Origin of the sequence: Streptomyces sp. NEAU-W12, assembly GCF_026242095.1 — a bacterium.
GTDB lineage: Bacteria > Actinomycetota > Actinomycetes > Streptomycetales > Streptomycetaceae > Streptomyces.
Window position 1 is genome coordinate 357,456 of sequence record NZ_JAPJDM010000002.1, and the last position, 56,881, is coordinate 414,336.

Annotated in this window: 54 protein-coding genes, 1 pseudogene and 1 riboswitch (2 of these 56 only partly in view); of the genes and pseudogenes, 21 read left to right on the top strand and 34 right to left on the bottom strand. The window is 73.2% G+C overall.

Annotation, left to right across the window (positions count from 1 at the left end; genetic code table 11):
* Positions 1-48, top strand: the 3' end of a protein-coding gene (locus ORI94_RS03845; protein ID WP_266072371.1) for an aminotransferase class V-fold PLP-dependent enzyme. Its footprint begins 1,005 nt before the window's first position; the window shows 48 of its 1,053 coding nt (coding positions 1,006-1,053); the start codon falls outside the window, past its left edge; it ends in the stop codon at positions 46-48.
* 118 nt (positions 49-166) lie between these two features.
* Here the strand turns inward: ORI94_RS03845 and thpD are convergent, their stop codons facing one another.
* The 5 genes from thpD to ORI94_RS03870 all read right to left on the bottom strand — a co-directional run bounded on the left by thpD (position 167) and on the right by ORI94_RS03870 (position 5,032).
* A complete protein-coding gene (thpD, locus tag ORI94_RS03850; RefSeq protein WP_266072373.1) occupies positions 167-1,078 on the bottom strand; it encodes an ectoine hydroxylase in 912 nt (303 codons plus the stop codon).
* A gap of 7 nt (positions 1,079-1,085) precedes the next feature.
* A complete protein-coding gene (locus ORI94_RS03855; protein ID WP_266072375.1) occupies positions 1,086-1,484 on the bottom strand; it encodes an ectoine synthase in 399 nt (132 codons plus the stop codon).
* 184 nt (positions 1,485-1,668) lie between these two features.
* Positions 1,669-2,940, bottom strand: a complete 1,272-nt coding sequence (gene ectB / locus ORI94_RS03860) for a diaminobutyrate--2-oxoglutarate transaminase (protein ID WP_266072377.1) — start codon at positions 2,938-2,940, stop codon at positions 1,669-1,671.
* 88 nt (positions 2,941-3,028) lie between these two features.
* Complete coding sequence (gene ectA / locus ORI94_RS03865) at positions 3,029-3,535, bottom strand: diaminobutyrate acetyltransferase (protein ID WP_042166373.1); 507 nt, start codon at positions 3,533-3,535, stop codon at positions 3,029-3,031.
* Between the two features lie 363 nt (positions 3,536-3,898).
* Positions 3,899-5,032, bottom strand: a complete 1,134-nt coding sequence (locus ORI94_RS03870) for a pyridoxal-phosphate-dependent aminotransferase family protein (RefSeq protein ID WP_266072379.1) — start codon at positions 5,030-5,032, stop codon at positions 3,899-3,901.
* A gap of 207 nt (positions 5,033-5,239) precedes the next feature.
* On the opposite strand from ORI94_RS03870, the gene ORI94_RS03875 reads away from it, so the two are divergent.
* The 5 genes and pseudogenes from ORI94_RS03875 to ORI94_RS35465 form a co-directional block, all read left to right on the top strand.
* On the top strand, positions 5,240-6,094 hold the full coding sequence (locus ORI94_RS03875; protein WP_266072380.1) for a transporter substrate-binding domain-containing protein: 855 nt from the start codon (positions 5,240-5,242) through the stop codon (positions 6,092-6,094).
* A gap of 4 nt (positions 6,095-6,098) precedes the next feature.
* Positions 6,099-6,932 carry an amino acid ABC transporter permease gene (locus tag ORI94_RS03880; protein ID WP_266072381.1) on the top strand — a complete coding sequence of 278 codons (834 nt, stop codon included), beginning with the start codon at positions 6,099-6,101 and terminating at the stop codon, positions 6,930-6,932.
* The gene (locus tag ORI94_RS03885) at positions 6,929-7,777 is read left to right on the top strand and encodes an amino acid ABC transporter ATP-binding protein (protein WP_266072382.1); all 849 of its coding nucleotides are present in this window, start codon (positions 6,929-6,931) and stop codon (positions 7,775-7,777) included. Before ORI94_RS03880 ends, ORI94_RS03885 begins: the two co-directional genes overlap by 4 nt.
* Positions 7,778-7,798: 21 nt before the next feature.
* Positions 7,799-8,896, top strand: coding sequence for an amidohydrolase family protein (locus ORI94_RS03890; protein WP_266072383.1), 1,098 nt, complete (start codon positions 7,799-7,801; stop codon positions 8,894-8,896).
* Positions 8,897-8,992: 96 nt separating this feature from the next.
* A pseudogene (locus ORI94_RS35465) lies at positions 8,993-9,055 on the top strand (hypothetical protein); the annotation flags it as partial.
* 344 nt (positions 9,056-9,399) lie between these two features.
* Here ORI94_RS35465 and cobC read toward each other — a convergent pair.
* From cobC to ORI94_RS03965, 15 genes are all read right to left on the bottom strand, one after another.
* Positions 9,400-10,476, bottom strand: coding sequence for an Rv2231c family pyridoxal phosphate-dependent protein CobC (gene cobC, locus ORI94_RS03895; RefSeq protein WP_266072385.1), 1,077 nt, complete (start codon positions 10,474-10,476; stop codon positions 9,400-9,402).
* Positions 10,466-11,377, bottom strand: coding sequence for a sirohydrochlorin chelatase (locus ORI94_RS03900; protein ID WP_266072387.1), 912 nt, complete (start codon positions 11,375-11,377; stop codon positions 10,466-10,468). The genes cobC and ORI94_RS03900 overlap by 11 nt, the downstream gene beginning before the upstream one ends.
* Positions 11,374-11,964: a precorrin-8X methylmutase gene (locus ORI94_RS03905; protein ID WP_266072389.1), complete on the bottom strand. Its 591-nt coding sequence runs from the start codon at positions 11,962-11,964 to the stop codon at positions 11,374-11,376. Before ORI94_RS03905 ends, ORI94_RS03900 begins: the two co-directional genes overlap by 4 nt.
* Complete coding sequence (cobJ, locus tag ORI94_RS03910; RefSeq protein ID WP_266072391.1) at positions 11,961-13,685, bottom strand: precorrin-3B C(17)-methyltransferase; 1,725 nt, start codon at positions 13,683-13,685, stop codon at positions 11,961-11,963. Before cobJ ends, ORI94_RS03905 begins: the two co-directional genes overlap by 4 nt.
* On the bottom strand, positions 13,682-14,953 hold the full coding sequence (cbiE, locus tag ORI94_RS03915) for a precorrin-6y C5,15-methyltransferase (decarboxylating) subunit CbiE (RefSeq protein ID WP_266072393.1): 1,272 nt from the start codon (positions 14,951-14,953) through the stop codon (positions 13,682-13,684). The genes cobJ and cbiE overlap by 4 nt, the downstream gene beginning before the upstream one ends.
* A complete protein-coding gene (gene cobM, locus ORI94_RS03920) occupies positions 14,950-15,768 on the bottom strand; it encodes a precorrin-4 C(11)-methyltransferase (protein WP_266072395.1) in 819 nt (272 codons plus the stop codon). Before cobM ends, cbiE begins: the two co-directional genes overlap by 4 nt.
* A 56-nt stretch (positions 15,769-15,824) precedes the next feature.
* Positions 15,825-16,592, bottom strand: coding sequence for a precorrin-2 C(20)-methyltransferase (gene cobI, locus ORI94_RS03925; protein WP_383815147.1), 768 nt, complete (start codon positions 16,590-16,592; stop codon positions 15,825-15,827).
* A complete protein-coding gene (locus ORI94_RS03930; RefSeq protein WP_266072562.1) occupies positions 16,577-18,049 on the bottom strand; it encodes a cobyrinate a,c-diamide synthase in 1,473 nt (490 codons plus the stop codon). Before ORI94_RS03930 ends, cobI begins: the two co-directional genes overlap by 16 nt.
* Positions 18,046-18,645 carry a cob(I)yrinic acid a,c-diamide adenosyltransferase gene (cobO, locus tag ORI94_RS03935; protein ID WP_266072399.1) on the bottom strand — a complete coding sequence of 200 codons (600 nt, stop codon included), beginning with the start codon at positions 18,643-18,645 and terminating at the stop codon, positions 18,046-18,048. The genes ORI94_RS03930 and cobO overlap by 4 nt, the downstream gene beginning before the upstream one ends.
* Positions 18,645-20,678, bottom strand: a complete 2,034-nt coding sequence (locus ORI94_RS03940) for a putative cobaltochelatase (protein ID WP_266072401.1) — start codon at positions 20,676-20,678, stop codon at positions 18,645-18,647. Before ORI94_RS03940 ends, cobO begins: the two co-directional genes overlap by 1 nt.
* 168 nt (positions 20,679-20,846) lie before the next feature.
* Positions 20,847-24,500 carry a cobaltochelatase subunit CobN gene (gene cobN, locus ORI94_RS03945; RefSeq protein WP_266072403.1) on the bottom strand — a complete coding sequence of 1,218 codons (3,654 nt, stop codon included), beginning with the start codon at positions 24,498-24,500 and terminating at the stop codon, positions 20,847-20,849.
* Positions 24,497-26,032: a cobyric acid synthase gene (locus tag ORI94_RS03950; protein WP_266072405.1), complete on the bottom strand. Its 1,536-nt coding sequence runs from the start codon at positions 26,030-26,032 to the stop codon at positions 24,497-24,499. The genes cobN and ORI94_RS03950 overlap by 4 nt, the downstream gene beginning before the upstream one ends.
* Complete coding sequence (locus ORI94_RS03955; RefSeq protein WP_266072406.1) at positions 26,029-27,021, bottom strand: cobalamin biosynthesis protein; 993 nt, start codon at positions 27,019-27,021, stop codon at positions 26,029-26,031. The genes ORI94_RS03950 and ORI94_RS03955 overlap by 4 nt, the downstream gene beginning before the upstream one ends.
* Before the next feature lie 121 nt (positions 27,022-27,142).
* Positions 27,143-27,305, bottom strand: a riboswitch (cobalamin riboswitch).
* Positions 27,306-27,429: 124 nt separating this feature from the next.
* The gene (locus ORI94_RS03960) at positions 27,430-27,651 is read right to left on the bottom strand and encodes a hypothetical protein (RefSeq protein ID WP_266072408.1); all 222 of its coding nucleotides are present in this window, start codon (positions 27,649-27,651) and stop codon (positions 27,430-27,432) included.
* Positions 27,652-27,684: 33 nt separating this feature from the next.
* Positions 27,685-28,935, bottom strand: coding sequence for an inorganic phosphate transporter (locus ORI94_RS03965; RefSeq protein ID WP_266072410.1), 1,251 nt, complete (start codon positions 28,933-28,935; stop codon positions 27,685-27,687).
* 199 nt (positions 28,936-29,134) lie between these two features.
* Between ORI94_RS03965 and ORI94_RS03970 the strand changes: the two genes are divergently transcribed.
* From ORI94_RS03970 to ORI94_RS03980, 3 genes are all read left to right on the top strand, one after another.
* Entirely contained in the window at positions 29,135-29,836 is a 702-nt protein-coding gene (locus ORI94_RS03970) for a class II aldolase/adducin family protein (RefSeq protein ID WP_266072411.1), read from the top strand.
* A gap of 420 nt (positions 29,837-30,256) precedes the next feature.
* Positions 30,257-31,396, top strand: coding sequence for an alpha/beta hydrolase (locus tag ORI94_RS03975; RefSeq protein WP_266072413.1), 1,140 nt, complete (start codon positions 30,257-30,259; stop codon positions 31,394-31,396).
* A gap of 297 nt (positions 31,397-31,693) precedes the next feature.
* Positions 31,694-33,100 carry a hypothetical protein gene (locus ORI94_RS03980; RefSeq protein WP_416237768.1) on the top strand — a complete coding sequence of 469 codons (1,407 nt, stop codon included), beginning with the start codon at positions 31,694-31,696 and terminating at the stop codon, positions 33,098-33,100.
* A 131-nt stretch (positions 33,101-33,231) separates the two neighbouring features.
* On the opposite strand, the gene ORI94_RS03985 is transcribed toward ORI94_RS03980, so the two are convergent.
* A complete protein-coding gene (locus tag ORI94_RS03985) occupies positions 33,232-33,645 on the bottom strand; it encodes a VOC family protein (protein ID WP_266072417.1) in 414 nt (137 codons plus the stop codon).
* A gap of 251 nt (positions 33,646-33,896) precedes the next feature.
* Between ORI94_RS03985 and ORI94_RS03990 the strand changes: the two genes are divergently transcribed.
* The 3 genes from ORI94_RS03990 (at position 33,897) to ORI94_RS04000 (ending at position 37,041) form a co-directional block, all read left to right on the top strand.
* On the top strand, positions 33,897-35,495 hold the full coding sequence (locus tag ORI94_RS03990) for an ABC-F family ATP-binding cassette domain-containing protein (RefSeq protein ID WP_266072419.1): 1,599 nt from the start codon (positions 33,897-33,899) through the stop codon (positions 35,493-35,495).
* 372 nt (positions 35,496-35,867) lie between these two features.
* Entirely contained in the window at positions 35,868-36,089 is a 222-nt protein-coding gene (locus ORI94_RS03995; RefSeq protein WP_018567695.1) for a helix-turn-helix domain-containing protein, read from the top strand.
* 148 nt (positions 36,090-36,237) lie between these two features.
* Positions 36,238-37,041, top strand: coding sequence for an enoyl-CoA hydratase/isomerase family protein (locus ORI94_RS04000; protein WP_266072426.1), 804 nt, complete (start codon positions 36,238-36,240; stop codon positions 37,039-37,041).
* 25 nt (positions 37,042-37,066) lie between these two features.
* Here the strand turns inward: ORI94_RS04000 and ORI94_RS04005 are convergent, their stop codons facing one another.
* Positions 37,067-37,873, bottom strand: coding sequence for a nucleopolyhedrovirus P10 family protein (locus tag ORI94_RS04005; protein WP_266072428.1), 807 nt, complete (start codon positions 37,871-37,873; stop codon positions 37,067-37,069).
* Positions 37,874-37,962: 89 nt separating this feature from the next.
* Between ORI94_RS04005 and ORI94_RS04010 the strand changes: the two genes are divergently transcribed.
* From ORI94_RS04010 to amaP, 5 genes are all read left to right on the top strand, one after another.
* Entirely contained in the window at positions 37,963-38,457 is a 495-nt protein-coding gene (locus ORI94_RS04010; protein ID WP_266072564.1) for an Asp23/Gls24 family envelope stress response protein, read from the top strand.
* 79 nt (positions 38,458-38,536) lie between these two features.
* Positions 38,537-38,722: a hypothetical protein gene (locus ORI94_RS04015; RefSeq protein ID WP_266072430.1), complete on the top strand. Its 186-nt coding sequence runs from the start codon at positions 38,537-38,539 to the stop codon at positions 38,720-38,722.
* Positions 38,723-38,727: 5 nt separating this feature from the next.
* Complete coding sequence (locus tag ORI94_RS04020; RefSeq protein WP_266072565.1) at positions 38,728-39,114, top strand: hypothetical protein; 387 nt, start codon at positions 38,728-38,730, stop codon at positions 39,112-39,114.
* Positions 39,111-39,740, top strand: coding sequence for a DUF6286 domain-containing protein (locus ORI94_RS04025; protein ID WP_266072431.1), 630 nt, complete (start codon positions 39,111-39,113; stop codon positions 39,738-39,740). Before ORI94_RS04020 ends, ORI94_RS04025 begins: the two co-directional genes overlap by 4 nt.
* The gene (gene amaP, locus ORI94_RS04030) at positions 39,737-40,324 is read left to right on the top strand and encodes an alkaline shock response membrane anchor protein AmaP (RefSeq protein ID WP_266072433.1); all 588 of its coding nucleotides are present in this window, start codon (positions 39,737-39,739) and stop codon (positions 40,322-40,324) included. Before ORI94_RS04025 ends, amaP begins: the two co-directional genes overlap by 4 nt.
* 214 nt (positions 40,325-40,538) lie before the next feature.
* Here the strand turns inward: amaP and ORI94_RS04035 are convergent, their stop codons facing one another.
* The 8 genes from ORI94_RS04035 to ORI94_RS04070 all read right to left on the bottom strand — a co-directional run bounded on the left by ORI94_RS04035 (position 40,539) and on the right by ORI94_RS04070 (position 49,783).
* Positions 40,539-41,294 carry an SDR family oxidoreductase gene (locus ORI94_RS04035; protein ID WP_266072435.1) on the bottom strand — a complete coding sequence of 252 codons (756 nt, stop codon included), beginning with the start codon at positions 41,292-41,294 and terminating at the stop codon, positions 40,539-40,541.
* A 5-nt stretch (positions 41,295-41,299) separates the two neighbouring features.
* Positions 41,300-43,081, bottom strand: a complete 1,782-nt coding sequence (locus ORI94_RS04040) for a glycoside hydrolase family 15 protein (protein ID WP_266072437.1) — start codon at positions 43,079-43,081, stop codon at positions 41,300-41,302.
* A gap of 60 nt (positions 43,082-43,141) precedes the next feature.
* The gene (locus ORI94_RS04045; RefSeq protein WP_266072439.1) at positions 43,142-43,960 is read right to left on the bottom strand and encodes an SURF1 family protein; all 819 of its coding nucleotides are present in this window, start codon (positions 43,958-43,960) and stop codon (positions 43,142-43,144) included.
* 50 nt (positions 43,961-44,010) lie between these two features.
* Positions 44,011-44,244, bottom strand: coding sequence for a hypothetical protein (locus ORI94_RS04050; protein WP_145870071.1), 234 nt, complete (start codon positions 44,242-44,244; stop codon positions 44,011-44,013).
* A gap of 84 nt (positions 44,245-44,328) precedes the next feature.
* Positions 44,329-45,315 carry a DEDDh family exonuclease gene (locus ORI94_RS04055; protein ID WP_266072445.1) on the bottom strand — a complete coding sequence of 329 codons (987 nt, stop codon included), beginning with the start codon at positions 45,313-45,315 and terminating at the stop codon, positions 44,329-44,331.
* A 240-nt stretch (positions 45,316-45,555) separates the two neighbouring features.
* Positions 45,556-46,563 carry a CopD family protein gene (locus ORI94_RS04060; RefSeq protein ID WP_266072447.1) on the bottom strand — a complete coding sequence of 336 codons (1,008 nt, stop codon included), beginning with the start codon at positions 46,561-46,563 and terminating at the stop codon, positions 45,556-45,558.
* Between the two features lie 101 nt (positions 46,564-46,664).
* Positions 46,665-48,131 (bottom strand): CoA transferase, encoded by a 1,467-nt coding sequence (locus ORI94_RS04065; RefSeq protein ID WP_266072449.1) that lies wholly within the window; start codon positions 48,129-48,131, stop codon positions 46,665-46,667.
* 89 nt (positions 48,132-48,220) lie between these two features.
* On the bottom strand, positions 48,221-49,783 hold the full coding sequence (locus tag ORI94_RS04070) for a S8 family peptidase (protein ID WP_266072451.1): 1,563 nt from the start codon (positions 49,781-49,783) through the stop codon (positions 48,221-48,223).
* Between the two features lie 265 nt (positions 49,784-50,048).
* Here ORI94_RS04070 and ORI94_RS04075 point away from each other — a divergent pair, with 265 nt between their 5' ends.
* The 3 genes from ORI94_RS04075 to moaA all read left to right on the top strand — a co-directional run bounded on the left by ORI94_RS04075 (position 50,049) and on the right by moaA (position 53,217).
* Positions 50,049-50,405 carry a DUF485 domain-containing protein gene (locus ORI94_RS04075; protein ID WP_266072453.1) on the top strand — a complete coding sequence of 119 codons (357 nt, stop codon included), beginning with the start codon at positions 50,049-50,051 and terminating at the stop codon, positions 50,403-50,405.
* Positions 50,402-52,030: a cation acetate symporter gene (locus ORI94_RS04080; RefSeq protein ID WP_266072456.1), complete on the top strand. Its 1,629-nt coding sequence runs from the start codon at positions 50,402-50,404 to the stop codon at positions 52,028-52,030. Before ORI94_RS04075 ends, ORI94_RS04080 begins: the two co-directional genes overlap by 4 nt.
* A 197-nt stretch (positions 52,031-52,227) precedes the next feature.
* Positions 52,228-53,217 carry a GTP 3',8-cyclase MoaA gene (gene moaA, locus ORI94_RS04085; RefSeq protein WP_266072458.1) on the top strand — a complete coding sequence of 330 codons (990 nt, stop codon included), beginning with the start codon at positions 52,228-52,230 and terminating at the stop codon, positions 53,215-53,217.
* 50 nt (positions 53,218-53,267) lie between these two features.
* On the opposite strand, the gene ORI94_RS04090 is transcribed toward moaA, so the two are convergent.
* A complete protein-coding gene (locus tag ORI94_RS04090) occupies positions 53,268-53,492 on the bottom strand; it encodes a hypothetical protein (RefSeq protein ID WP_266072566.1) in 225 nt (74 codons plus the stop codon).
* Positions 53,493-53,760: 268 nt separating this feature from the next.
* Entirely contained in the window at positions 53,761-54,186 is a 426-nt protein-coding gene (locus tag ORI94_RS04095; protein WP_266072460.1) for a DUF3099 domain-containing protein, read from the bottom strand.
* A gap of 278 nt (positions 54,187-54,464) precedes the next feature.
* Here ORI94_RS04095 and ORI94_RS04100 point away from each other — a divergent pair, with 278 nt between their 5' ends.
* A complete protein-coding gene (locus ORI94_RS04100) occupies positions 54,465-54,743 on the top strand; it encodes a GlsB/YeaQ/YmgE family stress response membrane protein (RefSeq protein ID WP_266072461.1) in 279 nt (92 codons plus the stop codon).
* 90 nt (positions 54,744-54,833) lie between these two features.
* Here the strand turns inward: ORI94_RS04100 and tyrS are convergent, their stop codons facing one another.
* Together tyrS and ORI94_RS04110 are read right to left on the bottom strand one after the other, a co-directional pair.
* Positions 54,834-56,102: a tyrosine--tRNA ligase gene (tyrS, locus tag ORI94_RS04105; protein WP_266072463.1), complete on the bottom strand. Its 1,269-nt coding sequence runs from the start codon at positions 56,100-56,102 to the stop codon at positions 54,834-54,836.
* Positions 56,103-56,151: 49 nt separating this feature from the next.
* Positions 56,152-56,881, bottom strand: partial view of a metallopeptidase TldD-related protein gene (locus tag ORI94_RS04110; RefSeq protein ID WP_266072465.1) — the 3' portion only. The gene runs 665 nt beyond the window's last position; the window shows 730 of its 1,395 coding nt (coding positions 666-1,395); its start codon lies off the right edge, out of view; the stop codon is at positions 56,152-56,154.

Here is a 56,881-nt window from a genome sequence, read left to right on the forward strand (position 1 = left end):
AACACCCCGGCGGACGTGGACCGGCTGCTGGAGGCGCTGCCCGGCTGAGCCGTCCGCGGCCGCGGACACGGCAGCGGGCCGGTGCCTCCCGTCCCACACGAGGAGGCCCGGCCCGCGGTCACGGCCTCGCCGGCCCGTTCACGCCGGCGAACTCACTCCGATGTGCTCACCTCACCGGAGTGAAGTCCCGGGCCCCGATGTAGTCGGGCCGCCGGACCGGCGCCGCGAACGGCTCGACGGCCGTGTTGTCGACGCTGTTGAACACGATGAACACGTTGCTGCGCGGGAACGGCGTGATGTTGTCCCCGGAGCCGTGCATGCAGTTGCAGTCGAACCAGGTCGCCGAGCCGGCCCTGCCGGTGAACAGCTTGATGCCGTACTCGGACGCCAGCGAGGTCAGCCCCTCGTCGGAGGGCGTGCCCGCGTCCTGCATCTGCAGCGACTTCTTGTAGTTGTCCTTCGGCGTGGCCCCCGCGCACCCGAGGAACGTCTTGTGCGACCCCGGCATGATCATGAGCCCGCCGTTGGTGTCGAAGTTCTCGGTGAGCGCGATCGACACGGACACCGTCCGCATCCGCGGCAGACCGTCCTCGGCGTGCCAGGTCTCGAAGTCCGAGTGCCAGTAGAAGCCACTGGCCCCGAAGCCCGGCTTGACGTTGATCCGCGACTGGTGGACGTAGACGTCGGAGCCGAGGATCTGCCGGGCCCGGCCGACGACGCGTTCGTCGCGCACGAGCCGCGCGAACACCTCGCTGATCCGGTGGACCTCGAAGACGGACCGGATCTCCTTGGACTGCGGCTCGACGATCGACCGGTCGTCGGCCCGGATCGCCGGGTCGGAGACCAGCCGGTTCAATTCGTCCCGGTAGACGGTGACCTCGTCGTCGGTGATCAGCTGATCGATGGCGAGGAAGCCGTCACGCTCGAAGGACCCGAGGTCGGCCGGAGCGATCGGGCCGGGGGCGTCGGGGGCGCCCCAGACGACCGGGTCCTGCCGAGGGGTGAGCACCTCGGTGTGGCCCCGGGTGGGATAGAGGTCGGGGACGTGTGTCTGGGTGCTGGTGGTCACGGTGGTCATGGAAATCTCACACCTCCTCGGTGAGCAGCGGGTATACGCCGTTCTCGTCGTGGTCCTCCCGTCCGGTGACGGGCGGGTTGAAGACGCAGAGGCAGCGGAAGTCCTTCTTGACCCGCAGCGTGTGCTTCTCGTGCCCGTCGAGGAGGTACATCGTTCCGGGCGTGATCGTGTGCGTCAGCCCGGATTCGTGGTCGGTGAGTTCTGCCTCGCCTTCCACACAGACGACGGCCTCGACGTGGTTCGCGTACCACATCGATGTCTCCGTACCGGCGTACAGGATGGTCTCGTGCAGGGAGAAGCCCACGTTCTCCTTGGCGAGGACGATGCGCTTGCTCTCCCAGGTACCGGACGCGGACTTCACGTGCCGGTCGGTACCCTCGATCTCCTTGAAGGAACGGACAATCACGGTGCTGAGATGCCTCCTCGGTGGTGGTGCTGGTACTGCCTGCGGGCCGTCCGGGTCCCGGGCCGAGGCCCGGGACCCGGACGGTTCAACAGACGATTCAGGTGGTCACCCTGGTCCGGGTGGCCCGGATCGGCCGGATCATTCCGGCGGTCCTCCGGGCGGTCGGGGCGGTCGGTCGGGGCGGTCAGGCGGTCTCGCGGACGGCGCGGGCCAGCGTGGTCAGTCCCTCGTCCAGCTCTTCCGGGGTGATGGTCAGGGCCGGGAGCAGCTTGACGACCTCGCTCTCGGGGCCGGACGTCTCGATCAGCAGCCCGAGCTCGAAGGCGCGCGCGGCGATGCGCCCGGCCCGCGCCTTGTCGTGGAACTCCATGCCCCACACGAGCCCGCGACCGCGGTACTCCTTCACGTCGGCGGGGTTCTCCTCGGCGATGGCGGCCATCGCCTGGTCGACCTGCTCGCCGCGGGCACGGGTCTGCTTCTCCATCGCCGACCCGTCGGCCCAGTACGCCTCCAGGGCGGCGGTCGCCGTGACGAAGGCGGGGTTGTTGCCGCGGAAGGTGCCGTTGTGCTCGCCCGGCTCCCAGACGTCCAGCTCGGGCTTGAACAGGCACAGCGACATCGGCAGTCCGTAGCCGCTGATCGACTTGGACACCGTGACGATGTCGGGCGTGATGCCGGCCTCCTCGAAGGAGAAGAAGGCGCCGGTGCGGCCGCAGCCCATCTGGATGTCGTCGACGATCAGCAGCATGTCCTGGCGTTCGCACAGCTCGGCCAGGGCCCGCAGCCACTCGGTCCGGGCGACGTTGATGCCGCCCTCGCCCTGCACGGTCTCGACGATCACCGCGGCGGGCTTGTTGAGGCCGGAGCCCTGGTCCTCCAGCAGCCGCTCGAACCACAGGAAGTCGGGGACCTGGCCGTCGAAGTAGTTGTCGAACGGCATCGGTGTGCCGTGCACCAGCGGAATGCCCGCACCGGCGCGCTTGAAGGCGTTGCCGGTGACGGCGAGCGAGCCCAGCGACATGCCGTGGAAGGCGTTGGTGAACGAGACGATCGCCTCGCGGCCCTTCACCTTCCGGGCCAGCTTCAGCGCCGATTCCACGGCGTTGGTGCCGGTCGGGCCCGGGAACATGACCTTGTACGGCAGGTCGCGCGGACGCAGGATCCAGTTCTGGAAGGACTCCAGGAACGCGCGTTTGGCGGTGGTCGACATGTCGAGCCCGTGCGTGACGCCGTCCCGCTCCAGGTAGTCGATCAGGGCTCGTTTCAGTACGGGGTTGTTGTGGCCGTAGTTGAGTGATCCGGCTCCGGCGAAGAAGTCGAGGTACTCGTGGCCGTCCTCGTCGTACATGCGGCTGCCGTGCGCGCGGTCGAACACGGTGGGCCAGCCGCGGCAGTAGCTGCGTACCTCGGACTCGAGGGTCTCGAAGACGCTCAGATCGGGCTGGGTGATGGTCACGACGAATCGCTCCTCGGTGGCGTGGGAGGTCAAAGGGAGTCAGGGGGAAGCGGAGTGACACACGGGCCCCTGCGTGCGGGGCCGGCGGTCAGGGGGAGAGGGGGCCGATGCGGTACAGGACCTCGGGGTCGTGCGGCCCGTCGGGGAACTGCTCCGCCTCGAACAGCACCTCGCGCTCCAGCCGGGCCCCGTGGCGCTCGGCGAACGCGGTGAACAGGCGCTCGGACGCGGTGTTCCCCGGTGTGATGGTGGTCTCCACGGTGGTCACTCCGTGTTCCGCGATGGTCCGTGCGACCAGACCGTCGAGCAGAGCGGCGGCCAGGCCACGGCCGCGGTGCGTCTCGTCCACCGCGACCTGCCAGACGAGCAGGGTGTGCGGGCTGTCCGGCCGTACGTAGCCGGTGACGAAGCCGATCGGCTCCCCGCCGGCGTCACGCGCGACGGCGGATGTGGCGGCGAAGTCCCGGCACCACAGGAGATAGCTGTACGACGAGTTCAGGTCGAGGGTTTTCGAGTCCCTTGCTATCCGCCACAGCGCGGCTCCGTCCGCCAGGGCGGGGCGGTCGATTTGCGGGTCTGCTTGTGCGGCAGTCATGTGAATTGAACTTACCCAGGTAAATTCGAAATTGCATCGGCTGCCGGGGTTACCTGAGCGACTCGTCTATGTTATCGCGCGGGCGTGAGGCCGCAAGCGGAAGCCTGACGCAATGCCCCTTTTTGGGTGGTATTTAAGCCGCGAAACGGACACTTTGTGGAACCGGTCACAAGTGTGTAACTCCCGTGAGGGCGGCCCGGGTGCGCCGCTCCCGCCCGCCTGAATCGATGTGTTTACACTTCAAAAAAGCGGGCAGAAGAAGATGGGAAGCTGCTCTGGAAAGTATTATTGAAATAAGCGGGAGTAGAGGGAGGAGAATACCCCTCGAGGGCTTCTGGTAATCCCATGGAATTCACGCTCCGGTTACTCGCGCGCCGGCTGCCCGGACTCCGTTCGGCGCCAGCCGCGGTCGGCGGCCCGCAGGGCCCCGGGCACGTCCACCGTCAGGCCCTGATCCGCCAGCGCCGTGCCCAGGGCCGTCAGGCTCGCCCGGACCGCGCCCCGGGTCGCGTCGGGACCGTAGTGGTTGACGCGGATCATCTCGCCGGCCAGTGCCCCGCCCCCCGCGGCCAGGGGCAGCGCAGGGTCCACGGCCAGGGCGCGCGCCACCAGCTCGGCGGCCACCGAGCCCGACGGAACCCGCAGGGTCGTGGCGACCGGGGCCGCCTGGGCCGCGTCGTGGACGTACGGCTCCAGGCCGCCGCCCAGCGCGAGTGCACCCGCCCGGGTCGCCGCCGCGGCCGCCGCGTGCCGTGCCGTCACCGCATCCAGGCCCACGGCCTCGATGCGCTCCACGCACGCCTCCAGAGCCAGCATCTCCAGTTGCGCCGGCGCGTGCGGCAACGCCGTGCGGCCCCCGTCGATCCAGCGCTGCTTCCAGTCCAGCAGGGACAGGTACGAGTGGCGCGGCGCCCGCGGGTTCGCCGCCATCCGGGCCCATGCCCGCCCGCTCACCGACACCGCCGACACGCCGGCCGGGCCGCCCATCGCCTTCTGGGCCCCGATCACGCACAGATCCACACCCCACGCGTCCGGGAGCACCGGCTCCGCCCCGATCGACGCCACCGCGTCCAGGTAGAACAGCGCCCCGTGCGCCCGCACCGCCTCGCCGATCTCCGCGACCGGGTTGGTGTTGCCGGTGGCCGCCTCCGCGTGCACCAGGGAGACGAAGTCGATCTCCGGGTGCGCGGCGAAGGCCTCGCGGATCCGCCCGGCCGTCACCGCCGTGTGGAACGGCACCGTCAGATCGATCACCGTGGCGCCGCAGTCCCGCAGCCAGTCGCCGAAGGTCTGCCCGTACGGGCCCGTGACGACGTTCAGCGCGGTCGTGCCGGGTCCGGCGGCCGCGCGGATCGCGCCCTCCAGCGGCAGCAGCGCCTCGCCCTGCATGATCACGACGTCCTGTGTGGTGTTCAGCAGCCGGGCCACGCCGTCCTCGATCGAGGCGAAGTGCGCGGCGCTCAGCGGGGCCAGACCGAGGAAGGGGTGGGTGCTCACGGCGGTGCTCTCCAGATCGCGGCTCTACGGGTTCCGACGGGCTCGAGCGTATCCGGCCCCCCGGAGGGCAGCCCGGTCCGGCGCCCGAGGGCCCGGCCCGACGCCCGGTTCTCAGGTCGGGCGATGCCGTAGCCATCGGTTTGGTTTGGGGAACCCAAACTTCTCCTTATAATCGGAACCTCATTCGTTCCCTACCAGGAGGCCTCAGTGAAGACGCTCCTCGGCCGCAGGACCCGCGTCCTGGCCGCCACCACCGCGACGGCCGGGCTGGTGCTCCTGACCGCCTGCACCTCCACCGACGACGGGGACGGCAGCGCCTCCAAGACCGCAGCCGGCGGCGTCGAACTCGCCAGGGCGGGGCAGCTCACCACCTGCACCCACCTCCCGTACCCGCCCTTCCAGTCGGAGATCGACGGCAAGGTGCAGGGCTTCGACGTGGCCCTGGTCGACCTCGTCGCCGAGGACCTGGAAGTGGAGCAGGAGATCCTCGACACGCCGTTCGAGAACTTCAAGACCGGCGCCTTCCTCAACTCCGGTGAGTGCGACCTGGCCGCGGCCGGTATGACCATCACCGACGAGCGCAAGAAGAACGTCGACTTCTCGGACCCGTACTTCAACGCCACCCAGGCCGTCCTCGTCGACAAGTCGGCCGGCGTCACCTCGCTCGCCGACGTGAAGTCGAAGAACGTCAAGCTCGGCGCCCAGGCGCAGACCACCGGCGAGGACTACGTCAAGGGGGAGGGCTTCGACCCGGTCTCCTTCGAGTCCTCCGACGCCGTCCTCAACGGCCTGCGCACCGGCCAGGTGAAGGCCGTCGTCATCGACTTCCCGGTGGTCCAGGGCTGGCTCAAGGACAAGGCCACCGCCGACGCCTACGAGGTCGTCGACAACCTCGACACCGGCGAGCAGTACGGCTTCACGGTGAAGAAGGGCAACACCGCGCTGCAGAAGGCCATCAACAAGGCGCTCTCGGACGCCAAGGAGGACGGCACGTACAAGAAGCTGTACGAGCAGTGGATCGGCCCGTACGACGAGTCCGCCGCCTCGCCGGCCGCATCCTGATCCGATGGCCGACACGAAGGTGCCCCCGGAGCTGAGGAAGAAGGGGCTCACCCGGAGCCAGAAGCGCCGGCTGTCGCGCGGCGCCCAGTACGTCGTCTTCGTCGCCGCCGTGATCGCCTTCGCGGTCTCGGCGGACTGGGGCAGGCTGCAGAACCAGTTCGCGCAGGCCGACATCGCCGAGCGGATGTTCCCGGAGATCATCACCCTGGCGCTGAAGAACACGGTGCTCTACACGGTGACCGGCTTCGCCGTCGGGCTGGCCCTCGGCATGGTCGTCGCGCTGATGCGGCTGTCGTCGGTCGGCCCGTACCGCTGGCTGGCGGGCATCTACATCGAGATCTTCCGCGGCCTGCCCGCCCTGCTGATCTTCATCTTCATCGGCGTGGCCGTGCCGCTCGCCTTCCCCGGCACCGAGATCATCGGCGGCACCTACGGCAAGGTCGCCCTCGCGCTCGGCCTGGTGGCCGCCGCCTACATGGCCGAGACGATCCGCGCGGGCATCCAGGCGGTGCCCAAGGGGCAGATGGAGGCGGCCCGTTCACTGGGCTTCTCGCCCGCGCGGGCCATGGTCTCGATCATCATCCCGCAGGCGTTCCGGATCATCCTGCCGCCGCTCACCAACGAACTCGTCCTGCTCTTCAAGGACTCCTCGCTGGTGCTGTTCCTCGGTGTCACGCTGGAGGAGCGCGAACTGTCCAAGTACGGCCGCGACCTGGCCAGCCAGACCGCCAACTCCACCCCGATCCTGGTCGCCGGCCTGTGCTACCTGCTGATCACCATCCCGCTCGGCTTCGTCGTACGCCGTATGGAGGCCAAGGCCCAGGAGGCCGTCAAATGAGCCGACCGGACAAGCAGCCGGACAAGCAGCCCGGCGAGCAGCCGAAGGGCCGGCCCGGTAATCCGGAGATCCTGGTCAGCGGGCTGCACAAGTCGTTCGGCAGCAACGAGGTGCTGCGCGGCATCGACCTGGAGATCCGCCGGGGCGAGGTCGTCTGCGTGATCGGGCCGTCCGGCTCGGGCAAGTCGACCCTGCTCCGGTGCGTGAACCTGCTCGAGGAGCCCACCGAGGGCCAGGTGTACGTCGGCGGTACGGAACTCACCGACCCGGACGTCGACATCGACGCCGCCCGCCGCCGGATCGGCATGGTCTTCCAGCAGTTCAACCTCTTCCCGCACCTCACCGTCACCGAGAACCTCACCCTGCCGCAGCGCCGGGTACTGAGGCGGGGCAAGGCACAGGCCGCCCGGACCGCCGCCGCGAACCTGGAGCGGGTCGGCCTCGCGGAGAAGGCGGACGCCTACCCGTCCTCCCTCTCCGGCGGCCAGCAGCAGCGCGTCGCCATCGCCCGCGCGCTGGCGATGGGGCCCGAGGTGATGCTGTTCGACGAGCCGACCTCGGCGCTCGACCCCGAGCTGGTCGGCGACGTCCTCGCGGTGATGCGGATGCTCGCCGACGAGGGCATGACGATGATGGTCGTCACCCACGAGATGACCTTCGCCCGCGAGGTCGCCGACCGGGTCGTCTTCATGGACGGCGGGGTGATCGTCGAGGACGGCACCCCCGAGCAGGTCATCGGCGCCCCGCGGCACGAACGCACCCGCCACTTCCTCTCCCGGCTCCTCGACCCCGCCATGGCGGACGTGGAGGAGGAGACCTCCGACCGGACCGGCACCTCCCCGTAGCGGCTCACTACAGTGCTGCGCATGAGCGAACGCGCGGTGCTGCACGTGAAGGGGCGGGTCCTCGTCGGACCGGACGAGGACCAGGTCCGCGACGAGCTGTGGGTGGTCGACGGCCGGATCTCCTACGACCGTCCCGCCGGCGCCCGCGACGTGACGGCCGTCGAGGGCTGGGTGCTGCCCGGACTGGTCGACGCCCACTGCCATGTGGGCCTCGACCGGCACGGTGCGGTGCCCCAGGAGGTCGCCGAGAAGCAGGCGCTCACCGACCGGGACGCCGGGGCCCTGCTGCTGCGGGACGCGGGATCACCTTCCGACACCCGCTGGACCGACGACCGCGACGACCTCCCGAAGATCGTCCGGGCCGGCCGGCACATCGCCCGCACCCGCCGCTACATCCGGGGCTACGCCTGGGAGGTCGAACCCGAGGACCTCGTCGCGTACGTCGCCCGGGAGGCCCGGCGCGGCGACGGCTGGGTGAAGCTCGTCGGCGACTGGATCGACCGCGACCTCGGCGACCTGTCGGCCTGCTGGCCGCGCGGCGCCGTCGAGGCGGCGATCGCCGAGGCGCACCGGCTGGGCGCCCGGGTCACCGCGCACTGCTTCGCCGAGGACTCCCTGCGGGACCTGGTCGAGGCCGGCATCGACTGCGTCGAGCACGCGACGGGCCTGACCGACGAGACCATCCCGCTGTTCGCCGAACGGGGTGTGGCGATCGTCCCGACCCTCGTCAACATCGCCACCTTCCCGGCCCTCGCCGACGGCGGCGAGTCCCGGTTCCCGCGCTGGTCGGCCCATATGCGCCGGCTCCACGAGCGCCGCTACGACACCGTGCGCTCCGCCTACGACGCCGGCCTTCCCGTCTTCGTCGGTACGGACGCGGGCGGCACCCTCCCGCACGGCCTCGCGGCGGCCGAGGTCGCCGAACTCGTCGCTGCCGGCATCCCGCCCGTCGACGCCCTCGCGGCCGGCACCTGGGCGGCCCGCGCCTGGCTCGGACGCCCCGCACTGGATGAGGGGGCCCCGGCCGACCTCGTCGTCTATGCCTTCGACCCGCGCGCGGACGTACGGGTGCTGGCGGACCCGCGCCGGGTGGTGCTGAACGGGCGCGTGGTCGCGTAGGACGGCGCGGCCCGCAGGCCGCAGCTCGGCGGACGCGGCCCGCAGGTCACGGTGGGCGGCCGGCACCCGCCCACCGTGTGACACACGGGCGGCGACTCGACGACTCCCTGCGTCGCGGGCGGCGCCCCCGCCCTCCTCGCGGCGGGCGGCGCGGCGGTCCTGCCGTCCCGCGGGGGGCGCCGGAGCCGGCGGGGGGCACGGCAGGGCGGTGCCGGTGTGGTGGGCCCGGTGTTTCCACCGGCGGGGTCCGGCCCGTACGGGCGGCTGCCCGCCCTCCCTGTGCGGCCCGGACGGCGGGAACGACGGGGACGACGGGCCGCCTGCCGTCCCGCGGGGGCGCCGCGTGTGGGAGAAATCCCCGCCGCCACGTCCCCGGGGTCTGGTCCCCCCGGCACCGGGGTCTCGGTCGTCGGCACGGGGCCGGCGGTGCGTGGTGTCGCCGTCCGGCGGTGCCCGGAACGGGCGCGGGGCCAGGTCTCCGCCGGTACGCGGCCCGGCTCGGGTCAGATCGTGTCCAGGGCCCGGCCCAGGGCCTTCAGGAACGCGTCCGTCGTCGCGCGGTCGCGTACCGCGACGCGCAGCCAGCGTTCGTCGAGGCCCGGGAAGGTGTCCCCGCGCCGTACCGCGAAGCCCAGGGCGCGCAGGCGCTCCCGTACCGCCGCCGCGCGCGGGAGCCGCAGGAGGACGAAGGGGCCCTCGGCGCCTTCCACGACCCGCACCCCGCGGTCGGCGAACTCTCCGAGCCCGGTGAGGAGACGGGAGCGGTCCGCGGCGACGCGGCGGGCCGCCTCGGCCGCCTCCGCCAGGGCCCCGGGCCCGACGCACGCCTGCGCCGCGGCCAGCGCGGGCGTGGACACCGGCCACAGGGGCTGCGCCCGCGCCAGCCGCTCGACCGTCTCCGGCCCGGCCAGCACGTACCCGATGCGCAGCCCCGCCAGGCCCCACGTCTTGGTGAGGCTGCGCAGCACCACCAGCCCCGGCACGTCCGTCCGGCCGGCCAGCGTCTCCCGCTCACCGGGCACCGCGTCCAGGAACGCCTCGTCCACGACCAGGGTCCGCCCGGGCCGGGCGAGCCGGGCGACGGCGGCGGCCGGATGCAGGACGGACGTCGGATTCGTCGGGTTGCCGATCACCACCAGGTCCGCGGCCCCGGGAACCGCGTCGGGGTCCAGCCGGAAACCGTCCTCCTCCCGCAGCAGCACCCGGCCGACCGTGTGCCCGGCCTCCCGCAGTGCCGCCTCCGGCTCCGTGAACTGCGGATGCACCACCACCGGCCGGCGCACCCTCAGCGCCCGCGCCAGCAGCACGAACGCCTCCGCCGCCCCCGCGGTCAGCAGCACCCGCTCCACCGGCAGCCCGTGCCGGGCCGCCACCGCGGCCCGCGCCGCCCGCCCGTCCGGGTAGGCGGCGAGGCCGGCCAGCGATCCGGCGATGCGCTCGCGCAGCCACGCCGGGGGAGTGCCCTGGCGGACGTTCACGGCCAGGTCGACCAGCGCGGCACCGTCGTCGCGGACCTCGGCGTCCCCGTGGTGCCGCAGGTCGTGCCCGACTGCCCTGGGGGCGGCGGAGTCAGTGCGCATGGGAGTGCGTGTGACCGTGGTCATGGCCGTGATGGTGGTGGCCGTCGTCGTCCGGGTGGAAGTGGGGCTGCTGCGCCATCCCCACCTTGTCCTCGAAGCCCGGCAGCGCGATCCGGTACACACAGCTGTCGCAGTTCATCCGCAGGTCGCCCTTCACCGCCTCCGCGTACCGCTCCATCACCAGGTCCAGCAGCTCCGGCTCGGGACCGATGACGTCCGCCGACCGCACCTGTGTCTCCGGGTGCGCCGCCGCCCACTCCTCCGTCTGCCGCCGTACCCGGTCCGGCAGGATGCCGGTGAACAGGAAGTACGGCAGGACCACGATCCGCCGGGCGCCGAGCCGCACGCACCGGTCCAGCCCGCCCGGCACGTCCGGCGCGGCCAGCGACACGAACGCCGTCTCCACGGCCCCGTACCCGCGCCCCTCCCACAGCAGCCGCGCCGCCTTGAACACCTCGGCGTTGGCGTCCGGGTCCGTCGACCCGCGCCCCACCAGCAGCACGGTCACCTCGGCGGGGTCCCAGGAGGGATCCACCGCCTGAGCCAGCCGCCGCTCCAGCACGCTCAGCAGGGCGGGGTGCGGGCCCAGCGGACGGCCGTACGTGTAGGAGAGGCCGGGGTGGCGTTCCTTCTCGCGGGCCAGCGCCGCCGGGATGTCGCCCTTGGCGTGTCCGGCGGACACCAGCATCAGCGGGACCGCCGCGAACCGTCGTACGCCCCGCTCCACCAGCTCGGCGACGGCCTCGCCCAGCGGCGGCGGGGACAGCTCGATGAAGCCGCCGGCGACGGGCAGTTCGGGGTTCTGGCGCCCCAGCTCCCGTACGAAGTCCCGGAACGCCTGTGCTCCGGCGTCGTCCCGGGTGCCGTGGCCGGCGATGAGCAGCGCGGGCTGGGTGGTCACAGGTCGTTCTCCTCAGACGAAGTGGGGTGGTACAGAAGGGCGTTGAGCGCGGCTGCGGCGACCGCCGAACCGCCCTTCTCGGACACGTTGCTCACGGCGGGCAGTCCGCTCCCGCGCAACGCGGCCTTGGACTCGGCCGCTCCGACGAAACCGACGGGCAGCCCGATGACGAGCGCGGGCGAGGTATCCAGGGTCAGCAGCTCCTCGAGGGCGGTCGGCGCACAGCCGATCACCCACAGGGCACCGGGCCCCACCTCGTCGTACGCCAGCCGCACCGCGTGCGCGGAACGCGTCAGACCGGGCCCGGACCGGGCGTCCTTGAGCCGGCACACGGTCTCGCGGCGGGTGATCCCCGCCGCGACCATCTCCACGTCCGCGACGACCGGCGCCCCGGCGTGCAGCGCGGCATGGGCCGCCGCCAGCTCCGCCTCGTCCAGGACGAGGTCGGACGCGTAGTCCAGGTCGGCCGCCGAGTGGACGACCCGCTCGACGACCGCCCGGGTCAGCGGCGGGAAGTGCGAGGTGTCCAGACGGGACCGCAGCCGCCGGAAGGACTCCTGCTCGATGGGGTGGACGACACGGTTCACCGGGACTCCTCCCGGTCCGCGGCGGAGCCGCTCGTCGATGCCGCCTGCCAGCGGTAGCCGCGCGGGGTGACCATCCGGCCCGCGACCTCGCGGGTCGCCGTGTTGCCCACGGTCACCACCGTCATCATGTCGACGGTCGCCGGGTCCAGCGCGGCCAGCGTCGTCAGCCGGCTCGACTCGTCCGGCCGCGAGGCGTTCCGCACGACACCGACCGGTGTGGTCGGTCGCCGGTGCTCCGCGAGGATCGCGAGGGCCTTGGGCAGCTGCCAGTCACGGCCCCGGCTGCGCGGGTTGTAGAACGTCACGACGAGGTCCGCCTCGGCCGAGGCCCGCACCCGCCGTTCGATGACCTCCCACGGCGTGTGCAGGTCGGACAGGCTGATCGACACATGGTCGTGGCCCAGCGGCGCGCCGAGGACCGCCCCGGCCGCCAGCGCCGCCGTCACGCCGGGCACGCCGACCACGTCGATGTCGTCGGACGCCTCGGCGAGCGCCGGGGAGGCCATGGCGTACACGCCCGCGTCCCCGCTGCCGATCAGCGCGACCGCCCGCCCCCGGCGGGCCTGTTCGACGGCCGTGCGCGCCCGCTCCTCCTCCGCACCGAGCCCCGACTCCAGGACCAGGGTGCCGGGCCGCAGCAGATCGCGGATCTGGTCGACGTACTGGTCGAGACCCACCAGTACGGACGCGCCCCGCAGCTCCGCCTTCGCACGCGGGGTGAGCAGGTCCCGGGCGCCCGGCCCGAGCCCGACCACCGCGAGCCGCCCGCGCCCCGGCCGCCGCACGACGGCACAGGTCGCCATCGCGGGCCGCCCGTCCCCGCGTTCCGACTTGCGCTTGGGCACGAGGAGCTCGCCCCCGCCCGCCAGCGCGGCGGCCTCCGCCACCGACGGGGTGCCGACGGCGGCGAGCGGCGCGTCGGAGGGGTTCGGCACGCCGACGCACGCCAACTCCTCGGCGGCGTACGTCACCAGCGGCACCGCGAGCCGCCGGGCCGCCTCCACGATGCCGGGCTCCCCGGCCTTCGCGTCCACGGTGGCCAGGCGGGCGAGCGACGCGGCCGACAACCCGGCGTCGCGCAGCGCGCCCTCGACCAGCGCGAGCACCTCCTCGGCCGGCGCGCCCCTGGAGGCGCCGACCCCGACGACGAGGGTCGGCGGCCGGAGGACGACCTCTCCTGCGCGAGGCCCGACCACACGGTCCGTGAGCCGGACCGTGTACGCCCCCTCACCGGCGAGCGGCAGCGGCGGCAGCGGCCAGGTCACGTCGGCGCGCAGCGCCACTGCCTCACCGTCCAGCAGCGCGCGCGACACGGCGGCCACGTCGCCCTCCACCGGCAGACCCAGGGTGTCCAGGCCGGCCAGCCCCACGGCATCGGTCGCCGTGGTCACCACCGGCTCGGCGCCCAGCACCTCGCCGACCTCGCGCGCGAGGTCGTTCGCCCCGCCGCCGTGCCCGCCCACCAGCGACACCGCGAACCGGCCCGCCTCGTCGACGCACACCACGCCCGGATCGCTCGCCTTGTCCTCCAGCAGCGGTGCCACCAGCCGCACCACCGCGCCCGTGGCCAGGAAGCACACGATCCGCTCGCACTGCGCGAACGCCGCCCGCACGGCGTCCCCGACGGGACCCTCGTACACACGGGTACGGTCCGGCCACGCGGCGGCCAGCCGGTCCCGCGCGGCGGCTCCCGCCGCGGTGGCGGAAATGAGGCCGATCACTGGGCAACTCCTTCTCTGTCGATGCCGTCGAAACCGTTGCCGGTATCCGCCGGAGGCCGTACGCCCCACAGCAGGAAGACGGGGTTGGTCGCCGCCAGCCGGGTCACGTCCCCGGGCAGCGGCGCGAGACGCGACGACTGCAGCAGCACCCCGTCGCAGGTGAAACCGGCCCCGGTCAGCGCCTCACGCACAGCCGGCACCCGGTCCAGCGCGGCCAGGGCGACGACGACCGTGCGCCGTGCCCGCCGCGCGCACGCGGTGACGACGACGGGCAGGTCCCGCCCGCCCCCGCCGACGAACACCGCGTCGGGATCGTCGAGATCGGACAGCACGGTCGGCGCCGCCCCGTGCACCACGCGTACGTCCACCCCGTGCGCGAGGGCGTTGGCGCGGATCCGCCCCACCCCGTCCGCGGTCTTCTCCACCGCGGTGACGGCGGCGCCCAGCCGGGCGCACTCCACGGCGACGGACCCCGAACCCGCGCCGACGTCCCACACCGACTCGCCGGGGCGCGGCCCGAGCCGCGCCAGCGCCAGCGCCCGCACCTCGAACTTGGTGATCATCGAGTCCCGGTGGGCGAACGCGGTCTCCTCCAGCGCCCAGCCGCCCGACCGGCCGGCGGCCCCGCCCGCGACGGTCCGCACCGGGCCGAGGGCCCGCGGCTCGTCCAGGCACAGCACGACACTCACCGCGTTCCCCCAGTCCCGCGCCGCCGCCCGGGCGGGCGCGACCCGCTCGATCCGCTCACGCTCCGGATCGCCCAGCGAGGAGGCGACGACCAGAACGCGGTCCGGGCAGTGCCGGGCCAGCGCGGCCCCCAGCTCCGCCGGTCCGGCGCCCGGCCCGGTCAGCACGGCGACCTTCGGATGCGCGCGGCACAGGTTCACGGCCGTACGCGGGTCCCTGCCGTGCGCGCTGACCACGACCGCGTCGTCCCAGGGCAGCCCGACCCGTGCGAAGGCGGCGGCCACGGAGGAGACACCCGGCCGCACGTCCAGCAGCTCCGGCCCGAACCGCTCGGCCAGCGCCCGCACGATCCCCAGGAACCCGGGGTCCCCGGACGCCAGCACGACGGTCCGGCGCTCCTCGGCGACGTACTTCTCCACGGTCTCCAGCGCCGGCGCCAACGGCCCGAGGACGACCCGCTCGGCCCCCTCGGGCAGCCGCACGGCGTCCAGGTGCCGCCGCCCGCCCACGACCAGGTCCGCCCCGGCGAGGACGGCCCCGTCCACCGGCGCCCCGGTCCCGGTGCCCACGACGGTGATCACGTGCTCGCGCCCTTACCGCGCAACGCCCTGCGGGCCTGCGGGTCGGCCTTGCGGTAACCGTGGAAGTGACCGGGGTGGTACAGGTGCGAGCGCGTGCCGCTCGCGTCGAGCGCCGGGCCGACGAGGAACAGGGTGTGCTTCCAGAGCTTGTGCTCCTTGACCGTCTCCTCCAGCGTGCCGATCGTGCACTTCACGACCAGCTCCTCCGGCCAGGTCGCCTGGTACGCGACGACGACCGGCGTACCGGTCGGGTAGCCGCCCTCCAGCAGCTCCCGCACCAGCTGACCGCTGCGCGCCGCCGACAGGAAGACCGCCATGGTGGTGCCGTGCCGCGCGAACTCACGGACCTCCTCACCGGGCGGCATCGGCGTCTTGCCGCCGCCCAGCCGGGTCAGCACCACGGACTGCGCCACCTCGGGAATGGTCAGCTCCCGCTGCGCGAGCGCCGCGACGGCCGAGAAGGACGACACACCGGGCACGATCTCGGTGGCGATGCCCAGTTCGGCACACCGGTCGAGCTGCTCCTGCGTGCCGCCCCAGAGCGAGGGGTCACCGGAGTGGATCCTGGCCACCCTCAGCCCCTGGGAGAGGGCCCGCTCGTACACGGCCACGACGTCCTCCAGGGACATCGTCGCCGAGTCCAGGATCTCGGCGTCCTCCCGTGCGTGGTCGAGGACCTCCGCCTGGACCAGGCTGGCGGCCCAGACCACGACATCGGCCTCGGCGATCACGCGCGCGGCGCGCAGCGTCAGCAGATCGGCGGCACCGGGGCCGGCACCGACGAAGGTCACCTTGCCGGTGGGGGCGTCGACCATGGGGAAACGATCCTCTCCTGAGGTTCCTGCGGTTCCTGCGGGTCCTGGGACCGCGCTCACAACTTGCCGCCCCGCCCGCCGTCCCGCCGGGGCGGAGCGATGAGCGTCGACAGATAGGGCAGGGGCGCCCCGTCCAGCTCGGCGGCCGGCCGGACGAACTCCTCCGGCAGCCCGAGCGCCGCCCCCCACACGGCGTCCCCGAGCCGCCCGCTCTCCCGCAGCGCCTCGGCCACCTCGCCCGCCCGCCGCCCGAACTTGTAGGCGACGACCGTGCCGGGCCCGGCCAGCGCGTCCTTGAGCACGGCGGACCCGGCGGTCACCGGCACGAGCGTGAGCGGCTCGGTCCCCTCGGTGAGCACGGCACCGGAACGCGCCGCCAGGTCCTGCATCGCGGTGATCCCCGGCACGGTCTCGACGACCGTCCCCGGCACCGACTCCGCGACGGTCTGGGCGAGATACGTGAACGTCGAGTACACGTTGGGATCGCCGATGGTCGCGAACGCGACGTGACCGCTCTCCCGCAGCAGTCCGGCCACCCGCTCACCGGCCGCGTCCCAGGCGGCCTCGCGCCGCGCCCGGTCGGTGCGCTCGTTCAGCGCGAACACCACCCGGACGACCTTCTCCCGGGGCACGTAGTGCAGCACGGTGGCCTCGGCCCGCCCCCGCTCCCCGCCGTCCTTCCCGTCGGGCGCCGCCATCACGGGCACGACGACGACGTCGGCCGCGCGCAGGGCGTTCACCCCCTTCACGGTCACCAGTTCCGGATCGCCGGGGCCGACCCCGACCCCGATCAGCCTGTTCCTGCCGCTCATGACGTCCGGCACCTCTCGACGAACCGACGGGCCACACCGGGCTCGGACGCCCAGTGCGTGTGCAGATAGCTCGCGTGCACACCGCGCTGTACGAAGCCTTCGACGCGCGGTGCCGGTGTCCGCACGCCCCACGCGGGACCGTCCCCCGCACCGGGTTCGACGACGGTGCGGTGGAACTCGTGTCCCCGCATCCGCGCCCCGGCCCCGGCCAGCACACTGTCGGACACCGCCACGGCGTCCCGGTAGCCCAGGGTGAGCCGCCCGGTCATCCGTGCGGAGGCGTCCAGCACCCCGCACATGGGCAGCCCGTCCAGCTCCCGGCACAGGTACAGCAGTCCCGCACACTCGGCGGCGACCGGCGCACCACTCTCCGCGAGGGCGCCCACGGCCTTCCTGAGCCGTTCGTTGGCGGACAGCTCGGAGGCGTACACCTCGGGAAACCCGCCACCGATCACCAACCCGCGGGTCCCGTCGGGCAGCTCCTCGTCCCGCAACGGATCGAAGACGACGACGTCGGCCCCGGCGGCGGCAAGCAGCTCGGCCTGCTCGGCATAGGAGAAGGTGAACGCGGCCCCGCCGGCCACGGCGACCACGGGCAGCCCGCCCGGGGGCGCCTCCCTGCTCGAAGAGCTCGGAGGAGCTTGAGGACGAGGCCGTTCGGGCCGGAAGCGGGGGTCCGGGGGCGCGGCCCCCGGGGCCGGGGAGGGGAAGGGCGGCGGGGACGAGGAAACCAGAGCCGCACCCGCGTCCCACCCCGCACACGACAACGCCCCGGCCCCCCGGGCCAGGGAGACCAACGCCTCCAGGTCACAGCCCTCGGCCACCTGCGCGGCCATCGCACCGACCGCGTCGACCGCCCCGGCCCGCCGCTCGGCCACCGGCACCAGCCCCAGATGCCGAGCCGGTGTCTCGACCCGGGCGGCCCGCCGCAGAACACCCAGCACGGGCACGCCGACGGAGTCGAGTGCCTCGCGCAGCAGCGCCTCGTGCCGGTCCGAGGCGACCTTGTTGAGGATCACGCCCCCGATCCGCACCTCCGGATCCCAGGACACGAAGCCGTGCACCAGCGCCGCCACCGACCGCGACTGCGACGACGCGTCCACGACCAGCACCACCGGCGCCCGCAGCAGCTTCGCCACCTGGGCCGTGGACGCCAGCTCCCCTTCGCCCGCGGCCCCGTCGTACAGCCCCATCACGCCCTCGACGACCGCGATGTCACACCCGCGCGCCCCGTGCAGGAACAACGGCCCGATCAGCTCGGGCCCGCACAGGTACGCGTCCAGGTTGCGTCCCACGCGCCCGGTGGCGAGCGCGTGATACCCGGGGTCGATGTAGTCCGGCCCGACCTTGTGCGGGGACACGGCGAGCCCCCGCGCGGTGAGCGCGGCCATCAACCCCGTGGCAACGGTGGTCTTGCCACTGCCCGAGGAGGGCGCGGCGACGACCAGCCGGGGCACCGACGCCCTCACCACTCGATGCCCCTCTGCCCCTTCTGTCCCGCGTCCATCGGATGCTTGACCTTGGACATGTCGGTCACCAGGTCGGCGAGGTCCACCAGCTTCTCCGGCGCGTTGCGCCCCGTGATCACGACATGCTGGGTCCCGGGCCGCCCGCGCAGCACCTCGACGACCTCGTCGGTGTCGATCCACCCCCAGTGCATCGGGTACGCGAACTCGTCGAGCACGTACAGCCGGTACGTCTCGGCGGCCAGGTCCCGCTTGACCTGCTCCCAGCCCTCCCGGGCCTTCTCCTCGTTGTCCATCTGGGCGTCCCGCTGCACCCAGGACCAGCCCTCGCCCATCTTGTGCCAGCTGACGCTGCCACCCTCGCCGGAGGCACCGAGCACCCGCAGCGCGTTCTCCTCGCCGACCTTCCACTTCGCCGACTTGACGAACTGGAACACCCCGATCGGCCAGCCCTGGTTCCAGGCCCGCAGCGCCAGCCCGAAGGCGGCCGTCGACTTGCCCTTCCCGATGCCCGTGTGCACGACGACCAGCGGACGATTACGTCGCTGACGGGTCGTCAGCCCGTCGTCCGGCACGACACTCGGCTGTCCCTTCGGCATTACGCGGCCCTCCTCGCCCCGGTGGCCCCCTGCACGTCCCTGACCAGCCCGGCGATCGAGTCCGCCCGCAGCTCGTCCAGCGTCACCGCCGAGCCGCCCAGCTCACCCGCGAGCTGCCCGGCGAGTCCCAGCCGCACCGGCCCCGACTCGCAGTCCACGACCACGCAGGCCGTCCCCTCGGCGGCGAGCAGCCGCGCCGCCCGCCCGGCGAGGGCGACCGGCTCCGGGCCACCGGTGGCCCGTCCGTCCGTCACCACGACCACCAGCGCCCGCCGCGCGGGGTCGCGCAGCCGCTCCACCCGCAGCACGTCGTGCGCCTTGAGCAGCCCGGCCGCCAGCGGCGTACGCCCGCCGGTCGGCAGCGACTCCAGCCGCACCGCCGCCGCGTCCACGGAGGAGGTCGGCGGCAGCACGACCTCGGCCGCCGACCCGCGGAAGGTCACCAGCCCCACCTTGTCCCGCCGCTGGTAGGCATCGAGCAGCAGCGACAGCACGGCACCCTTGACGGCGCTCATCCGCTGCCGCGCCGCCATCGAACCGGAGGCGTCCACGACGAACAGCACGAGATTGGACTCGCGCCCCTCACGCACCGCCTGCCTGAGATCGTCCCTCCGGACCACCAGCCCCGGACCGCCGCGCCCCCGCGCCCGCTGATGCGGCGCCGCCGCCTGCACGGTCGCCGCCAGGTGCAACCTGGTCAGCGCGCCCCGGGGCCGCCGGGCCCCGATGGTCCGCCCGTGCTCGGCCCGCGCCCGCGAGCGCCGCCCGGCGGCACCCTCACCGAGCCCGGGCACGCTCAGCACCTTCGTACGGAAGGGCTCGGCGGCCCGCGCCGGGGTCTGCTCGCCCGCCCCGCCACCGGAACCCGGCTGCGGCCCGCCGTCCTCCCCGGCCTCGGGCCGCGCGGAGGTGTCACCGTCGCTCCGCGGGCCGTCGTCGGGCTCCGGCTGCCCGCCGGGGCCGCCGTCGGGCCCCGGGTCGGGATCGTCGTCGCCCCCGCCCTCGTCCCCGCCCTCACCAGGGCCGCCGAACTCCTCCAGCGTCTCGTCGAGCTTGTCCTCGTCCAGGCCGGGCGCGTCGAAGGGCGAACGACGCCTGCGGTGCGGCAGGGCCAGCAGTGCGGCCTGCCGCACGTCCTCGGCGAGCACATCGGTCCGCCCGGCCCAGGCCGCCAGCGCGGTCGCGGTCCGGGCCATCACGATGTCGGCCCGCATGCCGTCGACCTCGAACGCCGCACAGGTCGCCGCGATCTGCCGCAGCGCCCCGTCGCCGAGGCGCACCGACGGCAGCAGTTCCCGCGCCGCCACGATCCGGGCCCGTACGGCGGCCTCCTCGTCGGCCCAGCGGGCGGCGAAGCCGGCCGGGTCGTCGTCGTGGGCGAGCCGCCGCCGGACCACCTCCACCCGCTGGTCGGGCTCGCGCGAGGCGGAGACCTCCACGGTGAGCCCGAAACGGTCCAGCAACTGGGGCCGCAGCTCGCCCTCCTCGGGGTTCATGGTCCCGACGAGCAGGAAACGGGCCGCGTGCCGCACGGAGACCCCCTCGCGCTCGACGTACGAGGCGCCCATGGCAGCGGCGTCCAACAGGAGGTCCACGAGGTGGTCATGCAGGAGATTGACCTCGTCGACGTAAAGGATCCCGCGGTGCGCGTCGGCGAGCAGACCCGGCTCGAAGGCCTTCACGCCCTCCGAGAGCGCCCGCTCGATGTCGAGCGCCCCCACCAGCCGGTCCTCGGAGGCACCGACGGGCAGCTCGACCATCCGCGCCGGCCTCGACCCGAACGCCCCCTGCTCGTGCGGCCCGTCCGGGCACCCGGGGTCGGGGGAGCCGGGGGCGCAGGAGAAACGGCACCCGGAGACGACGTCCACCGCCGGCAACAGTGCTGAAAGGGCGCGCACGGCCGTGGACTTGGCGGTTCCTTTTTCGCCGCGGACCAGTACGCCACCGACCTGCGGCGACACGGCGTTGAGTAGCAGCGCGAGCCGTAGGTCGTTCTGGCCGACAACGGCGGTGAACGGGTAGGGCGTGCTCACGTCGAATTCACCCCTTCGAGTGGTCTATAGGTGTCGTGCCGATCAGTCGACCGGTGCGAGGTGGGGATGCAGGCACGCTCCCCGCCCCTGTGGCGATGGTCCGGTCCCGTCCGTCCAGTCCTGGACGGCGCCTGCCTGCTCCCCGCCCACGCGGGAATGGGGCGGGGGTCACTGCTCTCCCTCCAGGTCGCCCTCGAGTTCGAGGTAGGTCGCCCGGAGCCGGTCCAGGGTCTCCTGGTCCGGCTCCGCCCACAGCCCTCGGTCGGCTGCCTCCAGCAAGCGTTCGGTGATGCCCCTCAAAGCCCAGGGGTTGGACTTCCGCATGAAGTCCTGGTTCTCCGCCGAGAACACGTACTCCACCGCAAGTCGCTCGTACATCCAGTCGTCCACGACGCCCGCCGTGGCGTCATAGCCGAAGAGGTAGTCAACGGTGGCCGCCATCTCGAAGGCGCCCTTGTAGCCGTGCCGCCTCATGGCGCTCATCCAGCGGGGGTTGACCACGCGGGCACGGAAAACCCTGTGCGTTTCCTCCCCGAGGGTGCGCGTCTTCACCTGGTCCGGGGTCGCCGAGTCGCCGACGTACGCCTCCGGGCTCGCGCCCGTCAGGTGCCGCACCATCGCGACCATGCCGCCGTGGTACTGGAAGTAGTCGTCCGCGTCGACGAGATCGTGCTCGCGCGTGTCGACGTTCTTCGCCGCGACCGCGATCCGCTTGAACGCCGTCTCCATGTCGCCGCGCGCCGCCCGCCCGTCGAGCCCGCGCCCGTAGGCGTAACCGCCCCACACCGCGTACACCTCGGCGAGGTCCGCGTCGGAGCGCCAGTTGCGGGCGTCGATCAGCGGCAGCAGGCCGGCACCGTACGCGCCCGGCTTGGAGCCGAAGATGCGGGCGGTGGCCCGGCGCCGGTCGCCGTGCTCGGCGGTGTCCGCGTCGGCATGCGCCTTCACGAAATTCGACTCCGCGGCCTCGTCCAGCTCGGCCACCGCCCGTACCGCGTCGTCGATCAGCCCGACCACGTGCGGGAAGGCGTCCCGGAAGAACCCGGAGATGCGGACCGTGACGTCGATGCGCGGCCGGCCCAGCTCCTCGAGGGGGACCACCTCGAAGCCGGTCACCCGGCGCGACGCGTCGTCCCACACCGGACGGCAGCCCAGCAGCGCCAGGATCTCGGCGATGTCGTCGCCCTGGGTGCGCATCGCGGACGTGCCCCACACCGTCAGGCCGACCGACTTCGGGTACTCGCCGGTGTCCTGCAGATACCGCTGGACCAGCGAGTCCGCCAGCGACTGGCCGACCTCCCAGCTCAGCCGGGACGGGATCGCCTTGGGGTCGACGGAGTAGAAGTTCCGGCCGGTCGGCAGGACGTTGACCAGCCCGCGCGTCGGTGAACCCGACGGGCCCGCCGGGACGTAACCGCCGTCCAGCGCGCGCAGGATGTGCCCGATCTCGTCGGTCGTCCGGGCGAGCCGCGGCACGACCTCGGTGCAGGCGAACTCCACCACGGCCACCGCGGCCGGGAGGTCGGCGCCCAGCACCTCGCGCACCAGCGGCCCGCCCTCCTCGACCGCCCAGCCGCGCTCCTCCATGCCCTCCGCGATCCGCCGGCACAGCCGCTCCAGCAGGTCGACCGCGTCGGCGGCCGAGCGGGCCGGGCCGTCCACCCGTTCCGTCAGCTCCACCGGTACCTTCACCGGGGCGCCGGGCTCGGCCAGCAACTCCTTCTCCACCAGCCCGAAGTGCTCGGCGAGCGAGGCCCGCAGGCCCGGCAGCGCGTTCGCCTGCCCGCCCCACACCTGGGAGGCGCGCAGCACGGCGAGCACCAGGTTGACGCGCGGCTCGCCGACCGGACCGCCGCCGAGGACGTGCAGTCCGTCGCGGATCTGCACGTCCTTGATCTCGCACAGATAGCCGTCGATGTGCATGACGAACGAGTCGAAGTCGTCGTCGTCCGGCTGGTCGTCCACATGCAGGTCGTGGTGGAGCTCGGCGGCCTTGACCAGGGTCCAGATCTGCGCCCGTACCGCCGGAGCCTTCTCCGGGTCCAGGTCGGAGACCAGCGCGTACTCGTCGAGGAGCTGCTCCAGTTTCGCCAGGTCGCCGTAGGTGTCGGCACGCGCCATCGGCGGGACGAGGTGATCGACCACCGTCGCGTGCCCGCGCCGCTTGGCCTGGGTGCCCTCACCGGGGTCGTTGACGATGAAGGGGTAGATCAGCGGGAGGTCGCCGAGGACGGCGTCCGGAGCGCAGCCCGCGCTCAGCCCGAGGCCCTTGCCGGGCAGCCACTCCATCGTGCCGTGCTTGCCCATGTGCACGATCGCGTCGGCGCCGAAACTGTTCTCCAGCCAGCGGTAGGCGGCCAGGTAGTGGTGCGACGGAGGCATGTCGGGGTCGTGGTAGATCGCGATGGGGTTCTCGCCGAAGCCGCGCGGCGGCTGGATCATCACCACGACGTTCCCGAACCGGAGCGAGGCCAGCACGATGTCGTCGCCGTCGACGTACAGCGAGCCCGGCGGCTCCCCCCACGCCTCGGTCATCGCCTCCCGCAGCGCAGGGTCCAGCGTCCGGAACCACGCCCGGTAGTCCGCCAGCGGCACCCGTGCGGGCGCGGCCGCCAGCTGGTCCTCCGTCAGCCACTCGACGTCGTGGCCGCCCGCCGCGATGAGCCGGTGGATCAGCTCGTCGCCGCCGGCGGGGTAGTCGGTGAGCGCGTAGCCGGCGTCCCGCAGCGCGTCCAGCACCCGCACCGCAGAGGCGGGGGTGTCCAGGCCGACGGCGTTGCCGACGCGCGAGTGCTTGGTCGGGTACGCGGTGAAGACCAGCGCGAGCTTCTTCTCGGCGTTCGCCTTGTGCTTCAGCGCCGCGTGCCGCACGGCGATCCCGGCGACGCGCGCGGCCCGCTCGGGGTCGGCGACGTAGACCGGGACGTCTTCGGGACCCTGCTCCTTGAAGGAGAACGGGACCGTGACCAGGCGGCCGTCGAACTCCGGGATGGCGACCTGCATCGCCGCGTCCATGGGGGAGAGGGCGGCGTCCGACGCCTCCCAGGCGGCCCGCGACGAGGTCAGGCACAGCCCCTGCAGCACCGGCACGTCCAGGTCGGCGAGGGCACCGATGTCCCAGGCCTCCTCGTCGCCGCCCGCCGACGCCTGCGAGGCGTGCGTGCCGCCGGCCGCGAGCACCGTGGCGACCAGTGTGTCCGCCCGTCCGAGGATCTCGTACAGTCCGGCGTCGGCGCCGCGCAACGAACCGCAGTACACCGGCAGGGCGTTGGCGCCGCACGCCTCGATCGCGTCGCACAGGGTGTCCACGAAGGCGGTGTTGCCGCTCAGTTCATGGGCCCGGTAGAAGAGCACGCCGACGGTCGGGCGGCCCTCCCGTACGGCGCGGGCGCCGTGGACGCCGTACTCCGGCATCTTCCGGGGCTGTTCGAACCCCTCGCCGGTGAGCAGGACGGTGTCCGACAGGAACCGGGCCAGCTCGGTCAGGTTGTCCGGGCCGCCCTCCACGAGGTACTTCAGCGCCTCCGCCACGACACCCGCGGGCACCGACGACTCGGCCATCAGCTCCGCGTCCGGCACGGTCTCCCCGCCGAGCAGCACCGTCGGGATCCCGGACGCCCTGAGCGCCGCGAGCCCGTCCTCCCAGGCACGCCTGCCGCCCAGCAGCCGTACGACGGCGAGGTCCGCGCCGTCCAGCAGCGCGGGCAGCCCGGCCGTCACGTCCACGCGGGTCGGGTTGCCGATCCGGTAGGACGCGCCGGTGGCGGCGCGGGCCGCCAGCAGATCGGTGTCGGCGGTCGACAACAACAACACTGTGCTCATGCAGGCGCTCCCGGTGGAATGAAAGGCAGTCCTTGCGGCGCGCCGGACTCGATGAGCCGCCACAGCGCGTCCGTGTCCGCGTGCTGTTCGATCAGGTCGCCGAGCCGGTCGAGCTGCTCCTCGCGCAGCGCGGCGAACGAGGTGTCGGGGGCCGGCACGAAACGGCGCCCCGCGGCGGCGGCCACCTCGCGCAGGAAGGCCCGGCGGAAACCGTCCGACTCCAGCGAGCCGTGCCAGTGCGTGCCCCAGGCCGCTTCGACCCGGCAGCCGTCCAGGCCGTGCCCTCGCTCGTCGGAGAGGAACACCTCACCTCCCCGCACGTCGGCGACCCCGTGATGGATCTCGTAGCCCTCGACGGGCTCCCCGAGGGCCTGCCCGACGGGCCGTGCGAGCGTCTTCTCCCGCGCGAACCGGACCCGTACGGGCAGGATGCCGAGCCCGTCGACCCGGCCGGCGCGGCTCTCCACGTCGTCCTCGATGCGCTCGCCGAGGATCTGGAAGCCGCCGCAGATCCCGAGCACGGGCCGCCCCTCGGCCGCCCGCCGTCTCAGCGCGTCGGCGAGTCCGCGCTCCCGCAGCCACTGGAGCGCCCGTACGGTGCCGCGCGTGCCCGGCACCACCACGAGGTCGGCGTCGGCCAGTTCCTCGGGCCGGTCCACGAAGCGGACCACGACGCCCGGTTCGGCGGCCAGCGCGTCCACGTCCGTGAAGTTGGACATCAGCGGCACCGCGCACACGGCGACCCGCAGCACGTCCTCGCCGACCGGCGCGGTGACCGCGGACTCCCGCACGGCGCCCCGCAGGGACACGGCCAGCCCGTCCTCCTCGTCGATGCCGAGCCCGTGGCGGAAGGGCAGCACGCCGTAGGTGCGCCGCCCGGTCAGACCGTGCAGCATGTCCAGGCCCGGTTCGAGGAGTGACACATCGCCCCGGAACTTGTTCACCAGGAACCCGGCGACCAGTTCCTGGTCCTCGGGGGAGAGCAGCGCGACGGTGCCGAAGAAGGAGGCGAAGACGCCGCCGCGGTCGATGTCGCCGACGACGAGGACGGGGAGCCCGGCGTTCCTCGCGATCCCCATGTTGACGATGTCGGTGCGCCGCAGATTTATCTCGGCCGGGCTGCCGGCCCCTTCACAGATCACCGCGTCATACGTGCCCCGCAACTGCGCGAGACAGTCCAGCACCGTGCCCAGGAGCTGCTGCTGCCGCCCGCCGTGGTAGCCGCGCGCGCTCAGCTCGCCGACCGCCCGGCCCAGCAGGACGACCTGGCTGCTCCGTTCCCCGCCGGGCTTGAGCAGCACCGGGTTCATCAGCGCGTGCGGCTCCACCCGGCAGGCCTGGGCCTGCATGGCCTGCGCCCGGCCGATCTCGGCGCCCTCCCGCGTCACGAACGAGTTCAGCGACATGTTCTGCGCCTTGAACGGCGCGACCTTGACGCCCTGCCGTACGAGCCACCGGCAGATCCCGGCGGTCACCACGCTCTTGCCGGCGTCCGATGTCGTACCGGCGACCAGCAGGCCCCCACCGCTCATGACGTACGTCCCTTCCCACGGTTCCCACGGCGTGCCGTCCGCATCACCGACCGTGTCACCGCTCGCACCGCGGGCCGTGCGACGGCGCCGGCACCGAGCGCCAGCCAGCCGATGCGGCGCGAGAGCCGCACCGCGCGGTCGATGTCCGCCACGGTCACGGCACGGCCGCCGCCGTTGAGGACGGGCCGGTGCTCGACCCGCCCGGCGTAGGACAGCGTCCCGCCGAGCCGCACGCCGAGCGCGCCCGCGAAGGACGCCTCCACGGGCCCTGCGTTGGGACTCGGATGACCGGCGGCATCCGCGCGCCAGGCCCGCACCGCTCCCCGGGGGTCCGGCCCGGCCGCCGAGGCGAGGACGGCGGTCAGTCGCGCTCCGGGCCACCCGGCGACGTCGTCGAGGCGCGCGGAGGCCCAGCCGTACCGCAGGTGGCGGGGGGACCTGTGGCCGACCATGGCGTCCAGGGTGTTGACGGCCCGGAACCCGAGCAGCCCCGGCACACCGGCGACGGCCCCCCACACCAGGGCGCCCACCACGGCGTCGGAGGTGTTCTCGGCGACGGACTCCACGACCGCGCGGGCGATCCCGTCGGCGTCCAGCGCCTGCGGGTCCCGCCCGCACAGGTGCGGCAGCCGTGCCCGCGCCGCCGCGAGGTCCCCGGACTCCAGGGCGCGCCCGACGGCGCGGGCCTCTTGGGCCAGCGACGTCCCTCCGACGACGGCCCAGGTGGCCGCGCCGGTCAGGGCCACCGAGGCGGCGGGGGAGGACCGTACGCAGCGTGCGGCCAGGCTCCCCAGAGCGACGGCCCCGCCGACGCAGACGGCGGTGTGCAGCGCGCCCCGGCCCCGGTCGTCCCGCCACAGCATGTGTTCCACGGCAGCCGCGGCCCGTCCGAAAGCGGCGACCGGATGCCCGCGGCGGGGATCGCCGAGGAGGAGGTCGCCGAGGAGGCCGGCAGCGGCGCCGTACGCGAACGCGCGATCGCCACCCATGGGTTCAACCGGGGAGGGATCCGGTGCGGGCGGTGGCCCCGAGCGGGGGCGGGGTGTCGCTGGTCGACCTCGACAGGCAGCCGGGCATGGCGATATGTCCTCACTCAGGGTGTCCGCGCCCTGGTTCGACGAGACCGGCGGCGAGAGTTCCTGGCTCCCGGGGTGGTTCACCCCGGTGACAGTGGCGGGACCGCGCCGGAATCGCACCGGCTTCCTCTCCTGCCGCCCGTATTGGCTCCGGCAGTCCACCATGGTCCGGAAGAACCGTCAACTTGCCGTTGACCTGCGGGGCTGAAGTGTGCCGAGGCCCACAGAGGGCTTCCGGGGGGTGAACCCCGAAGGCGGCACGGGCACGACGAACGGGCGGTGCGGAGGCGACGCGCCCCGCACCGCCCGTCGGACGGGCCGTCAGGCCATGATCAGGTAGATCCCGTACGCCACCGCCGCCGCGCACGCCGCGAAGCAGGCGTAGGCGCCGGTGACCGCGAGGACCGCGGACCCGCCCCGGGCCGCGGCCCGTTCACGGCGGGACAGGCCGGTGATGCCCAGGGTGAACAGGGCCACCAGGGCCACGGTGACCACGAGGCTGACGCCGAAGACGGAACCGAGGGCGGCCCAGTCGATCTTCATGGTGCTCTTCTTCCTTCGCGTCCTGCTGGGGGGTCAGACCGTGGTCCTGGCCGGAGGGGCCGTCGGGTCGGCGGGGGCCGGGACGGTGGCCGAGAGCTCGTCGCTCACGTGGCCCGCCGGCGGGGTGGCCACCGCGGCCATGGCCGCGGTCACGACGCCGCCCTGCTCCTCGTCCGTCTCGTCGGTGCCGTTCACGTTGGTGTGGTCGACGACCTCGCGCCGGGAGATCTTCCAGATCGCCGCGCTGGATCCGACCAGGAAGACGGCGACGAGGGCGGTGCCCCAGCCGCCGAAGCCGCAGACCCACTCGGCGATCGCCGCGACCAGGGCCGCCGCCGGCAGCGTCAGACCCCAGGCGACGAACATCCGGGTGGCCGTCGACCAGCGGACCACACCGCCCTTGCGGCCCAGGCCCGCACCCATCACCGAACCGGAGACCGAGTGCGTGGTGGACAGGGAGAAACCGAGGTGGGAGGAGGCCAGGATGACCGTCGCGGCGCTCGTCTGGGCGGCGAAGCCCTGCTGCGGCTGGAGGTCGGTCAGGCCCTTGCCCATGGTGCGGATGATGCGCCAGCCGCCGAGGTAGGTGCCGAGCGCGATGGCGATGCCCGCGGAGAGGATGACCCACATCGGCGGGTCGGAGTCCGGGGCGAGGGTGCCGCCGGCGACCAGGGCCAGGGTGATGATGCCCATGGTCTTCTGGGCGTCGTTGGTGCCGTGGGCCAGGGAGACCAGGCCGGCCGAGGCGATCTGTCCGGCCCGGTACCCCTTCTCGGAGGCCTTGCTGTCGGCCGACCGGCGGCCCATGCGGTAGGTCAGCCGGGTCGCGAACATCGCGGCCAGGCCGGCGACCAGCGGCGCGGCGATCGCGGGGATCAGCACCTTGGTGACCAGGACGTCGCCGTGCACCGCGCCGAAGCCCGCCGAGGCGACGGTGGCGCCGATCAGGCCGCCCATCAGGGCGTGCGAGGAACTGGACGGCAGACCGACCAGCCAGGTCAGGAGGTTCCAGAGGATCGCGCCGACCAGTGCGGCGAAGATGACCTCGGGACGGATGCCGGCCTCGTCGACGAGGCCCTTGGAGATCGTGTTGGCGACCTCCACGGAGAGGAAGGCGCCCACCAGGTTGAGGACGGCGGACATGGCCACCGCCACCTTGGGCTTGAGAGCACCGGTCGAAATGGTCGTCGCCATCGCGTTCGCGGTGTCGTGGAAACCGTTCGTGAAATCGAACGCGAGTGCGGTTACCACCACAATCGCGAGGATCAGCGAGAAGCTTTCCATTTACCCAGGCAATCGTTCGAAGTCATTGGCGCGTTGAACGTAGGCAACCTGGATGAACGGAAGATGAACTGGGATGGGCATTGGGGTGACTGTGATGAATCCGACGGCTCCATGGCCGGCCGGAGACGGGTGCGGACGGGCAGTCGGGGGCGGAAGGCACGCCGTTGAAGAGATTCCGGTCACCCGGCAGGATCACGGCATGGCTGAGCGACAGGTCGACCGGCGGGGCGCGAGGAAGCGGCGGGGGCGGCAGGCGAGCGACGAGGAGGCCCGCGCCTGGACCGTCCTCGTCGGGACGGCCCGCAGGACCGTCGCGGACGGGCTCGTCGTCGGGACCTCCGGCAACGTCTCCCTGCGGGTGGGGGAGACCGTGCTGGTCACCCCCTCCGGCGTGCCCTACGACCGGCTGGCGCCGGACGACGTCACCGGCGTCGACCTCACCGGCCGGCAGGTCCTCGGCACCCTGGTCCCGACCAGCGAGCTGCCCATGCATCTCGCGGTGTACCGCACGACCGGCGCCCGCGCGGTGGTGCACACCCACGCCGTGCACGCGACGGCCGTCTCCACGCTCGTCGACGAACTCCCCCCGATCCACTACATGGCCGCCGCGCTCGGCGGCCCCGTACGGGTGGCCCCGTACGCGACCTACGGCACCGACGAACTGGCCGGGAACATGCTGCGCGCCCTCGAGGACCGCACCGGCTGCCTCCTCCAGAACCACGGCACCGTCACCCACGGCACGACCCTCGACCAGGCCTACGACCGCACCGCCCAGCTGGAGTGGATGTGCAGGCTCTGGCTGACCGCCTCGTCCGTCCCCGGCCGCTCCCCGAACCTCCTGTCGGCCGACCGGCTCGCAGAGGTCACGCACCGCCTGCAGAGCTACGGCCAGTACGGCTGACCGGCGGGCGGCGGTGGCGGCCGCCCGGAGCGGCCGGCCGCCACTGGCGTCTCCACCGGTGGGGCGTCCACCGGTGGGGCGTCCACCGGCCGGGTGGCTGGTTTCCGGGCCTGCCGGCCGGCGGAAGCCCCCCGGACCGGCCGCGGGCTCACGGGTCCACGGGCAGCGAGGCCGGACCGGCCGGTATCGGAGGGCGCCGGTGGTGTGGCCCGGAGCGGCCGGCCGCCGGCGGCGTCTCCCGCGGCGGGGCGTCCACCGGCGGGGCGACCGCGCGACCGCGACCGCGCCCTCGGCGGCTCGGCGCCCCGGCGTCCGGGCGCCCCGGTTGCCGCCCGGCCCGGTGCCTCGGCGTACCCGGCAGTCCGGTCCCGGGCAACCGCCGGGGTGGCCGGGCGGCCGGTCCGCCGGGACACTGAGTGGGTGCGTACTGTCAGAGCGACGGCCGCTGCCGTCACCGCCGTGATAGGGGCCTCCGCCGCCGCGGTGGCGGTCGGCAGGCTTGCCAGCGACGCAGCCCTCAAGGCGCCGCCGGGCAGACCCCTGCCCACCGAGCCCCGGCTCACCGTGCACGGCATCGCCGCCGGACAGGTCACCCTCACCCGCCACCTCGCCGCGCTGCGGCCCGGTCGCTACGGCCTCGCCGGTGACGGCGCACACGCGGTCGTCGGACCCGTCCTGGACGGCGTTCCGTCCTCCGCCGACACCGTCGTACGCCGGGTCGAACGCGTCGTACGGGGCACGCTCGAGCCCGGCGACCGGGTCCGGTTCACCCCGAACCTCTACGTCGGCGACCCGGGGGCCGCCCTGGGCCTGGACCACACCGACGTGGACGTCCCCGGCGAACTCGGCCCCCTCCCCGCCTGGTTCGTGCCGGGCGTCCGGGACACCTGGGTGCTGGCGGTGCACGGACTCGGCACCACCCGGGAACACACCATGAACCTCATGGAGTTCCTGCACCGGCACCACTTCCCGGTGCTCGCCCCCGCCTACCGGGGCGACCGGTGTGCGCCGCGCTCGCCCGACGGCCTCGGCCACCTCGGCGAGACCGAGTGGCGCGACCTCGACGCGGCGATCAGGTACGCGGTGGACGCCGGCGCCCGGCAGGTCGTCCTGCTCGGCTGGTCCACCGGCGCGACCATGGCACTGCGCGCCGCCGCCCGCTCCGGGCTGCGCGACCACGTCGCCGGGCTGGTCCTCGACTCCCCGGTGCTCAGCTGGGAATCGACGCTCCGGGCCCTCGCCACCGCCCGCCGTACGCCCGGCGCGCTGCTGCCGCTGGCGGTCCGCGCGGCCCAGGGCCGCACCGGCCATCCCGGCCACCACCACGGTGGTCATCACCCGGGCGCCCCGGGGCCGGAGCGCGTCGGCGTTCCCACGCTGATCGTCCACGGCCCCGGCGACACGGTGGCCCCCTGGCTGCCCTCCCGCCGCCTGGCCGCCGCCCAGCCCAACACGGTCACCCTGCACACGGTCGACAACGCTCCGCACGGCGCGATGTGGAACGCCGACCCGCACACCTACGAAGAGGCGCTGCGCCGCTTCCTCACCCCTTTCATGTGACCGCCGGGCACCGCGCCGGCCACCCCGGCGGCGGCCCGCGGGACGGCCGCGGCCGCCGCTCCGCGGGCCGCCGCCGGGATTCCGCTCCGCGGCGTGTCCCCGGCCTCTCCCGGCCCGTTTCCCTCCTCCGACCGTCCGTGCGCCCCGGTGCGTCGGCCTTCCCCCTCGCCGCGTATGACATTCCGTTTGGGTTTTCGGACCGTCAACCGCGAGACTGCACCCGTGACGTCCCGTATCCCGCGCGACTCCAGACTTCGACTTGTCCGCCCGCGACCCCTGGCCGCCGCCCCCAGGGCGATGAACCAACAGCGCTCGCGCCGCCCCGCGCCACGCCCGCCGGAAGGCACACCGGCCCCCGCGGAGCTGGCCCGCATGGCGCGCTCCGGTCTGGCCGGTGCGGCCCGCGTCGCCCGCTGGGCCGACGCGGCCCTGGGCCCCGGCCGGGGCAGCGCCACCGCCACCGGCCAGGCCATCCTCTCCGACGCGACCGCCGAATGGGCGGCCGACGAGCTGGGCCTGACCCCGGCTCAGGTCCGCGCCGACTGGGACACGGCCCGGCTCGCCGGCCTGGTCGAGGTGCACGGCGACACCGCCCGCCCCGGCTGGCGGCTGCGCGCCTGGAACCGCGACGACAGCGCCGTGCTGCGCGGCTGGGTCGCTCTGTTCGACGCCTGGTCGCTCGCCCACCCGGAGCCCGAGGGCCATGAGCCCGCCGCCGTGAGCGAGGTCGTCTCGGCCATGCCGCAGGTGCTCTCCTTCCTCCAGCTGTCGGCCGGCCCGGTTCCCGTCCCGCAGCTTCTCGACCTCCTGCAGCAGCGGGTCACCGAACTGCGCACGGAACGCTGCGAGGTCGACTACGGGCCCCGCTCCTCCGGCCCCGCCCACCCCGAGCCGTCGCCCGAGGCCCTGCCCGAGCCCCGGCTCGGACCGGCGGCGCCCGTCCTCGCGCCCCCCTCCGCCCCCACCGGGCCGGGTGCCGACGCCGCCGCGCTCGCCCCGCTCCTCGACTGGGCCCTGTGCGCCCTCGCCGCCGTGGGCGCTCTCACCTACGGCGAGGGACAGGCCACCCTCACCCCGCTCGGCAGCTGGGCGGTCTGGGTCAAGCTGGAGCAGATCTGCGTCGCCGCCCAGAGCCCCGCCGGAAACATCGAGCAGGGTGCCGAGGACATGCTCCGCGGCTGCGCCCAGCTGCGTCCCAACGCCGCCCGCGCCGAGTACCGCGCCTGGCTCGCCGCCCGGCCGGTGGGCAGCGCCGTCACCCAACTGCTCGACGCCGCCCGCGGCGAGGACGCCCTGCTGCGCGGCCTCGCCTTCGAGGCGCTGCGGGTCGTCGGTGCCCCCGCCGAACCCGAGGTCCGCGCCGTCCACGACGAGCCGACCCTGCGGCCCTACGCCCTGCTGTGGCTCGCCGAGCACGACGGCGCCGACCCCGAGGAGGCCCACGAGGTCCTCACCCGGTCGGAGGCCACCTGGCTGTGGGTGGACACCGCCGCGGCGGTCGCCGACCACGGGGAGGCTCCGCTGCTGGTACGGCATCTGGAGTCCGCGGTCCAGCCCACGGTCCCCGCGCTGCTGAACGAGGTGCGTGCCGTCGGACACCCGCGCACCGTCCAGGTCCTGGTCGCCCTGGCCGCCGCGCACCCCGACCCGGCCCTGGCCAAGGCCGTCCGCCGGGCCGCCTTCCAGGTGCACACCGGAAGCTGACACCGGCACCCCGCGCGTCCCGCAGGACCGCCCGCACGTCCCGCACAGGACCGCCCGCGCGGTCCTGCGGGACGTCGGCCGCCCCGACGCTCCCCGCCCCTCGGCGCGGCCCCCCGCGCAGCCCTCCCCGCTCACACCCCCGTCTCGGGCGCGTACGTGCCGAAGCTCCAGATGGTGCCCTCGATGTCGCGGGCCATGTAGTCCCGCGAGCCGTGGTCCTGGTCCGTCGGGGGCATCAGGATCTCCGCGCCCTGCTCGACCGCCCGCCGGTGATGCGCGTCCACGTCGTCCACGACGACGTAGACCCCGACCGGACCCGAGCCCTCCATCGCCTTGTCGAACGCGCTGCCGGTGCCCTTGGATCCCAGCATCACCGCGCCGTTTCCCTGCACCAGTTCGGCGTGGGCCACGCCGCCGCCCTCGTCCTCGTACACGGACAGTTCGGTGAACCCGAAGGCCTCGGTGAGCTGCCGGATCGCCGCCTTCGCGTCCGCGTACAGCAGGGCCGGAAAGATGCTCGGACGCCCGCCGCCCGTGCCTGCCATGGTCATCACCCCTTGTGTCCCACAACCGGACAATCACCGGAAGATCGCCAGAAATTCGACCTGTCGCCCAGTCTGGCACCCCCCACCGACAACGCCCCCGGCCCGCCGGGCCGGGGGCGCCGCACATCCGCGCGCCGGAAAAGAGGTTGCGCGGCCCCGTTAGAATGGCTCCCATGGCCATTCTCCTCGCGCATTAGACGGCGGGAACGCCCTCAGCCGCCCACCGCCACCCAACGCCCTGGAGCCTGTCCGTGATCTCCGCCTCCGGCATCGAGCTGCGCGCCGGTGCCCGTGTCCTCCTCGAGAGCGCCACCTTCCGTATCGCCAAGGGCGACCGCATCGGCCTGGTCGGCCGCAACGGCGCCGGCAAGACCACCCTCACCAAGGTCCTCGCCGGCCAGGGCGTCCCCGCCGCCGGCAACGTCACCCGCTCCGGCGAGGTCGGCTACCTCCCCCAGGACCCCCGCACCGGCGACCTCGACGTGCTCGCCCGCGACCGCGTCCTGTCCGCCCGCGGGCTGGACACCCTGATCCGCAAGATGCGCGAGAACGAGCAGCGCATCGCCAACGGCCAGGGCGCCACCCGTGACAAGGCGCTCAGGCAGTACGAGCGCCAGGAGACCGAGTTCCTCACCAAGGGCGGGTACGCCGCCGAGGCCGAGGCCGCCACCATCGCCGCCGCGCTCAACCTGCCCGACCGGGTGCTCGGCCAGCCGCTGCACACGCTCTCCGGCGGTCAGCGCCGCCGTATCGAGCTGGCCCGCATCCTGTTCTCCGACGCGGACACGCTGCTGCTCGACGAGCCGACCAACCACCTCGACGCCGACTCGATCGTCTGGCTGCGCGACTACCTCAAGACCTACCGCGGCGGCTTCATCGTCATCTCCCACGACGTCGACCTGGTCGAGACGGTCGTCAACAAGGTGTTCTACCTGGACGCCAACCGCTCCACGATCGACATCTACAACATGGGCTGGAAGCTCTACCAGCAGCAGCGCGAGGCCGACGAGAAGCGCCGCAAGCGCGAGCGGCAGAACGCCGAGAAGAAGGCCGCCGCCCTCAACGCCCAGGCCGACAAGATGCGCGCCAAGGCCACCAAGACCGTCGCCGCGCAGAACATGGCCCGCCGCGCGGAGCGCCTGCTGTCCGGCCTCGAAGGCGTCCGCCAGGCCGACAAGGTCGCCAAGCTGCGCTTCCCCGAGCCGTCCCCCTGCGGCAGGACCCCGCTGACCGCCGAGGGCCTGTCGAAGTCGTACGGCTCGCTCGAGATCTTCACCGACGTCGACCTGGCCATCGACAAGGGCTCCCGCGTCGTCATCCTCGGTCTCAACGGCGCCGGCAAGACCACCCTGCTGCGCCTCCTCGGCGGAGTGGAGCAGCCCGACACCGGCACGGTCGTACCCGGCCACGGGCTCAAGCTCGGCTACTACGCCCAGGAGCACGAGACCCTCGACCGGGACCGCACGGTGCTGGAGAACATGCGCTCCGCCGCGCCCGACATGGACCTCGTCGAGGTCCGCAAGGTGCTCGGTTCGTTCCTGTTCTCCGGTGACGACGTCGACAAGCCCGCCGGTGTCCTCTCCGGCGGCGAGAAGACCCGCCTGGCGCTCGCGACCCTCGTGGTCTCCTCGGCGAACGTGCTCCTCCTCGACGAGCCCACCAACAACCTCGACCCGGCCAGCCGTGAGGAGATCCTCGGCGCGCTGCGCACCTACAAGGGCGCCGTCGTCCTGGTCACGCACGACGAGGGCGCCGTCGAGGCGCTCCAGCCGGAGCGGATCATCCTGCTGCCGGACGGCATCGAGGACCTGTGGGGCGCCGACTACGCGGACCTCGTCGCCCTCGCCTGAGCGGCCCCCGGACCGCCGGGCCCTCGGCGGGGGCCGGTCGCCGACCTGATCCACCGCGTATGGATCATTCGGCCCATCGGTGATCCATCATTCGTGTGAGATCCCCTCGTACCCAGGTGTGTCCTGCGCCGGTGCCGCGGCCGAGCCTCCGATCCTCCGGGGCTCGGCCGCGACACCGCTCTGACCTGGCACTTCACTGTGGAACCCGTCCGGTGGCGTGCGCGGCACCCCGTGGAATGCGTCGTTCCGCATGTGGGGATGCGCTCCTGTCGTCACCACCTCGTCGCACGGACCTTGCCGAATGGGTGGCCATCGGGCCCCAGAGGGGTGATCATGAGGGGACCAGAGCGCACTTCCCATGAGGAGGCACGGGTGGCCGAGACTCTGAAGAAGGGCAGCCGGGTGACCGGCGCCGCGCGCGACAAGCTCGCGGCAGACCTGAAGAAGAAGTACGACGCCGGTGCGAGCATCCGGGCGTTGGCCGAGGAGACCGGCCGCTCGTATGGCTTTGTGCACCGCATGCTCAGCGAGTCGGGTGTCACGCTCCGAGGGCGTGGCGGGGCGACCCGGGGTAAGAAGGCCGCTTCGGCCTGACCCTCCGGGCGCCCGCGATCCGAGGTGGCCACCCGGTCGGCCGACCGGCCGGGCGGGTGGTTACTGTGCAGTCACTTAGCTGTGCCGCAGGGCGGGTCCGGTCCCGCCGTACGGTACGGAGGACGACCGCACCCATCGGAGGCGCTCCATGGCTTCGCCCGCCCAGGACCTCGGTCCCGTACTCGACAAGGACGGCGTACGGCTCACCGTCGACGACGCGATCGCCACGGTGACGCTGACCAACCCGGCCAAGCGCAACGCGCAGAGCCCCGCTCTGTGGCGTGCGCTGACCGAGGCGGGCCGGCTGCTGCCGGGCTCCGTGCGTGTCGTGGTGCTCCGTGGCGAGGGGAAGTCCTTCTCCGCCGGGCTCGACCGCCAGATGCTCACCCCCGAGGGAATCGAGGGCGATCCGTCGTTCGTCGAGATGGCGCGCGGCAGTGAGGCCGATCTCGACGCGACCATCGCCGCCTACCAGGAGGCGTTCACCTGGTGGCGGCGCAGCGACATCGTGTCCGTCGCGGCCGTGCAGGGGCACGCCATCGGGGCCGGTTTCCAGCTGGCCCTGGCCTGCGACCTGCGGGTCGTCGCCGACGACGTCCAGTTCGCCATGCGCGAGACCGGTCTGGGGCTGGTCCCGGACCTGGCCGGCACGCATCCGCTGGTCGGGCTCGTCGGGTACGCCCGCGCGCTGGAGATCTGCGTGACCGGGCGGTTCGTCACCGCCGAGGAGGCCGTGCACACCGGACTCGCCAACATCGCCGTGCCCGGCGGCGAACTGGACGCAGCGGTACGGGACCTCGCGGCGGCGCTGCTCGCCGCGCCCCGGGACGCCGTGATCGAGACGAAGGCGCTGCTGAGCGGTGCCGCGGGGCGTACGTACGAGGAGCAGCGGGCGGCCGAGCGCGCGGCCCAGGGCCGCCGACTGCGGGACCTGGCCGGTCTCGGCGAATGAGCAGCCCGTGACGCTCCGGCGGGCGTCAGTCGACCGCCGTGACCAGGACCGCCACCGTCGGGCGGTCCGGCAGGGCGGCCGACACCGCCGAGCGGACCGCGCGGGCCACGTCCAGCGCCCGGTGGTCCGCTCCGACGGCGAGGTCCACGCGCGCGTGCCGGCCGGCCAGGGAGACGGTGCCGGGCGCCTGCGGTGACGACGCCAGGTGCACCGCGCGGCCGAGCACGTCCGTCAACCGGGAGACCCCCGGCACGGCGAGCGCGGCAGCGGCGGCCCGGCCCTCGTCGGACCCACCGGCCCCCGGGGCGCCGGAGGGGGCACCGGTTCTGTCCTCGCGCGGAGCACCGGCCGGTCCGGTGGCCGGCCCGACTGCCGCTCCGTCGGCCGTGTCCTCCACCCCGCCCTCCGTCGCAGGGCCGGCCGTCCCGGCCTTTGCGTCCAGCAACCCGGTCACCCGCAGGTCGACCTCCGTCACCACCAGCCCGATCCGCTCCGCCGCGACCCGCGCCAACGCCGTCCGCAGCCGGTCCGCGGTCGCCGGCAGCGGCTCCGCCGCCGTGGCCGCGAACCGGGCCGTCACGCGCAGCGGGCCCGGCGGCAGGGCGCTGGGCGGAGGCGGCACCACCGGCTCACCGGCGTCCTGTGAAGAGGCGAGCGCGATCCGCAGACCGTCCAGGCGCACGTTCGGCTCAGCCCGCGCCACCGCGCGCCGCAGAACCTCCCCGGCGGCCCTCTCGGAGATCCACGCGCCGTCCCGCGGTCCGCCCAGCGGCAGAAGCCTGCCCAGCCCCAACTGCTGCCGCACTGCCCGAGTCCATTCGTCCGCCGTCATTCCCCCAGCCTGCCGTATCCATGGCGCGCCACGCAGCATTGGCGCATACGGTGGTTCCCGTGGACGACGATCGGAAGGGACGTACGGCGATGAGCGACACCACGGACGGCGGCTCCACGCGGGCCGCCGACCTCGAGAAGACCGGGCCGGACACCTCCGCACGCAAAGGCCCCGGTGCCCGGCGCGGCGGAGGCGACGCCGCCACCCGAGGCCGTACCACGATCGCCGACGGTGTCGTGGAGAAGATCGCGGGCCTCGCCGCGCGGGACGTGTTCGGCGTGCACGCCATGGGCAGCGGCCTGTCCCGGACCTTCGGAGCCGTGCGCGACCGGGTGCCGGGCGGGTCGAAATCGGTGACCCGCGGAGTGAAGGTCGAGGTCGGCGAGGTGCAGACCGCGCTCGACCTGGAGATCATCGTCGACTACGGCGTCTCCATCGTCGACGTCGCCAAAGCCGTACGGGAGAACGTCGTCGCGGCGGTCGAGCGGATGACGGGCCTCGAGGTGGTCGAGGTCAACATCGCGGTGAGCGACGTGAAGCTGCCGGACGAGGAGGACGAGGACTCGGAAAGCCGCCTCCAGTGAGGAACCGCGCGGCGAACGGGTGTCCCCGGCCGCGAGGACGGCGAACCGCTGAGGAGTTCGAGGAACTGAGGAGCGCACCATGAGCATGGCCGTGGCCGGCATGATCGCCGGCATGGCACTGGGCTTCGCCGGATACTTCGGCGGATTCGGTGCATTCTTGCTGGTGGCGGCCCTGGGCGCCATCGGTTTCGTTGTCGGGCGGTTCCTCGAGGGGGACCTGGAGTTCGGCGACTTCTTCCGTACCCGTGCCAATCGGCGGCGGTGACCTCCGTGAGACCGGTGCGCACGGGGGAGGCCGAAGCCGGGGGCGCCCCGGCCGTCGTGGAGCCGCGTGAGCGCGGTGCGACCAGGATCGCCGACCGGGTGGTCGCGAAGATCGCCTCCCAGGCGGCCCGCGAGGCGGTCGGGCCGCTGCCCCCGGACGCCGAGGCGCCGTACGCCACGGTCGTCGTCCACCACGACGACACCGCGCGGGTCCGGGTCCATGTCGAACTCGGCTATCCCGGTGACATCGGCGGCCGGTGCGGAGAGGTGCGCCGACAGGTGACCGCACGGGTGTCCACGCTGGCGGGCATGCAGGTACCGGAGGTCGTCGTCCAGGTGGAGCGGCTGCATGTGGCGACGGCCCTCGACACGGCCCTGGGGAGGACCCGATGAGCGGACCCGGCCCTGTCGAGGAGGCCACGGGCACCGTCCTGGAGAAACCGCCGCCGCCCGAGCCGGACGACGCCGCGGGCGCGGGTCCCCGTCGCTTCTGGTCGGCCCGCAGGATCCCCGCCGGCCTGCTCGCGCTGCTGCTCCTGGTGATCGTCGCCGCGTTCCTGTACGACATCGCCGCGGTGCGCGCCGACCGGCCCGCGATGAGCTGGCGCCGGGAACTCGCCGACCAACTGGCCGGGCGGCCCCTGGACGACTTCTGGGTGCTGCTGGGCGCCGGAGTCGCCGCCCTCCTGGGGCTCTGGCTGCTCCTGCTGGCCCTCACCCCCGGGCTGCGGTCCCTGCTCCCGATGCGCCGCCCCCGCCCCGACGTCCGCGCCGGCCTCGACCGGGACGCGGCGGTGACGGTACTGCGGGACCGGGCCGTGGAGGTCCCCGGGGTGCGGTCGGTACGCGTGCGGGTGACCCGCAGGCGGGCCGACGTCCGCGCGGTGTCGCACTTCCGTGAACTGGACGAGGTACGGGCCGACCTGCGCGCGGTGCTCGCCGACGCGGTCAGGGGCATGACGCTGTCCCGGCCGCCCGTGTTGGCGGTACGGGTACGGCGTCCCGGCCGGAAGGGGTGAGGGCGGTGATCAGGATCGTCAACCGTGTCCTGCTCGGGATCGTGGGGCTGCTCCTGGTGGCCCTCGGCGGGGCCGTGCTGGCCGTCGGGCTGGGAGTACCGGCGCCGTCGTGGTGGCTGCACGGCGGACGGCACGACGTGCTGCTGGACGAGGCCGAGCGGACCCGGTGGCGGGACACGGGCTGGTGGTGGCCGGTCGTGATCGCCGCGCTCGCGGTCCTCGTCCTGCTCCTGCTGTGGTGGCTGGTCGCGGTGGTGCGCCGACGACGGCTCGCCGAGGTGTTCGTCGCCACCGGCGACGGCGACGAAGCGGTGCTGCGCGGCCGGGCGCTGGAGACCGCACTGGCCCATGAGGCGGGCCGGCTGGACGGGGTCGGACAGGCTCACGTACGGCTGACCCGCCGCCGCGGCCTCCCGCGGACCCGCGCCCGCCTGCTCCTGGAACCCCATGCCGACCCCGGCACCGTGCTGGACGGGTTCACCACCGGAGCCCTGACCCACGCCCGCGAGTCGACGGGCCTCGGCACCTTCCCGACCGAGGTCCGCCTCCGGTCCGTCAAACACCGTCCGGAACGGGTCAGCTGAGCCGCCGAGCCCGGAGGAACCGTCGGTTCAAAGACACGGGACCGGCCTTCGAACCGTGCGGCCGGCCGGGCCCGGCTCCAGACGCCCCGGGAGGACCGGTCGGTCGAGCCGCCGGCCCCGCCGTCCGGGTTCGGGGCCCGGCCCCGGCCCCGGCTTCCGGCTGGGCCGCCGGCCCCGGAGCCCGCCCGCCGCCGGGGCTTCGCCCGGCCGGCGGCTAGAACCCGTGCCGTACCCCGCCGTCCACCGGGACCATGACGCCCGTGACGTAGGAGGCGGCCGGGGAGAGGAGGAAGGCCGCGGTGCGGCCGAATTCCGCCGGGGTGCCGTAGCGGCGCAGCGGGATGCGGGACTGGGCCGCCTGGCGGGTGGCCTCCGGGTCGGCGGAGAGGGAGTCGAGCTCACGGACGCGGTCCGTGTCGATGCGTCCCGGGAGCACGCCCACGACACGGATGCCGCGCGGGCCCAGCTCGTCCGCGAGGGACTTGGCGAAGCCGGCCAGCCCCGGGCGCAGCCCGTTGGAGATGGTCAGGCCGGCCAGCGGCTCGTGCACAGAGCCGGACAGCACGAAGCCGATGACACCGCCCTCGCCCAGCTCCGCCGCGGCGGCCCGGGCCAGCCGCACCGCGCCCAGGAACACCGACTCGAACGCCGACCGCCACTGTTCGTCGGTGGTGTCGGCGACGAACCCGGGCGGGGGGCCGCCCACGCTGACGAGGATGCCGTCGAAACGGTGGAAGCGTTCACGCGCGGTGCCGATCAGCCGTGCCGCCGCCTCGGGATCGGCGTTGTCGACCGCCACGCCGACCGCGTCCGGTCCCAGATCGGCGGCCGCCTCGGCGACGTCCTCCTCCCCCCGTCCCGTGACGACCACCTTCGCGCCGTCGGCGACCAGCTCGCGCGCGGTGGCCCTGCCCAGCCCGCGGGTCGCTCCGGTGACGACGTACACCCGGCCCTTCAGCCCAAGATCCATGGCGTCTATTCTGCCTTCCGGTCGCCGAACAGCGTGAGAGCGGTGTTCACCAGGCCGATGTGACTGAACGCCTGCGGGAAGTTGCCCAGCAGCCTCCCGCTCGCCGGGTCGTACTCCTCCGCCAGCAGCCCCACGTCGTTGGCCAGCCCCATCAGCCGTTCGAACAGCTCGTGCGCCTCCTCGGTCCGGCCCGTCATGTGCAGGGCGTCCGCGAGCCAGAACGAGCACACCAGGAAGGTGCCCTCCACGCCGGGCAGACCGTCGACCCCGGTGCCGTCCGCGGTGTAGCGGCGGACGAACCCGTCCGGTCCCAGCTCCGCGCGGATCGCGTCGATGGTGCCGATCACCCGCGGATCGTCGGGCGGCAGGAAACCCGTACGCGGGATCAGCAGCAGCGAGGCGTCGAGTTCCCGCGAGCCGTAGTACTGCGTGAAGGTGTTCCGCGCCGGGTCGTACCCCTTCTCGCACACCTCGCGGTGCACCTCGTCGCGCAGCGCGCGCCAGCTGTCGACGTCGCCCTCGAGGCCGGGGTCCTCCTCCAGGGCGCGCACGGAACGGTCGGCGGCCACCCACACCATCACCTTGGAGTGCACGAAGTGCCGTCGGCCGCCGCGCACCTCCCACAGCCCCTCGTCGGGCAGCCGCCACGCCGAGCGCAGGAAGTCCAGCAGCACCCTCTGCAGCGCCCACACGTCCGGCCTCGGGGACAGGCCCGAACGCCGGGCCAGCGCCAGCGTGTCCACGACCTCCCCGTACACGTCCAGCTGGAGCTGGGCGACGGCGTCGTTGCCGATCCGGACCGGGGTGGAACCGCCGAAGCCGGACAGCCACGGCAGTTCGTACTCGGGCAGCCGCCGCTCACCCGCCACCCCGTACATGATCTGGAGGTCTCCCGGGTCGCCGGCCACCGCGCGCAGCAGCCAGTTGCGCCAGGCCTCCGCCTCCTCCTGGTACCCGGCCGCCAGCAGCGCGCTCAGGGTCATCGTGGAGTCGCGCAGCCAGCAGTAGCGGTAGTCCCAGTTGCGTACTCCGCCCAACTCCTCCGGCAGGGAGGTGGTGGGCGCGGCGACGATCCCGCCGGTGGGCGAGTAGGTGAGGGCCTTGAGTGTGATCAGGGACCGCACCACCTCGTCCCGGTGCGGGCCGTCGTACCGGCAGTGGGACGCCCACGCGCGCCAGTCCTCGATGCTGTGCCGCAGCGAGGTGTACGGGTCGACCAGCGGCGGGCGCGGCTCGTGCGAGGGGTGCCAGGTGAGGACGAAGGCGACCTGCTCGCCCGGCGCGACCGTGAACTCGCAGTACGTGGTGCGGTCCTCGCCCCAGCTGCGTACCTCGGGCTCCATGCGCAGCCACACCGAGTCCGGCCCGGCGACCGCCACCCGGTGGCCGTCCGTCCTGCGTATCCAGGGCACCACCGAGCCGTAGTCGAAGCGCAGCCGGAGCGTGCTGCGGACGGTCACCTCACCGCGTACGCCCTCCACGATGCGCACCAGGTCGGGTGCGCGGTCGCGCTGCGGCATCAGGTCCGTGACGCGCACCAGGCCCTCGTCGGTCTCCCACTCGGTGTCCAGGACGAGGGTGTCCGGGCGGTAGGCGCGGCGGGAGCAGCGCTCGGCGCCGACGGGAGCGATGCGCCAGTGTCCGTTGTTCTCGTCGCCGAGCAGCCGGGCGAAGCAGGCGCCGGAGTCGAAGCGGGGCAGGCAGAGCCAGTCGACGGAGCCGTCCGCGCCCACCAGGGCAGCGGTCTGTTCGTCACCGATGAGCGCGTAGTCCTCGATAGCGTGCACGAGGTGCGGATGCCCGGCAGCCGGGTGCGGCAATCAAGGGGGAGCCGGGTGAGTGACGGGCTACACCGCCGCGGGTTCCGTGTCCTGCGTGTCCTCGGCGTCCGCCGTGGCGCCTGCCTCCTGCTCCGCCTCCTCCGCCCGCTCGCGGGCCTCGCGGCGGACCAGGACCACCCAGCCGACGGGGACGCCCGCGGCGAACAGCCACCACTGCCAGGCGTACGCCAGGTGCGGGCCGATCGCGTCGTGCTCGGGGGAGGGGACCGGCTCCGGGGTGCCACCGCTCGGCCCGGGGTCGGTGAGGTCCACGTAGCCGCCGAGGACCTCCTCGCCGAGCCGGTCGGCCTCCAGCTCACTGTTGATCAGCATGATCTGCCGGTCCGGCAGGCCCTCGAGGTTCTTGATGCCGCTGTCCTCGGTCGTCTGGTCCTGCATCAGCCGCCCGGTGATGGTGAGTTCGCCCCCGGGCGGGGCGGGGACCTCCGGGAACGCGGTCTGGCTCGGACCGTCCGCGGGGATCCAGCCCCGGTTGACCAGCAGGGTCCTGCCGTCGTCGAGGACGAAGGGGGTCAGGACGTGGTAGCCGACCTCCTCGTCCGCGTTGGTGCGGCGGCGCACGACGACCTCGTCGGAGGTGTCGAAGCTGCCCTTCGCCGTCACGCTGCGGTACAGGTCGTCGTCGCCGACCTTCGCTCCGGGCGCGGTCAGGGACTCGGCGGGCACCGGCTTCGCGGCCAGGGAGTCGGCGATCACCCGGTTCAGGGCCACCCGGTGCTCGTGGCGGTGCAACTGCCAGAAGCCCAGCTCGACCATCGTCGGGATCAGCACGAGTGCCAGGAGAGTGAGGATCACCCACTGGCGGGACAACAGGAAGCGGTACACCCCACGACCGTACAACCAGGGCCGTGGGGTGCATTCAGGCGGGTACGTCCTCACACCCGGTCCACGATCCCCGCCCTCCCCTCCGCGCGGGCGCAGTGGGCACCGCAGTACCAGTGGCCCTCGGCCTCCACTCCCTGGCCGATGATCTGCACCCGGCAGTGCTCGCAGATCGGGGCCATGCGGTGGATCGCGCAGGAGAAGCAGTCGAAGACGTGTACCGCGCCCTGGGCATGGACCTCGAAGGTCATTCCGTAACTGTTGCCGCATACTTCGCATGTCGCCATGCGCCACAGGGTGGGCCGTCGGTCCGGCGCAGGGCGAGCGGGCGGTGGGCGAGTCGCCCGTCAATCACCCGTACGCCGACGGGGTCAGCCCTCCGAAGCGGGTTCGACGTCGCCCAGCAACTGCCCGAAAGCCGCCTCGTCCACGACCGGGGTGCCGTACTGTCGGGCCTTGACCACCTTGGACGTGCCCGAGTCCGGATCGTTGGTGACCAGGAGGCTGGTCAGCCGGGAGATGCTGGTGGCGACATGCAGCCCGGCCTCGGTCGCCCGGTCCTCCAGCAGGTCCCGCTCCACGGAGGTGTCGCCGGAGAAGGCGACCCGCATGCCCTGCTTGAGCGGCCTGTCCGGTGCGTACCGGCCCGGGTTGGGGTACGGGCACGCGGGCCGCTTGCGGGACGTGCGCCAGCCGGCGGGCCGGTGACCGCCGCCGTGGCCCGCCGGCTGCCCGAGGCGGGGCCGGTCCGTCCACTCCGTCAGCGGCAGGCACTCGAGCAGGGGCAGCCGCACACCGCGCGCCGCCGCGGTCCGCAGGCTGGGCCGGAAGACCTCCGCCAGCACCCGCGCGTCGTCCAGCGCGTGGTGCGCGCGCCGCTGAACCACCCCGAAGTGCGCGGCGAGCGACTCCAGTTTGTGGTTGGGCAGCGGCAGCGCGAGCTCCTTGGAGAGGGCGATCGTGCACAGCCGCTGCTTCACCGGCGCCTGCGCGCGGGCGCGCGCGTACTCGCGGGCGATCATCTGCCAGTCGAAGACGGCGTTGTGCGCGACGAGCACCCGGCCCTCCAGCCGGGTGGCGAACTCCCCGGCGATGTCGGCGAAGAGGGGCGCCCCTTCGAGCGACTCGCTCGTCAGGCCGTGGATCCACACCGGTCCGGGGTCCCGCTCCGGATCGACCACCGTGTACCAGTGGTCCTCGACCTCGCCGCGCGCGTCCAGCTGGTAGACACCCGCCGAGATGATGCGGTCGTCCCGGGCGAGCCCCGTGGTCTCCACGTCGACGACCGCGTACCCCTGCGGATACGCGGCCGGCCACGCGCCGGGGGAGGACGCTTCGGTCGTGAGGTCTTCGAGCATGGTTCACGAGGATACGGGCCGCCGCCGACAGCCCTGTCCGTCAGGTACCGCGCGGGCGCGACGCGTGGTCCCGCGCGGTACGGCGGGCGGCGCCCCCGCCGTGGGCCCGGCCCGCCCGGAGGGGACCCCGTCGGGGGCCACCGGGGCGCGGGGCCTGTCCGGCGGACCGTGCCGAAGACGCGGGAGCCGGCCCGTCCTCCCCCGAGCTCTTCGAGCAGAGGGCGCCCCGGCGCCCGGCCCTCACCAGCGGATCGGCACCGGCAGCGCCGTCAGGAGACCCGACACCGCCACCACCAGGGCCAGGACGTACGCCTCCGCCCACGCGGGAGTACGGGCACTCGACGGATCGGCCGCGCGGGCCAGCCGGATCCGGGCCCACAGGGCGAGGGCCGCGACCCCGGCCATCAGGATCACCTTGGCGAGCAGCACACGCCCGTACGCCGTGTCCGTCAGCTGTTCCAGGACCGTCCCCGGGGGCATCCGGCGCAGCGAACTGCACACCCCGGTCGCCGTGACGGCGACGAGCAGGACGGCCGCCACGCGCGCGTACAGCCCCAGCAGCACGCCGCCCGCCGGCGAGTTCCGCCACGCGCGCATCGTGCGCAGCGCGTACAGCAGGCCGCCGGCCCAGAGCGAGGCACAGACCAGATGGACCAGCGTCAGCCCGGAGCCGATCAGCGGGGTGTACTCGGTCCCGGGGTGCGCGCGCAGGGCCTCGGCGACGACGACCGCGGCCAGCGGCCAGACCTGCGTCCCCGGACGGCCGGAGGCGGCGCACAGGGCCGCGGCGAGGAACGCGTTGACCTCCAGGAGGGCGAGCCTGCCCTCCCGCGAGTCGTACAGGCCGCCCACGTCGATGGCGGCGAGGCTGTCGGGCACCAGGTTCCCGGTGGCCACGACGGAGGCGAGCCCGAGGGCGGCCACGAACCCGGCGCAGTTCGCGACGGGGGACCAGCCGTGCGGCACGGCCGGAGGAGCGTCGGGCACGGACCGCAGCAGCCGTTTCACGAACAGCTCGCCGGCGGGTACGGCCAGCGCCGCGAACAGCACCGTCCGCAGCAGGGCTATGCCGCCGGTGCCGGGCGCGGCGGCCTCACCTGTGCCGTGCAGGGCCGGAGACGGGCCGAGGAACGGTATCAGCGCGGCCAGGGCCACCAGCACGATGACGGCGGCGGCCGGGCCGGTACCGGAACGACGCGCACCCCTGTGCGCACCGGTCGCCCCGGAGCCGGGATTGGTCAGAGTCACCCCAGGATCTTCACAAGGGCTCACAGAACGGGCAAGCGCGGGGGAGGATGTGGGGCGTAGGTCATGCGAAGGCCTTGTCCAGTGCCCCGGCTGACTGGCCGTCACGCCCATCGAGCCGCGTCGGCACCCCACGGCCGGGGCGGGCGGGTCCAGTCGCGGGGGCCGCCGGCGAACGACACCGGGGAGCGGGCGTACCGCAGCCTCCCCAGGGCACTGTCCGTCTCCGTGAGCCAGCCGTCGGCGGAACCGCCCGCAGCCGGACCGGGGACAAAGACGCCTTCCGCGGCCGTTTCGCCCTCCGGCGCACGCGTGGGCGAGGCCCCCTCCAGCAGCCAGGCCGCCGTCCGCGCCAGCGCCAGTCGTACGAACCGGCTGCCGCCCTCGTCCTCCTGCTCGGTCAGCGCCCGCAGCACCGCCGCCGCCAGCAGATAGCCGGTGCCGTGGTCGAGGGCCTGCGCCGGCAGCGTCCCCGGCCGCCCGGCCGGACCCTCGCTCACCGCGATCCCCGTGGCCGCCTGCACCAGGCTGTCGAAGCCGCGCCGGCCGCCCCACGGCCCGTACGCACCCCACGCCGACAGCTCGGCCACGACCACGCCGGGCCGGCGCTCGGCCAGCTCCTCGGGGCTCAGTCCCAGGCGTTCCAGGGATCCCGGCCGGTACCCGGTGACCACCACGTCCGCCACCGCGAGCAGTTCCTCGAACGTGTCCCGGCCGGCCGCCAGATCCAGCAGGGCCGAGCGCTTCCCGAACCCCGTGTCGATGTGCTGGTCGGGGAGTTCGGGCAGCCCCGGCGGGTCCAGGCGCAGCACGTCCGCGCCGAGCAGGGCGAGCGTGCGGGTGGCGACAGGGCCCGCGACGACCCGGGTCAGGTCCAGCACCCGCAGTCCCGCCGCGGGCAGCAGCGGATCGCGGCCCGCGGGGCCGAGCACCCGCGCGGGCGCGCAATCCAGCCGCCCGCGCTCCACCAGCGGCCGCCGCGCCACGGCCGCCGCCTGCTCGTGCGACGCCCACCCGGCGGGGGTGCGCAGAGCGACGGCGAGGCCCCCGGCGGCGTACACGGTCTCCTCGACCTCCGCGGCCGACCGCGCGGCGAGTGCCGCGGCCACCGCCTCCGGCTCGCCGGACGTGCCCAGCGCGGCGAGCAGCCGGGCCCGGTGGTGCGGGTAGTTGGCGTGCGTGCGCACCCATCCGTCGGCCGTCCGCCAGAACCGCGACAGCGGGGCGAAGGCCACCGGAGCCCGCCCGCCGACCAGCAGATGCCGCTCACTGGCGAACGCCGCCGCCACCGCCCCGTCGTCCACCCGCACAGCGGGCGTCCCGGGGAGTGCAGGGCCCCCGGGACGACGGGGTCCCGCCCGTCGCGCCCCCAGTTCGGCCGCGGCCAGCGCGCACGCTCCCACGCAGGCGCGCGCCAACTCCCGCACCGGCAGCCGCGCGGGAAGCCCTTCGGGCCGCTCGACGGTCGTCACGCGGGTGAGCAGGGCCGGGTCTCCGCCCACCGAGGACCAGGCGGCCGCGAGGCCGGGGCCGGGGCGGGAACGGGGGGAGCGGCGGTCGGTGTCGGTCATGGGTGCACCATGCGGTATCGACAGGGTGAGGGCCGGGCACATGACGGCCCGGCCCTCACCCTCACAGGTACGACAGGATGACTAAGGCGTCACCGCTTCACCGCGCGCAGCGCGTCGACGATGCCGGCGCCGTAGAAGCCGTTGACCCGGCTGCCACCCTCGCACGTCGCGTCCTGCACGCCGTCGCCGTTCTGGTCGTACGACTCCGGGCAGCCCGGATTGTTCGCCTGCGCCTTCAGCAGCGCCTGGAGCATGGCCGGGGACGCCCACGGGTGCTTGGACTTCAGCAGCGCGGCGACACCGGCGGCGTGCGGCGCGGCCATCGAGGTGCCCTGCAGGAAGGCGTACCCGCCGTTCGGCATGGTGGACAGGATGCGGCCGTTCTTCGAGGGGGTGTCGGGCGTCTGGTAGCGCCCGTCGCCGCCCGGCGCGGCCACGTCGACGACACCCTTGCCGTACGTGGAGTAGTACGACTTGAGGTTCTGCACGCCCGTCGCGCTGACCGTGACCACGCCGGGGAGCTGGGTCGGCAGGTCGAGGCACTCGGACGGGTCGATGGTGCGCTCGACCGGGGTGGTGTCGTTGGGGCTGGAGGCGTCGTCGATCGCGTCCGAGGCCAGGTCGTGGTTGGAGTTGCCGGCCGACGCGACGTGCAGGGTGCCCTTGCGCTGGGCGTACCTCCGGGCCCGGTCGACCGCGTCGACGATCGCCCGCTGGTCCGGGTCGTCCACGCAGTTGTAGAGCCACGGGTCGACGTAGTAGCTGTTGTTCGTGATCTCCACGCCGTGGTCGGCGGCGAACACGAAGGCGCAGACGACGTTCTCCGGGTAGAACAGCCCGTTGTCCGGGTCGCTCACCTTGATGGACGCGACCTTGACGCCGGGCGCGACACCGGCGACGCCGACGCCGTTGCGGGCCGCGGCGATCTCACCGGCGACGTGGGTGCCGTGGTAGTCCTCGTCCGTGTACGGGCGCCAGGCGCCCTCGCTGGTGTCGGCCTTGCCGCCGACGCAGTTGGCCGACTGGGCGGCGGAGAAGTTCGGCTCGAGGTCGGGGTGCGAGTCGTCCACGCCGGTGTCGATCACGGCGACGGTCACCTCGCGGCTGCCCGGGTTGATCTGCGCGGCCTTGTCGGCGCCGATCGCGCGCAGGTCCCACTGGTCGGCCTCGAGCGGCTCGCTGCCGGGGGTCCGCGCGGAGACGGCCCGTGTCCTGGCGGCCTCCTCGGCCGTCACGTGGTCCGCCGCGCCCTCGTCCGTCGTCCCCGCGGGGACCAGCGGTGCGGTGCGGGTCGCACCGGCCGACTGCACCCCGCGCACGGTGCGCATCTCCTGGGCGAAGCCCGGGTTCGCCGAGTGGACGACTATCACGCCGATCCGGTCGTACGTGACCACGACGGTCCCGCCGGCCGCGGCGACCGCCCTCTTTACCGACGCGATCGTGCGGCGGTCCGTCCTGGTGTTGACGACGTACGCCAGACCGGGGGCGTCCGTCGCCCGCTCCGCCGCCTGCTCGTTCGCCCGTCCGGTTGCGGTCGATTCCGTCTGCGGAACCGCCGAGGCCGTCGCCGGCAGGAAGCCGAGCGAGACGGTCAGGGACAGCGCGACGGGCACGGCGAGGGCGAGCCGGCGTCTGGAACGCAGATGAGCCATGGGATCTCCACATCATCCGGAAACGAAACGGCCCGAGGCACAGGTGGTGCTCGGGCAGGTACATGACGGGCGGTGCAGTGCGAAGCTATCCCGCGCTGTCGTCGGCCAGCAACGCTTTGCCGACCATGTCTTCGGAAAAGGTCCACGCAAAAGAAGCCCGCAGGGGTGAACCGGTCCTCGCGTGGCGCCGTGACGTTCTGCAGGGAGCGCGAGGACACTCGCCCCCGTCCCCGTCCGACCCGCACCCGCACCGCGAGGAGACTCCGTGGCCGCCGAAGCACCGCCCCCCTCAGCAGAGCAGCACGAACTCCCCACGCCCGAGGAGTTCACCGAGGTGCAGGAGAGCGCTGAGTTCGGTGAACTGCGCCGCTCCTACCGCTCCTTCGCCTTCCCCCTGACCGTCGGCTTCATCGTCTGGTACCTGCTGTACGTGCTGCTCTCGAACTACGCGGGCGGCTTCATGGGCGCCAGGCTGTTCGGCAACATCAACGTCGCCTTCGTCTTCGGCGTCCTGCAGTTCGTCACCACGTTCCTCATCGCGTGGTGGTACTCCCGGCACGCCGCCACCCATCTCGACCCCAAGGCCGAGGCCATCAAGACACGTATGGAGGGCGGCGCATGAGCCCCTCGATCACCACAGTCCAGCTCGCCGCGAACGAGGCGAGCGAGCACCGCCCGCTCATCATCACCCTGTTCGCGCTGTTCGTCCTCGCGACCCTCGGCATCACCGTGTGGGCGGGCCGCCAGACCAAGAGCGCCGCCGACTTCTACGCGGGCGGCCGCCAGTTCAGCGCCTTCCAGAACGGGCTCGCGGTCTCCGGCGACTACATGTCGGCCGCGTCCTTCCTCGGCATCGCGGGCGCCATCGCCCTCTTCGGCTACGACGGCTTCCTCTACTCCATCGGGTTCCTGGTCGCCTGGCTGGTCGCCCTGCTCCTGGTCGCCGAGCCCCTGCGGAACTCCGGCCGCTACACCATGGGCGACGTCCTCGCCTACCGCATGCGCCAGCGCCCCGTGCGCACCGCCGCGGGCACCTCCACCATCGTCGTCTCGATCTTCTACCTGCTGGCCCAGATGGCGGGCGCCGGCGTGCTCGTCTCGCTGCTCCTCGGCATCACCTCCGACGCGGGCAAGATCCTCATCGTCGCCCTCGTCGGTCTCCTGATGATCGTGTACGTCTCCATCGGCGGCATGAAGGGCACCACCTGGGTGCAGATGGTCAAGGCCGTGCTGCTCATCGGCGGCACCATCCTGATCACCTTCCTGGTGCTGCTGAAGTTCAACTTCAACATCTCCGACCTGCTGGGCAGCGCCGCCGAGAACAGCGGCAAGGGCGACGCCTTCCTCGAGCCCGGCCTCCAGTACGGCGCGGACGGCACCACCAAGCTGGACTTCCTCTCGCTCGGCATCGCCCTGGTGCTCGGCACCGCCGGCCTGCCGCACATCCTGATCCGCTTCTACACGGTGCCCAACGCCAAGGCCGCCCGTAAGTCCGTGAACTGGGCCATCGGCATCATCGGCGGCTTCTACCTGATGACCATCGCCCTCGGCTTCGGCGCCGCCGCGCTGATCTCCCAGGACGAGATCATCGCCTCCAACCCGTCCGGCAACACGGCCGCCCCGCTGCTCGCCCTGCACCTGGGCGGTGTCGACTCGGCCTGGGGTGCGATCCTGCTCGCCACCATCTCGGCGGTCGCCTTCGCCACGATCCTCGCCGTGGTCGCCGGCCTCACCCTCGCCTCGTCGTCCTCCTTCGCGCACGACATCTACGCCAACGTCATCCGCAAGGGGGAGGCCACCGGCGCGGAGGAGGTCCGCGCGGCCCGCTGGGCGACCGTCTTCATCGGCGTCGTCTCCATCGGTCTGGGCGCCCTCGCCCGCGACCTGAACGTGGCCGGCCTGGTCGCACTGGCCTTCGCGGTCGCCGCCTCCGCCAACCTGCCGACGATCCTCTACAGCCTGTTCTGGAAGCGGTTCACCACCCAGGGCGCCCTGTGGTCGATCTACGGCGGTCTCGTCGTCGCCGTCGGCCTGGTGCTGTTCTCGCCCGTGGTGTCGGGCGCCCCGACCGCGATGTTCCCCGACGTCGACTTCGCGTGGTTCCCGCTGAAGAACCCGGGCATCATCTCCATCCCGTTCGGCTTCCTGATGGGCTGGCTCGGCACCGTCCTGTCGAAGGAGGAACCCGACGCCAAGAAGTTCGCGGAGCTGGAGGTCCGGTCACTGACCGGCACCGGCGCCCACTGACCGACCCGACCGACCCGACCGAATCGATCGGCGCCCCTTTCGGCCGCGTCGCAGGAGACCCCCGGAGGTCCCCTGCGACGCGGCCGTCGCACATCTCGTCGCATCGTGTCGTACAGGGGTACTGCGGCTTGTCGGTGGCGTCACGTAGGCTCGCGGGTACGGAGCATGAGTGATCCGAGCGGAGGGAGGGGGCCCACGTGCTCATCGATACGTACGGCCGGGTGGCCACCGACCTGAGGGTGTCACTGACCGACCGGTGCAATCTGCGGTGCACCTACTGCATGCCCGAGGAGGGCCTGCAGTGGCTGGCCAAGCCCGACCTGCTGACGGACGACGAGATCGTCCGCCTGGTCGGCATCGCCGTCACCTCCCTCGGTGTCGAGGAGGTCCGCTTCACCGGGGGTGAGCCCCTGCTCCGCCCCGGCCTGGTCGGCATCGTCGAGCGCGTCGCCGCCCTGCGGCCCCGCCCCCAGATGTCCCTCACCACCAACGGCATCGGCCTCGGCCGCACGGCGGCGGCCCTGAAGCAGGCCGGCCTGGACCGGGTCAACGTCTCGCTGGACACGCTCCGCCCGGACGTCTTCAAGACACTCACCCGCCGCAACCGCCACCAGGACGTCCTCGACGGCCTGCACGCGGCCCGCGAGGCCGGCCTGACCCCGGTGAAGGTCAACTCGGTCCTGATGCCGGGGCTCAACGACGACGAGGCCCCCGACCTGCTCGCCTGGGCCGTGGAGCACGACTACGAGCTGCGCTTCATCGAGCAGATGCCCCTGGACGCCCAGCACGGCTGGAAGCGCGACGGCATGATCACCGCCGGCGACATCCTCACCTCCCTGCGCACCCGCTTCGAGCTGACCCCCGAGGGCGAGGAGGCCCGGGGTTCGGCTCCGGCCGAGCGCTGGCTGGTCGACGGCGGCCCGCACCGCGTCGGCGTCATCGCCTCCGTCACCCGGCCGTTCTGCGCGGCCTGCGACCGCACCCGCCTCACCGCCGACGGACAGATACGCACGTGCCTGTTCGCCTCCGAGGAGACGGACCTGCGTGCCGCCCTGCGCTCCGACGCCCCCGACGAGGAGATCGCACGGATCTGGAAGCTGGCCATGTGGGGAAAGAAGGCGGGAGCCGGCCTCGACGACCCGTCCTTCGTCCAGCCGGACCGCCCGATGTCGGCGATCGGCGGTTGAGAGCCGCTCCCGAGAGGCTCCGCGGAGCGGTGCCCTCCCCGGAGCGGCCCTCACGTTCCTTCGGGCGCCTTCCACTCCTCGAAGCGCACGACGTCCTTCAGGAATCCGCGCACACCGAGGAACTGCGACAGCTGCTCCCGGTGCTCCTCGCACGCGAGCCAGGTCTTGCGGCGCTCCGGTGTGTGCAGCTTCGGGTTGTTCCAGGCGAGCACCCACACGGCGGCGGCGCGGCAGCCCTTCGCGGAACAGATCGGCGTCTCGGGATCAGGGTCCATCACACCGCCGACCCTAACCCGATCGGCGCAGTGCGACGTCCCACGGGAAAAGCGCGCAAGCGGGGGGAGAGCGCGCGAAAAAGAGGGGGAAAGAGAAAAGAAAGGCGACGCCGAGCAGCCACGGGGGGAGCTGCCCGGCGTCGGTCTGTCGCTCCGACGGGGGATGCGGAGCGCGTACGAAGTATGTCACGGGTCACCCCGCCGCTGGCACCGGAACAACATGATTGATCTGAGCTTTTCTTGAGCTTGGCGAATTAGTGTCTTCCGCTCACGGCCGGTCATGGTCATGTCCCGAAGGCCATGACGGCTCGGGCCGCTCCGTTCGTGCGTCGGGGGCGGGCCCGGGCGCCACATCTTCCGTCCCGGATTCCGCCGCACCGTCATTCGTCCGTGACGATGTGATCATCGGCCGCGCCTGCGGCGTCAGGTAGGCGGACGGCAGCGACGGCGAGTTTTCACGCCCGGCGTTGGCGATCACCACCGCGACGTACGGCAACACCATGCCGAGAACCAGCGCCACGATCGCGACGTGCCGTTCCACGTTCCAGAGCGTGGCCGCGAGAATGACCGAGATCGTACGAACGATCATCGAGATCACATACCGGCGCTGCCGCCCGCGCACATCCTCCTGGAGCCCCGCCCTGGCACCGGTGATCCGGAACACCTGGACGCCGCCGCCATGCTGCTTCCGCATCGCATTCCACCATCCGCCCGAATCGGACTCTCCCCGCTTCCGGCCGTTCCACGACCGACCGGGACATCGGGCCCGCACGCCACCACGGTACGCCGCGTCCCCGCCGCCCACGAAACCAGGGGCGCCCCGGTTCCGTGTCCCGTCCACGCCCCGGCCCGTATGCCGGTGTGTCCGTCCGGCCTGCGCCGCCGCGTGTACGGCCCGGCCGACATGCGGCACAACGGATCCGGGTCGACACTGGCCGTAATGCTCGTGTCAAGGCCTATCAGGAGGAAGCCATGGGCTGGTTGTGGGCGATCATCGTGGGGTTCGTGCTCGGTCTGATCGCGAAGGCGATCATCCCGGGGAAGCAGCACAGCCCGCTGTGGCTGACCACCATCTGCGGCATCCTCGGCGCCATCGCGGGCAACGCCATCGCGCGGGGCTTCGGTATCGGGGAGACGCCGGGCATCGACTGGGGCCGGCACATCTTCCAGCTGGTGGCGGCGGTCGTCATCGTGTTCGTCGTCGACATGCTGTACATGCAGATGCGGGGCAAGCGCGAACGGCGGACCTGACCGACGCACGACGGGCGCGCGGGCACGTCGCGCGCGTCCGGTGCGGCACGCCGGACGTTCACGCGACGCGCCCGTGCGGCGGGCGCGGGCTCAGGCGGCCGTGACCTCCACCGCCGCCAGGTTCTTCTTGCCCCGGCGCAGCACCAGCCAGCGGCCGTGCAGCAGGTCCTCCTTCGCGGGGACGGCGTCCTCGGCGGTGACCTTGACGTTGTTCACGTAGGCGCCGCCCTCCTTCACCGTGCGCCGCGCGGCCGACTTGCTGGGCACCAGGCCGACCTCCGTGAACAGGTCGACCACCGGACCGAGCTCGGCGACCCGGACGTGCGGCACCTCCGAGAGGGCCGCCGCCAGCGTCCGCTCGTCCAGCTCCGCCAGCTCGCCCTGGCCGAACAGCGCCCTCGACGCGGCGATCACGGCGGCCGTCTGGCCGGCGCCGTGCACCAGCGTCGTCAGCTCCTCCGCCAGGGCGCGCTGCGCGGCACGTGCCTGCGGACGCTCCGCCGTCTGCGCCTCCAGCGCCTCCAGCTCCTCGCGGGACCTGAAGGACAGAATGCGCAGGTACGTCGAGATGTCCCGGTCGTCCACGTTCAGCCAGAACTGGTAGAACGCGTACGGCGTGGTCATCTCCGGGTCGAGCCAGACGGCACCGCCCTCGGTCTTGCCGAACTTGGTGCCGTCCGCCTTCGTCATCAGCGGCGTCGCCAGCGCGTGCACCGCGGCGTGCGGCTCCAGGCGGTGGATCAGGTCGAGCCCGGCCGTGAGGTTGCCCCACTGGTCGCTGCCGCCCTGCTGGAGCGTGCAGCCGTAACGCCGGTACAGCTGGAGGAAGTCCATGCCCTGCAGGAGCTGGTAGCTGAACTCCGTGTAGCTGATGCCCTCGGAGGACTCCAGCCGCCGCGCGACGGAGTCCTTCGTCAGCATCTTGTTGACGCGGAAGTGCTTGCCGACGTCCCGCAGGAACTCGATCGCGGACAGGTCCTGCGTCCAGTCGAGGTTGTTGACCATCACCGCCGCGTTCTCGCCCTCGAAGGACAGGAACGGCTCGATCTGGCCACGCAGCCGGTCCACCCAGCCGGACACCGTCCCCGGGTCGTTCAGCGTGCGCTCCGCCGTCGGGCGGGGGTCGCCGATCAGGCCCGTGGCGCCGCCGACCAGCGCCAGCGGCCGGTGCCCGGCCTGCTGGAGCCGGCGCACCGTGAGCACCTGCACCAGGTGTCCGACGTGCAGTGACGGCGCGGTCGGGTCGAAGCCGCAATAGAACGTGACAGGACCGTCCGCGAGCGCCTTGCGCAAGGCGTCCTCGTCGGTGGACAGGGCGAACAGCCCGCGCCACTTCAGCTCGTCGACGATGTCCGTCACGGTTCTCGCGTCTCCTCGGTGCTGCTTCGGTTTCCGAACGCCTACGAGGTTATACGCCCTGGCTGACGGAACTCATATTGAATTCGGGGACCCGCAGCGCGGGCATCGCGGCCCTGGTGAACCAGTCGCCCCACTCCCTGGGCAGCGTCTTCTCCGTACGCCCCGCCTCCGTGGCCCGGCCCAGCAGGTCCACCGGCGACTCGTTGAACCGGAAGTTGTTGACCTCGCCGACGACCTCGCCGTTCTCGACGAGGTAGACACCGTCCCGGGTCAGCCCGGTGAGCAGCAGGGTCGCCGGGTCCACCTCGCGGATGTACCACAGGCAGGTCAGCAGCAGCCCCCGCTCGGTGGCCGCGACCATCTCCTCCAGCGAGCGGCCCTCACCCCCGTCCAGGATCAGGTTGTCGATCCCGGGGGCCACGGGCAGTCCGGTCAGTCCCGCGCTGTGCCGGCTGGTGGTCAGGTGCGCCAGCTCACCCGCGCGGATCCACTCCGTGGCCGTCAGCGGCAGCCCGTTGTCGAACACCGACCGGTCGCCGCCGGAGGAGTGCGCGATCACGAACGGCGCCGACTCCAGGCCCGGCTCGTCCGGGTCGCTGCGCAGGGTCAGCGGCAGCCCGGTCAGCCGCTCGCCGACCCGGGTGCCGCCGCCCGGCTCGGAGAACACGGTGCGCCCCTCGGCCGCGTCCCGCCCGGAGGCCGACCACAGCTGGTAGATCAGCAGGTCCGCCACCGCGGTCGGCGGCAGCAGCGTCTCGTACCGGCCCGCGGGCAGCTCG

Coding starts and splice junctions, on each gene's coding strand:
- ORI94_RS03880 (WP_266072381.1), top strand. CDS start 6,099: ATGGCCGACACGAAGGTGCCCCCGGAGCTGAGGAAGAAGGGGCTCACC.
- ORI94_RS04080 (WP_266072456.1), top strand. CDS start 50,402: ATGAGCCCCTCGATCACCACAGTCCAGCTCGCCGCGAACGAGGCGAGC.
- ORI94_RS04025 (WP_266072431.1), top strand. CDS start 39,111: ATGAGCGGACCCGGCCCTGTCGAGGAGGCCACGGGCACCGTCCTGGAG.
- ORI94_RS04070 (WP_266072451.1), bottom strand. CDS start 49,783: ATGGCTCATCTGCGTTCCAGACGCCGGCTCGCCCTCGCCGTGCCCGTC.
- ORI94_RS04035 (WP_266072435.1), bottom strand. CDS start 41,294: ATGGATCTTGGGCTGAAGGGCCGGGTGTACGTCGTCACCGGAGCGACC.
- ORI94_RS04005 (WP_266072428.1), bottom strand. CDS start 37,873: ATGACGGCGGACGAATGGACTCGGGCAGTGCGGCAGCAGTTGGGGCTG.
- ORI94_RS04050 (WP_145870071.1), bottom strand. CDS start 44,244: ATGGCGACATGCGAAGTATGCGGCAACAGTTACGGAATGACCTTCGAG.
- ORI94_RS03890 (WP_266072383.1), top strand. CDS start 7,799: ATGAGCGAACGCGCGGTGCTGCACGTGAAGGGGCGGGTCCTCGTCGGA.
- ORI94_RS03970 (WP_266072411.1), top strand. CDS start 29,135: ATGGCTGAGCGACAGGTCGACCGGCGGGGCGCGAGGAAGCGGCGGGGG.
- ORI94_RS04010 (WP_266072564.1), top strand. CDS start 37,963: ATGAGCGACACCACGGACGGCGGCTCCACGCGGGCCGCCGACCTCGAG.
- ORI94_RS04090 (WP_266072566.1), bottom strand. CDS start 53,492: ATGGACCCTGATCCCGAGACGCCGATCTGTTCCGCGAAGGGCTGCCGC.
- ORI94_RS03965 (WP_266072410.1), bottom strand. CDS start 28,935: ATGGAAAGCTTCTCGCTGATCCTCGCGATTGTGGTGGTAACCGCACTC.
- ORI94_RS03885 (WP_266072382.1), top strand. CDS start 6,929: ATGAGCCGACCGGACAAGCAGCCGGACAAGCAGCCCGGCGAGCAGCCG.
- cobN (WP_266072403.1), bottom strand. CDS start 24,500: ATGAGCACAGTGTTGTTGTTGTCGACCGCCGACACCGATCTGCTGGCG.
- ORI94_RS04095 (WP_266072460.1), bottom strand. CDS start 54,186: ATGCGGAAGCAGCATGGCGGCGGCGTCCAGGTGTTCCGGATCACCGGT.
- cobO (WP_266072399.1), bottom strand. CDS start 18,645: ATGCCGAAGGGACAGCCGAGTGTCGTGCCGGACGACGGGCTGACGACC.
- ORI94_RS04055 (WP_266072445.1), bottom strand. CDS start 45,315: ATGCTCGAAGACCTCACGACCGAAGCGTCCTCCCCCGGCGCGTGGCCG.
- ORI94_RS03950 (WP_266072405.1), bottom strand. CDS start 26,032: ATGAGCGGTGGGGGCCTGCTGGTCGCCGGTACGACATCGGACGCCGGC.
- cobM (WP_266072395.1), bottom strand. CDS start 15,768: ATGGTCGACGCCCCCACCGGCAAGGTGACCTTCGTCGGTGCCGGCCCC.
- ORI94_RS03960 (WP_266072408.1), bottom strand. CDS start 27,651: ATGAAGATCGACTGGGCCGCCCTCGGTTCCGTCTTCGGCGTCAGCCTC.
- ORI94_RS03980 (WP_416237768.1), top strand. CDS start 31,694: ATGAACCAACAGCGCTCGCGCCGCCCCGCGCCACGCCCGCCGGAAGGC.
- ORI94_RS04000 (WP_266072426.1), top strand. CDS start 36,238: ATGGCTTCGCCCGCCCAGGACCTCGGTCCCGTACTCGACAAGGACGGC.
- ORI94_RS03985 (WP_266072417.1), bottom strand. CDS start 33,645: ATGGCAGGCACGGGCGGCGGGCGTCCGAGCATCTTTCCGGCCCTGCTG.
- cobC (WP_266072385.1), bottom strand. CDS start 10,476: ATGCGCACTGACTCCGCCGCCCCCAGGGCAGTCGGGCACGACCTGCGG.
- ORI94_RS04015 (WP_266072430.1), top strand. CDS start 38,537: ATGAGCATGGCCGTGGCCGGCATGATCGCCGGCATGGCACTGGGCTTC.
- ectA (WP_042166373.1), bottom strand. CDS start 3,535: ATGACTGCCGCACAAGCAGACCCGCAAATCGACCGCCCCGCCCTGGCG.
- ORI94_RS04100 (WP_266072461.1), top strand. CDS start 54,465: ATGGGCTGGTTGTGGGCGATCATCGTGGGGTTCGTGCTCGGTCTGATC.
- thpD (WP_266072373.1), bottom strand. CDS start 1,078: ATGACCACCGTGACCACCAGCACCCAGACACACGTCCCCGACCTCTAT.
- ORI94_RS04065 (WP_266072449.1), bottom strand. CDS start 48,131: ATGACCGACACCGACCGCCGCTCCCCCCGTTCCCGCCCCGGCCCCGGC.
- ORI94_RS03955 (WP_266072406.1), bottom strand. CDS start 27,021: ATGGGTGGCGATCGCGCGTTCGCGTACGGCGCCGCTGCCGGCCTCCTC.